Below are 55,142 nucleotides of genomic sequence, written 5' to 3'. Positions count from 1 at the left end.
GTCCCGGATAAAATCTTCATTGCGTCCGGGGCCGGGGGCAAAGTGATTTACACAGGGAGAGGAACGATCGGCGGGCCGAGGATCGTAGATTTCGGCGACAAGGTAGTCTTGACTGGTCGGACGAGGGACGAAGAAATCCGCAAGGCACTCCAGTTACTGTCGATACGCGGGGCCCACGTCGTAAGCGGATCAGGCTTCTCACGGCGGGAGATGGCCCGGGCGCAGAAGATCGGGAATGACCTCGATATTGTGGTTTTTCCGCAAAGGGAGATTTTTCAAATTCCTGCGGTCCATGTTGAAACACAAGAGCCTCCGGCTCGCGGCCCCGCGAAGGACGGCAAAGCAGTCGTCACCCAACACGGGGTCCAGACCGCTCTCGAACAACAGTTCAATCATGATCTTAATCGCTGCTAGGGAGACGAGCATGCACGTCGACCTATACCGTCGCTTCACCGAAGCCCGCCCCGCAACCGAGAGCGTCGGCCGGATCATGCCTTATGACTGGACCGGAATGCCCAAGCGGATCGCCGGCGCCTGGATGGCCTACTCGTCAATGCTCGACGATTTCGCGCGCGAGGTCGCCAACGCCATAAACGCGTTCACTATCAACGTGCGGCGGCTGCACGCCTGGGGCGCAGTGCTGAAAACGCTCGATCAAGACGAGCGCGCCGAGGCCATACATGAGTTCGTCCACTCAATCGCGACGCTCTGCTTGCTGACACCATATGCGGTCCGGTCGCGGCTGATCTTCGCAACCGCCCACCTGTGCCACCAGGTGAACCTTTATCGCGAAACAGGATGGCCGGAATCCTCGCTGCCTCTAGACGACGAGATTTGGATGGACAGCGCCGACCGACAAGGCGCCCCGTGGGGCCGCCGCTACAACAGGATGAAGACACGCATTGAGGCGATCGGCGGGCAACGCTTACGCAACGCCACGGCCGACTTCCGCAACGCGTTTACGCATCGCTTCTCTCCGCGCGTGGAGACCGGCATTACGAACTTCGCGACGCGGCACTTCGACCCGGCGACCGGGCGCGCCAGCTATGGGTTCGGCGGCACCGAGCCGCTCGGCGTCGACGATCTGACAGTGCTGCTCGATGCCGAGCTGGAATACTGCTATGCGGCGTTCACAGCGTTTCAGGCGCTTGTCGCCGAACAAGTGACTTTCGTCACCGCGAAGAACACCGAGATGCTCGACGCGCTGTCCGCCGCCGCACGCCCGGCGGCGGACAAGCGGGCCACCTAGGCGGCGTCGGGTTCACGCTCCCGCGCCATAAGGCGCTCAAGCGCTTCGCGAACTCCGTCGGCGCCCAATTGGTTGTGCTGCCCCAAGTAGGTGGCTCTGATGCCGTTCCAGATCCCGGCCTTGCATGCAATCATGACGTTGCCTCGCAGCAGGCGCTGAACGCGGCGGGCGTGCCTCGGAAGGGGATCGTCGTAGTGGTCGACGTAGCCGCGGTCCCACACCTCGCGCTCGAGATAGTGGCCGCCGCCTATGTCGACCAGTTCCTCGCTATCGCGAAGACGCCGCAGCATCGGATCGGTCACCGTCTCGTATTCGTCGGTGTCGCGGGAATCATACACCCCCGACGGCGCGAGCTCGTCGAGTTCGAGGAAAAGAAACGACTCGGGCAAGTCGTCGGCGAACCGCTCAAGGCGCAGGCGGCGCGGCCTCAAAATGTAGGCGAGCTCGCCGACCATCAACTCGATGCAACCCCGTTCGCTCGACGGCCTGACGTCGGTGAAGTCGTTTCCCCCGCCGGTGGGGAAGAACCCGTGATTGCGGCCTTCGCCAAGGAACGGCGCGATGGCTTCGATGATCGCGTAGTTCTCAGTCCAGACGGTCGAGCGCGGATCGATGGCCACCGCCTCTACGGATGCAGACCATTCACGCTTCGTGCGGCTGCGATACTCCTGGCGGCTCCGGTTGGCGTCGCGACGCTGCCGGGCGGAGGCCAGGATCTCGCGATCACCATCGCCGATAGCTCGTCTGGCATGGGTGAAGTTGTTGAAGCCGCCGCGCCGGGAGGCAGCGTCGAGCGCTTCGTTGCGCGGCAAATCGAAGCGCCGCTGGAGGCGGTCAGCGAGACGCTTGATCCCCTCGATGGATTCGGGATGCAGATTGTCGATATCGGTCATGTCTAACTCCTCGGCCCGCTATTCGAAGAGTCGCCCGCCCACCACTTCACCGGGCCCGAGCAGTTGACTGTCGGGTCGATCATTACTTGGCAGCGCCGATGACGGCTTCGCAACTGGCGGGCGGCGGGTCCCTGCCGGAGGACCAGATGATTAGATAATCGCAAAGGACGAAATAGCAATGACCTGCTGTGGGAGAGCGACACCAAGTTCTCGGCCAAGCCAGTTCAGGCTCGCGGCTCAGGCAGGTCTTACCCAGCCACGGCGTCAACCGTCTCGAATCAAGACGCGATCAGCAAAGTTACCAGATCATGAGCCCTTCCAAATTTCATGAAAGCATGATTTAATGGTTTCATGAAACAGGCGGCGGTCGAGAATACCGGGGACGAGTATCTTCAGGTACAGATACCTGCCGTCACAAAGCGCGAGCTCGGACAGCGTGCGCTGGACGGGAGGGAGCCGATCAGGATGATCGTGCTCCGCGCACTCAAGGCCTACGGCGTCGCCGTCCCCGCCGACGCCATTCAGGACAGGAGGAAGCAGCGCTGATGGACGGTGAGTTCGAACTCCTGACGGTCGCCGCCTACGCCAGAAGAGCTGCAGCCACAGACCAGCGCAACGGCGCGCGAGCGCTTGGCTTCTCGATGCTCGGACTGTTCGGAGAAGTCGGCAGTCTGCTGAGCGAAGCGAAGAAGAAGCAGCGCGACGCCGCTTCCTATTTGGGATATGCGGATGCCGTCGCTGAGGAACTCGGCGATGTGCTGTGGTATCTATCCGCGATCGCTAGGCGCAGCCGGCTGTCGCTAGCCGACATAGCGGCGGCGGCCACCGGTGATGGTGCGTGGTCGCCCGGTTCGAACGAAGGACTGACGTTTCATTCGCTGCAGCCGAAGCACATGCCACTGGCTAAGGCTCCGACTGTGTCGTTCGAAGGCACCCTGCTGGCACTAGCCGGCGAGGTCGGGACGCTTGTGAACGACTTTCGGCCTGGCGCCGGCGGTAAGGCAGCCGACCAGCGCGCCAAGCTCATCGCGGTCATGCGGCGTCTCATCCAAGCGGCCGATGAGGCCGGAGTCACGCTCGAGGGGGCCGCCGTGAAGAATCTGCACAAGATCTACGACCGGTGGCCGCAGCACCGAACCTTCCCGGAGCCGTTCGATGCCGCGATGGACTCCGAGGAGCAACTGCCTCGCCGGATGACGATCGACATCTACGAACGAACAGTGGGCAAGCAGAAATTCGTCTACCAGCGTTCGAACGGCGTCTTCGTCGGTGACCGGTTGACCGACAACGCCGCGGAGCCGGACGACTACCGGTTCCACGACGTGTTCCACTACGCCTACGTCGCCGTGCTCGGTTGGTCCCCCGTGGTTCGGTCACTGCTTCGGCTAAAGCGCAAGAGCATTCCAAAGATCGACGAGGTCGAGGATGGAGCTCGTGCGACGCTGATCGAAGAAGGCGTAACGACCTGGCTGTTCGGGCAGGCTCAGAAGCTCAAGTACTTCGCCGATATAAAGCGGGGCGGCCTGCCCCTCGACATGCTGAAAGACGTCCGCCAATTCGTCGAGGGATATGAGGCCGCGCAATGCCCGCTGTGGCTGTGGGAGGAGGCAATCCTCCAAGGCTACGCGGCCTTTCGCCACCTGCATGAACACCGCCGCGGGCGCGTGAGTATCGACTTCCCCAATCGCCGCCTCCGCATCAAGGAACTGCCCCTGTGACCCCCGCGAAATTCGTGAACGCCGTCGCCGACACCAGCCTGCCGACCACATTCAACCCGTGGCGCGACACCTGTGTACTGCATGACCGGGCCGATGCCGCCATCCGGCGCCGCGAAAACCTGGAACGTATGCTGATCGCCGCGATCGATGCACGGGTCGAGACGATGTGGATCGCCCGCGACCTGGGTTATCGCGGCGGCCGACGAACGGGGGTGCCGCTGACCGACGAAGTGCACCTCAGCAGCGCGAGCTCACTTCTCGGTGGCATCGAGCTCGCGCGCGCGACCGAGGGTCCAATCGTGGCTGAGCGTACCGCCGCTATCATTTGGCGTGTTCTCGGGCGCGTTCGCCAGCCCGTAATGCTGTGGAATGTCTTCCCTTTCCACCCGCACGAGGCGGGCAGCCAGCTGTCCAACAGGTGCCACACGCGCGCCGAACGTCTCGCTACTTGGCCGCTGTTGCAGGCGCTGGTTGAGATGCTCCGCCCGAGACAGATCGTCGCAATCGGTCGCGACGCCCAAAAGGCGCTCGGCGATCTGGGCTTGCCGACGATCGGCGTCCGCCACCCGAGCTACGGCGGGCAGCGCGAGTTCATTGAAGGGATCTACTCGCTATATGGGGTCGACGGCGACGACGAACCTAGCCTGCCGCTTGCTGGCGGCTATACCTGTACCGCGAAATCCGCGCTGGCCTGATCGCATTTCGCGAGCAGGGCCTTCAATTCGGGGCGGGTCCACTTTCCCGTGTCGATTTTGGCGTGGGTGGACACGACCGTCAGCGACCCCACCTGGACGCTGCCCTCACGTGCGATGAACTCGAGAAGGCGGCCGAGGCCGATGAGGTTGCCAAGCAGCTTTTCGATATAGAAGTGGTTACGATACATCGCGGTCATCGACAGGCGGCGGGCCCCTTTCGGACCGACCAGCTTCAGACTGGCGAAGCTAAGGCACTGGCCGCCGAACGAGGAATCGTTCACGTCGCGAATGGGGTCGAACACGCTTAGCTCGAATTTGTTCAGCGACGCGACCTTAGGGTTACGTAGCCGCTCGACGATGCCCCAAATCTGGTTCATCGGCTTGCCATCCGGATTGGGCAACTGCATCATCCGCTCAAAGTAATAGCCCGACCAGGCTTTCTTGAGCCGGACCTTCGGCAACACCGAATCCCGGAACACGTCGAAGAATTCCGGCGCCCCGTAACGGCGTGCCAAAGCAGCTGGAAAGATCGTATTTGCCACTGTCTCGACCGGCTTCTTCTTCTTGTCGGCGAGGAAAGCGCTGACGGCGGCTACGGCCGGGTCCGCCATTGTCGCGCGCGCCGTCGGATTGGCGACATCGATGATCACGTTGTGCGCCTCGTGGTCGTGCGCGGCATCGACGACGCGGACGGCTTCACGCCACGCTGACAAGCAGTCAGGCTGCGATGGCACGGGTAGATACATCTACTTCCTCCAGAAAGGCCGCGGTCGCAAATAGGCGCGGCGAGAGGTATCGGTCGGTCAGCCATGCATGGCCTTCGGTCCCCCAAGTCGCCCCCCAGCTGTTGCGCACCAGCGTAGCGGGTATGCCTAGAATCCTGCCAATCCCGACTGCGACGAGCGCGTGTCGCTGGCTCGGCTCAGGGAGCTCGCCGGGCGCTTCATCGACGATGCCGTCGACTGGCGTGAAGAACGAGGCCGACAGCATGGTGAGAACGACCACCGGCTGACCGGTGGCAAGCCTCGATCGCACGTCGGCCAGATCGGCGCCGCCGGCGTTGCCATTGCGACCGAAGCAATCACCGATGGTAGCTGGCGGCAGCCAATTCGCGACCTGAACGGCATCCGCCTCGAGATAGGGCCAACACGCCTCGACCGGTTGGCCATCGAGCCTGAGGGTGTCGAGCATTGCGCCCAGCAGTGCGCCTTGGTTAGGCGACCGTCCCGCCCGCCGTTGCGCGTTATAGAATGCGAACTCACACGAAAGCGGCTCCCAGCCAGCGCGGATCCCAGCATGCGAATCGCTGGCCGCGAACGCGAGGCAGGTGGGCCGTCGGCCTTGGTCGCGCACCGGGCCAAAGCGATGGCGCAGATCGATCTCGATATCGACCGCGACGCTCATGCCGCCTCGAGGAAGCGACGACGATCCGCGCGGGACAGTCCCGCCGGTTCAGGGCCGGTCATGTCGAACTCGAATGTGAGTGCGGAGGCGGGTGGCGCTGGCTGCCAAGGGCGGCGCTCCTCAAGGGAGACTCTCCCCCTGTCCGCGGCGTCGACCGACGCGGTGATGCGACGAACCACCGGGCCACCCACACCGTCCGGGTCGAGCGCCGCGCGGTGATCGGCGGCGATGACGAACCCGCTGGCGACCAGCTGATCAAAGTCCCAGACGTATCCCCCGCCGCTGTGCTCGGCAAGCTGTACCACGAAGATGTCGTCACGGCTTCCCTCGATCCGCGTCCCGGCGTCTGCGACTGTCAGCAGCCAGACGTCGCCGCGATAATCGGCGGGGACGTAACCAGACAGCAGCGCTACCTTCTGCGCGCGCGGCTTGCTTGCCAGCAGCGTGTCCATCGTGGCGACGTCGATTAACGAGTATCGGACCAGCGTCCGGCAAGTCGCTTCGTAGCTCGCGCCGAGACGCAGCGAGAGCTGGTAGACGATGTCGGGCCGACGGAACTGGGACTTCTGCCATCCCTGGCGCACCGCGTGCCCGAGGATAAGCCACTTCGGCATCATGAAACCGATTGCGAAGGCGTCAGCTTCTGTCTCTTGGAACAGACCAGTCGGCTCAGGCGAATTCGGCATCCTACGCAGGATGCCCTCGTCGTCGAGGCTGGGCTGGTGCTTCATCCAAAAATGGCCAAACTCGTGCGCCGCGGTGAAACGCTGGATGCTCATTCGCCGCTCGGTCGTTATGATGATGCCGGGCACTGGATCGTCGAGATAGGCGCCGAGCAACCCCTTGAGCGGCCGCAACATCAAGGGGAGTTCTAAGCCGCTGATGACGCCGAAAATGTCGACGTTGCCCCCCGAGCTCTCCACAATATTGCGCGTGCCAAGTTCGGAGTGCGCCCGAGCTGCGGCCAACGTCCCCGCGCGGACTGCTCCTTCGTAGTTGGTCGCCATACCTCAGCTCCCCGCGCCCGACCGAGAACGCAGGTATTCCGCGAATCGGCCGAGTTCCTCGCGGTCCTCGGCGGACAGCTCGGCGACGCGGCGCGCGAGGTGGGCGACGTCGATCGGTAGATCGGCCGACGCCTCGTCTTCGCCGGTGAAGTAACCGACCGACTGCCGGTAGAGCTGCGCGAGGCGGGTCAGCTCAATCGCCTCGACGCGACGCTGCCCGCTTTCGATGTCGGTCAGCGCTGTCCGTCCGATCTTTAGGTAGGCCGCGACCTCATCCTGCTTCAAGCCCAGATACTTGCGCGCCTCGCGCAACCGCTCGCCCAGGCGCCGGCGGGCGTTCTCGTCGTCCTCGCGCGTCGGGATGCCGGTCACGGATTCTTCACCTGGTGCATGCCCCAGGCGACTTGGATGCGGGGGATCAAGTGGTCGACCGCCTCCTGGACCGAATCGTAGCCGCCGGTCCGGACGATGCTCTCCTTCAGCTCGAAGCCGAGGTGCTTCTCGACGGCAACGAGCGTGGCGACGACCGACAGCGAGTCAATCGGGACCGCCGCCGCCAACATACCGGGACGGTCGGCTGGCAGGGCGATGCCACTGACCTGCGCCTCATCCTTCGCGATCAGTAGCAGTTCGTCGACGAGCGCCTTAGCCACGTCGTTCACGGGGAAGCCGTGCTGGGCCGGTGTCTGTGGTGCCATCGTCGCCATGAAAGCCTCGCGTGATTAGCCTACATCGATTCTTTATAATGTCGGATTATCCGACATTCAAGATGACTCTTCGGGCCGGTTTGGGTTATGCCCTGGGAGGGCCAATCTGGATGCGGGCGGGGAGCGCGCAATGACTTTCGACGAATATCAAACCGGAGGGATGGCGCTCTACGCCGACTTTGCCGAGGCAGTGGCGGATATCCTCGAGGCCGCGATCGCCGAGCAACGCGACCTTCGCCTGCAGAACATCCAGTGCCGTGCGAAGGAGCCGGCGTCGCTCAAGTCGAAGCTCGCAAGGGCCGGTGCGAAGGCCGACACGCCGATCGGCGACGTCGCGAAGGACGTCGCGGGCTGCCGCGTGATCCTCTACACCAACGGCGACGTCGAGCGGTTCCGGAACAGCGGCATCCTGCGAGACAACTTCGACATCGACTACGATCGCTCCAAGATGCACTACCCCGAGAGCAAGGAGGAGGGCGCCGAGTTCTTCATATCGGAGAACTGGGTGGTGACGCTAAGCGAGGCGCGCTGTGCGCTCTCCGAATATCGCCGGTTCGCCGGACTGCGCTGCGAAATCCAGATCCAGACGATCCTCGATCACGCCTGGGCCGAAATGGCGCACGACACCATCTACAAACCGATGACCGACGTGGGGTTCGGGGCCGCGAAGATCGAAGCGATGCGCAAGCGTCTTCGCAAGGTGATGCAGGAATACCTCCAGCCGGCTGGCTATGCCTTCGACAAGATCGCCAGCGATTATGCCAATCTGCGCGACGGCAAGGAGATGTTCGACGGCGACGCCCTCGCGGCGATTCGCGGCTGCGACGACCGCAACAGCCTCGAGGAGACGGTCGAGCGATACTCGAACTTCGTGCTGCCCCACTTCGACAACTACGCCGTGGCGGCTCCCGACATCATCGACGCGATGGCCGACGCGGCCATGCGCGCGCCCGGGATGCCCGAGGTGCCGCTCAAGTACTTCAATCGCGAGTATCCCGGCACCAGGTCACACGCGGTCATCGTCAAGATCTGCCGGATCCTGGAAAGCGGGTATCTACTCTACGCGGCACCGGAGCGAATGTTTGACGCCGTGATCGCCATGCGCCGCGCCGCCGCCACTGACGATGAGCGCAAGCCGATCGACGATCTCGCTCGGCGGTTAGCCCAGTATGACCTCCATGCCTGGAAAAAGATCGGTCCGGGGATCCAGCGGCTGATCGTCGACAGGATTGCCGGGATGGAAGACGCCTCCCTGGTCGACGCCGCTGCTAGCGCCACAATCATGCTGAAGGAGACCCTCTCGAGCACGGTGACCGGCACCAGCTGGAAGGCCGACGCTATGGTGCTCCACAACGGATCGGTGGTCGTCACCGACGAGCTGAAGCAGATTCGCCGCGATGCGCTAAGACAGCTCGAGCGCCTGCACGGACTCCTCGCCGACGACGGGGCGAAGGGCAACGTGCGGCACGCCATGCTCGCCGTGGGCAGCACGCCGAACAACGCCGGCTACACCGATCAGCTTGGCGAAGTCATCATGGACGACCTCGCACAGGTCATGGGGTTCTTCGCCGGGATGATCCCCGGCCTCGAGCTCGAGGCGAGGCGGCATCTCGAAGTCGCCGTCCACCAGCGATACTACGCGTACCACGCGCTGCCGCCCGCCATGGCTGGTAATCCCGCGCTGGTGGCAGCGCAGGGGCGGCTACTCAAGGCGTTCGCCGAAGTCCGTGCCGCGCTAGACGCCGACCCCGAACTGGCCCGCTACCGGCTGCTCGTCGGCTACGACAGCGTGACCGCGAGCATGTGGGCGAAGCCGGGCTTCGACTACGAGGCGAGGAAGGACGAGCAGTCCGCCGGCATCGAAGCGCTAATCGCGGAAGTCACGGCCGATACGTCGGACGAGTGGCTCGCGCGGCTCGAGCGGTTTGTGGAGACGCGCAGCAGCGATGGGGCGACGTTCCTTGGACTTCAGAATTTTATCAAGCGGCTCGCGACGACCCAGCCCGACATCCTGCTGTCGTGGCTGCCCCGGCTCAATGACCGCCTCGCGGCATGGCTGCCAGGCATGCTCCACGGACTCTGGGAAGCCGGCCGCGGCCCGGACATTGACCGCCTGCTAGATGGCTGGATCGGCGAGGACCGGCACCTGTCCTCGATCGCCTACTACCTGCAGTTCGCCGAGGCGTTCCGGTTCGACCTGCTGGCCACAATCACCGCTAAGGGGCTGGCCGCGGCGGACGACGCGATCCTGCACAACGCCGCCATCGCCGCCGCCCGGCAGTCGGCGAAGCATCCGCAGGGCCTGTTCGACGAGATCTACCTGCCGGCCGCGCGGTCGCTTTCTTCACGTGGGGTGTTCAGCTGGACCGGCGGCATGTTCAACTGGGATCAGGTCGCGCTGCTCAAGGGCCTCTCCGCCGAGCAGGTAGACCCGCTGCTCGCGCTGATGACCGAAATGCCGCGCCTAGGCAGCGACGGCGAGGCGATGCTCGCCGTCATCGCGGCGGAGCACGTCCAGGCCGTCATCGATCTGATCGGCCGGCGCTTCCAGCACGACAGCAAGAACGGGGACATCCGCTACGAAGACCTGCCGCACGGCCTCCACTACCTGCGCGCGCCGCTCGCGGCCGCCCCGACCGAGATCGTGGCGGCGGCGCGGGCGTGGTTCGACGCCAATCCGGCTTTCTCGCAGTTCCACGGCGGTCGGCTGATCTCCGAGCTCTTCCCCAACTTGGAGCATCCGCTCTATCCGCTGCTCTACGGCCAGCTCGAGCAGGGTCGGGAGGGCATCGACTTCGTGCTCTCGGTGTTGAGGGCCTACGAGGGCGAGAAGTTCCTGCATCCGCTACTGCGCGCGATCGTCGGTTTCCTGCCTGCGGACGACAAGCTTCTGAACATCGTCGGCATCGTCATCGAATCGAGTGGCGTGCTTGTCGGCGAATACGGCTCAATCGAGGCGCAGGAGGCGCGCAAGGCCCTCGTTGCCGAGTGGGAAGCCGACAAGAACGAGGCTGTGCGCGACTTCGCCGCGCGTTTCATCCGGTCGGCGGATAACCAACTGGCGATGGAACGGCGCCGCGCCGACCGGTCCGTCGCCCTGCGTAACATTGATTTCGAAGGTTCCTACCGAATTAGTCACTGACCTAATTCATGCGAGCGAACGGAACAGTCGCCGTGCGCCGGACAATTCGAGTATCCAGCGTGTAACCGCTTTTCGTCATGGCGTGTCCCGCGAGAATGACCGAAATTCGGGCGCGTTGCTGGCGGGTCACTTTTGGGCTGTTAGCGACACTCCTGATTTTAAGGTTGTAACTCGGAAATGCGCAAGTTGCCCGACAAGAATTCTACCTCAGAAAAGCTTGGCGGATACTTGCACGACTAGCGGGACAAAAAGCCAACGATGATTATGCGTCAACCCGCCATCTGCGTTCGCAAGCTGCGCCGATTCGATAGCGCGAGAACACGATCGAAATTGGCACAGTCGGCAGCGCATGGCGTCAACTCAAGGCTGGCGGTGTGCTCGGCTGGAGGCGGTACGAAGCCAGTCGAGGAATGGCTCGACCTGATCGACCGGAGCGGCGCTCCCGCCATACTGGTCAAGCCCGAGACTGAATTTGACGAGCAGCAAGCGGGCGAACTGTTCGGCGGCTCGCAAGCTGACGGTCTTGCCGCCCTTGCCTTCGGGAAGGTCAGGTATCAGTGTCTGCCACGTTCCGTGCAAAACCCGGCTTCGCGCCGTCACGATCGCGGCGGCGAAATCGGCGGCCGTCATCTGACCGTTCGGCAGCAGATCGTCCTTCTGGAGCCCGAAGAAGATTTCCAGAGCGTCAGTTAGGCGCTTGTTGCTTCCACTGCTGCTGACCGAGCGAAACAGCACCTCGATCGCCGTCTCGAGCTTGGCTATGGCGACCGTTTCGAGCGGTTCGGCGATGGCCTCATGATACCAATAGGCGGCGTTGCACCAGGTCTCGTCGAGACCAGGGAGCATGCTCGACCCGTCGAGATATCCGGCGAGCCTGCTGCCCATTGACTGGAGCTCGCGGTCTTGTGCCGCCAGGATGGTTCCCAGCCCTTCCGGCGCGACGCCCAAGCCAGGCTGGTTGTTCGACCGTCCGCCCGCACCGCCCCCGTCCGAGGTCAGGACGACGTCCACGCGCCAGGCCGGGGCGCTCCGCGCGGTGCAGCGCGACGCCTGCCGATAGTGATCAAGCGGCGTGAGCAGTTGCACGATCGCCAGCGCGACGTCGACCGCGAGGTCCGCTGTCACCCGCGCCTGCGCCGGCTCGTGACCGGGCACGCCGACGACCGCGATCCAGTCGGCATGCCGTTCGCTCATGAAGGTCTTGAGGCCCGCCAGGTCGTTGAGGTCGCCAGCGTCGGTCAAGGCATGGAACTGCGCCAGCGTCATCCGGAAGTCCTCCACCGGGAAGTCGGTGTGGTGGTGAAATCGAACCTGTCCGACTGTGAAGCTTGAGTCCGCCCAAGGGCTAATTATGCACGGAATATAGTGGGTGCGGACGATCGCATGGCTCGCGAACCAAGCGGCGAGGCCTTCGTCGAATGCCTGAAGCTCGGCCGGCGTGAAAGCGCCGTCGGCCCTGCCGCGCAACATCTGGGTGAGCATCTTGGTGAGCGTACCCGCCAGCACCGGGTTGGTGACGGCGCGCATCTGCGACGGGCTCGCGGCTCGGAGCGACCGGGCGAGCGCGTCGATCTGCGCGCGGCCGTCCTTCGAAAAGCCAGCAATCTGCGATTCATAGGGCAAGACGGTGACGCTCGTCAGGTCGTGGCCCTGAAGGAAGGCCGCGAACGAGCGATCATCGAAAGGCGTGTGGCCTTCCGTCGACACGGTCTTGAAGGACGCCCGCGCTTGCTCGAGCATTTCGAATTGACCCTGATCGAGCATGCCGCCTCCGCTGGTTATGATCTGAAGGTAGGGATTCGGTCCCGTCGGCGCCACTGATTGCTGTCGGGCCGCTGTCGCCATCCTGTCGTATTGGTCGCGGCTGCTTGGCGGTATCCGCTACATGGTGAAGAAGGGAAGGCGATTACCAGCACCACGCAATCGCTTCACCGACTGCCCCCATTGGACGCTTGCAGTTCATAAGCCTCGTTGCGCTCAAGCTCGACAATTGGGTTGTAATGGTCGGGTTTCAACCCACTTCCAATAGCCGGCAGCGCTGATCGGATGCCTTTCGGTTGCGACCGCTTCAAGGAAGTTTGCCAAGGCTGCCGGATGACCGACTACAGGGCGCATATCGGCCCTCCAGTTGCCCTTGCGCGCATCCGCATTGGGAAAATACAGGCTAGCCTGACGGATGTAGAAAACGGGGAAACAACGCTGTCCGCGAGGACAGCGGGGTGAAGGAAAAATGGCTGCTGCTGTCCTCGTCCATCAACGACGAGGAAAAGGGAAATGAAAAGATTAACCGCTCCGGCCGTCCTCCAGGGCGACGACCACACCCGTGTTTTGCGTCGGATCTCGCCGCTGCAGGAATGGCAACCACCCACCTACGCGGGGCCGCCCTTCATGAAGATCGCGGTGATCGATCTCGAGACGGACGGCATCGATCCGCAGTACAACGAGATTATCGAAATCGCCGTCGCGATGATCGTCATCGACCGGCAGGGACGCATCCTCGAGGTCGAAAGCCTGAAGAGCGGGTTGCAGCAGCCCTCACGGCCGATTGACCCGCAGATTGAGAAGATCACTGGGATCACCGACGCCATGGTGGCGGGCAAGCGGATCGCGCCGCAGAAAATTGCCGAGCATCTGCGAGCAGCTGACGCCTGTCTTGCTTTTCACTCGGCATTCGATTGTCGGCACCTTGAAGAACTCGTGCCAGAGGTCGGCGAAATGCCCTGGATCTGCGCCATGGCAGATGTCGATTGGCACGCCCTGGGCTTCGACGGTCGCGCTCAGGGAGATCTCCTCATGCAGGCAGGCTTGTTCAATCCGATCGCGCATCGCGCTGCAGACGACGTCGCCAGTCTCGTTAACTTGCTCGCGCACGAATGCCGCGACGGTCGTACGGTGATGGCCCATGCACTCGCCGGCGCGCGATCGCCAAGCTGGCGCTTCGAGGCGAGTGACCTTCCGCATCGCTTGCAGAAGGACGCGTATCGCCGCGGCTATCGACGCTCATATCACGGCGTCTTCCATAAACTGGTGCGAGAAACAGACCACGACGCCGAGATCGCTTGGTATCGCGAACTGGTAGGCCGTGAGCCCACCATTGTAGCCCTCGACTGGACCGCCAGATATCGCGCCGACTGGACTTGGGAGCCGGTGGAGCGAGAGGTCCCAGTTGTGTCTTGGAGACGCTGACAGCGAGCCTCCCGGTTGAGGGAAAAGCTCCGGCCTACATGGCCGTCGCCCCAAAATAAGGAATAGATGGATGAAAAATATTACGGTCGGTGGGCTCCAGGCCCACCGGGCGAACGCTCTCGCCCTACGCCTTGAACTCGGATTACCGGACACCGGTACAGGGACCTCGGCGATCATCTTCGGAAGCGTGAACGCCGCGACGCTGCCAGTCATGGAAGCCTTGGCCCGCAGGGCCGCCGAGGATCGCCAGGATGCGGTGTTCGCTGTTTACAGCTCGCCAGGCGACACCTCTCCGGCCTGGTATTTCCTCGTCTTCCGGATGTTGCATGGGATCGGTCTGGTGCGGGTCGAACCGGCCTGCGTCGGCGCGGAGAAGCCGCTGGTGCTCGTGACCATGGACAACAGCCGGCAGTTCGAGATCGACGAACGAGGCGTTTTGCGGGAGGTCGCGGTCCAGCAAGCTGTAACCCGGCGGCGAGCGCACGTCCGTGCCGAAGGCCGCATTGCTGCGGCTGCCGAAGCGGTTGGTCCGCTGCTCGATTCCGGTGCGTGGGAGGAGACCACCTTCGCCTTACATGCCGATGGCACCGCGGTCGCGGTCGGCACCGCCGCGGCCTGACAGCCTCAAGGCACACCCATCACGAGGGGGCGGCGCTTCCAGCGGGGGCGCCGCCCTTCTTCGTTCTCTAGCGAGGATCAATTCCATGACCATCATTCCCAGGCGACACCCAGACATCCTGTGTTCGCTTGTCATCATCCGCGATGCGAGCGAGCACGCCGCGCGCTCTGCCATCCGATCGACCGCGCTCTTCACCGTCACCCGGTGCCAACAGGCCGGTGCCCGGTTTGCCATCGATCATGCGACATTCGACCGGATGGCCACTCGAGCCTCCGTTCTCGACGGGATCGCAGCGCGCATTCCCAATGGCGCAACCGTGATCGCGCGAGCCTCGCGCATGTCACAACATTATCTGAGGCACAGCTTTGCCGCAGGCGGGCCGCTTCCCCCGGCTGACCTGCAACTGCTCCAGCGCGAGCGCGGCGATCTCGACATCCTGCCGATCGAGTGCGCGAACAGCGTACTGGAGGAAATCGCCGCCGCATACAGGATCGAGCGCGCCGGACCGGGCTCCAACATCCTGTCCCGGTCTCGCCGTGCGCCGGACGAGGCCCAGACCCTCTGGCTGGCCTTCCTTTGGTCTCAGTTCTCCCCGGCACTGCGGAACTCGCTTTCTACCGCTTGGGAGGCGTGGAGAGCGCTCGAGCGGGCGCGCCCCGTCGGATTCTAAATTTCCGGGAAGAGGAAGGGGTTGGTGTGGCCAACCACAGGAAGGAAAATGGAAATGCTGAAATTGACGTTCATCGATACCGAGTCCGCCTGGGACGAACATCTCCACGAGGACTATCGTGCTATCGATCCGAAGGGCGTTGCCAAGCTCGAACGCCAAGGTCGCAAGCGGCACAACCAAGCGTGCAAGCGCGTATTCGCCGCCGCGGCGCTCGACATTGCGATTGGGGAAGACCGGACGCTTGCAGTTGAAGGCCTGTCGACCTGGACCGAGCGCGAGTACGGCGATGAAGAGGCCGTAATCGCGGGTCTGCTTGACCACATCCGCTTTCACCCGGATCACCGCGTCGTAAGCTATGGCGGCCTCGCTGCGGAGTTGCCCCTACTGACGCTGGGCGCAATGGAATATGGCCTCGTCCTACCAGACCAACTTCGCGGCAACCAGCCCGTGCGCCCTTGGCAAATGCGCCCCCACATGGATCTTGCCCTCGAACTCAAAGGCCAGGGTCGCGACTGGGCGCATCTTTCGGAAATTGGCTTGCGGATGGGACTGCCGCGCGAACTTTTCATCGGAAAAACCGAGGTGAATGCGCCGGCATCCACCGAAGAATGGATTGAGGTTCGCCGCCATGTAGGGTGTGATGTCTTGCTGACCGCTATGGTCACCCTAGCTTGGCTCCGGGCCCAAGGGCGTATTAGCATCGATATGCCCGCCGCAATTTACACCCTCTCCGACTGGTTCCTCCGTCGCACTGGTGCCGAAACGCATATGGCGGCGTCGCTCACCGAACTGCGTCAGAGAATGGCGGATCGGTTGGCGTGGGAAACCGACCTTGCCGCCTAGGGACGAAGCCTGCCGCGCCGGTCTGGTCTCTGACCTGGCCGGCAGGAGACCTGAGCAACAAACGTCAAAAATATTGTTTGATTGCGGGGTCACACCACGGATCTGGAAATTCGCCCCTAGACATTTCGTTCACGGTATGTCCTATCCAAGCAATGACCATTCCCGACCCGGAAGCTCTCTCTTCGGCCTATGAGCCCGAGTTCTCCGCCAAGCGCTCCGGCGCGTTCTTCACGCCCGAAAGCGTTTCGCAAAGCCTGGTACACTGGGCCTGCCGATCGCCGTCAGAGCGGATGCTCGATCCCTCTTGCGGCGATGGGGAGTTTCTTCGCCATCACTGGAACAGCGTCGGAATCGAACAGAATCCGGTTTCCGCGCATCAAGCGATGGATCGCGCGCCAGGGGCGCTTGTCCATGAAGGCGATTTCTTCGCTTGGGCAGCCGATACGTCCGAGCGGTTCGAATGCGCTGCGGGAAACCCGCCTTTCATCCGGTATCAGACCTTCAAGGGTCCGGTTCGCCAGCGTGCGCTCGCCCTCTGCAGCGATCTTGGCGCACATTTTTCTGGCCTGAGCTCGTCTTGGGCACCGTTTCTCGTTGCGACCGCAAGCCTCCTAAAGCCCGGCGGGCGCATGGCCTTCGTGGTACCCGCGGAGATCGGCCACGCACCCTACGCGGCTCCCCTGCTGCATTACCTCACGCAGAACTTCGAGCGGGTGCAGGTCATCGCGGTGCGCGAGAAGCTGTTCCCGCACCTTTCCGAAGACTGTTGGCTGCTATTCGCCGAAGGCTTTTCGGGTCAGACAGACTCCATCCGGTTCACCGTGTGCGACCGTTTCGAGCCTAGCCAGGAGCCACCCTCCGCCGACACGAGTGTGCTCGTGAGCGAATGGGAACAGACTTGGCAGAACCGGCTGCGGTCTCTGATCCTGCCCGACACCATTCGCGAGATCTATCGCATGGCGGCCGATGACAGCGGCTCCCACCGCTTGGGGGATTTCGCCCGGATAGGTATCGGTTATGTGAGCGGCGATAATCGGTTTTTCCATCTCACACCGGCGGAGGCCAAGCGCTGGGGCATTCCCGATCGTCTCCTCTTACCGTCAGTGCGGAAAAGCCGCAGCTTACCGACTGGCTCGATCACGCGATCGGATGTGGAGGCCTGGAAGGCCGATGATGCGCCCTGTCTCCTGCTCAGATTGCCGCGCGAAGGGCGCGTACCAGTTTCGGTCGCGAACTATCTCGAAAGCGCGAGCGGCATGGCCGCACGCAAGGGCTACAAGTGCCGCACGCGCTCGCCATGGTACGCCGTTCCCGACGTGCGAATTCCCGACTATGTGATGACCTATATGTCGGGTCGGTCAGTCAAGCTGGTGCGCAACGATGCCGGCGTGACCTGCACCAACAGCCTCCATGCGGTGAACCTCACCAACAAAACCATGGCGAAGGCATGTCTGGCCCGGTGGTCGTCTCCGTTCACGCAGCTGAGCTGCGAGATCGAAGGCCACGCACTTGGTGGCGGAATGCTCAAGCTCGAGCCGAGAGAGGCGAGAAGGGTTCTTTTCCCGCCGCGTGTATTGCTCGCGCAACTGAAAATCGAAGATATTGAAGCCAGCACGCGTTTGCTGCAAAGCTGGCGACACTATGCCGATCGACCTTGACGCGAAGACTTGCCAATGGGCGACGCAGTCCGATGCCCTTGAGACATTCGCCAATTTCGTCGGCAAGACCCAGAGCGCGAAGCATATCAAGCCGCTGCACTGGTATGTCGCCAATCGCTTAGTGGTTGAGGGTGGGTTCGATCCCGATGACATCACGCCTCGGCCGCCGTTCAGGGTTCAAAAACGGAGCGGCAAGCCGCCGCTGCTCCACTTCGAGCCCGAGCTAGCTCGCGGCGGCGAGCGAAGCGTCCTAGGCGGACTCAAGACCAAGAACGTTGATGTCGTGGTGACGCGCGAGGGCATCGGTCCAGTGCTGGCGGTATCGTGCAAGGGGGTCACCGGGGCCTTCCGGAACCTTACGAACCGGATGGAGGAGACGATTGGCGAATGCACCAACCTCCACATCACCTATCCAGCACTGGTGCTCGGTTATCTCGTGCTCCTGCGCGCCAATCGCCAGACCGAAATCGCGCTCGACGATGCCGCCGCGGCCGACGACGAGGAGGAGGGCGAGGGCGCTAGGACTCTCGCGGCCAACGATATCGCGATGGCCGAGGGCGGCGAGCCTGTCGCCTCGATTATCCGGTTCCACAATGCCTTGCGCGAGCTGGTTGGACGCCGCGGTATCAGGGATGATGTCAGCCGCTATGAGGCGATCGGGTTCGGCCTCGTCGAGATGGCCGATGCAAACCGAGGGGCCCTCCTTGACAGCTATCCGGACCAGGAGAGCCCGCTCCTTCTTCGCCGATTCTTCGACACGCTCTACGCGCGCTATGACGAGCGGTTTGTTGTCGCTGCCCCTGACCTCGCCAACGTAACCCGCCGCCACGAATGGGACCCAGAATCTCCAGGGCTCGAGGCGTTGGATTTCGATTACGAGGCCCGCATCGATTATGCGTCAGCTTCGGATTCGGACTGAACCGTCCTATCGAGCGCCTGCATCGGTCTAGGCCTGCTCCTGTGGGGCAGAAGTACGCGCATCCGATCGTAAGTCGATCGTCATTCCTAATGTAGCGCCACCGCCACAAATGAGGAGAATTTTAGCACGCGGGATGTCGTCAGAATGACGAAACACCACGCGCTAAGGCATCCGGAGGTTAGTTCCCGCGAAGAGAGCCTGCTCAACGGGCTGTACTGAGCTGAATTCGACTACTCCCGCCCTCGCGGTTCCAAACGCTTCGGCCGCGCTTTTCGCGGCTGGCGAAGTCGCTGCGGCAGCAGGCTGATAGGGTAGGGGGCGAGGTGGTCGGTGACCATTGGAATGGTATCCGCAGCCTCGCGCAGCAATTTCATGTGCGCGTCGGAGTAGCGGCCTTCGGTCTCGGAGGTGAGCTTGTGACCTGCAAAGTCGGCGCGGATCTCACTCGGAATGCCTGCGGCTTTCATCGCGTCGATGGCAGTGTGGCGAAACGAGTGGTTGGCCTGTCCCTCTACGAGAAACGGCAGCTGCTTGGCGAGGTGGGTCCACCGCGTCTTGTAGAATGCGCGACCCAAGGTCCCTATGCCGCTTTCGGGCAGCAGTTCGGGGAAGAGAAGGCATTCGCCTTCAGCTCGAAGGGCCTCCACGTAGTTGACGAAGCCCAGTCGAAGCAATTCGTTCGCGACCGGCATAACTCGCTTCGAGCTACCCGTTTTCAGGCCGCGCAGCGAATTGGGCTTCACCTGGATTTGCCAGTGACCGCCTGCGAACTCGATTTCGTCGAGCTCCAGGCTGCTGATCTCGTCAAGACGCATGCCGGTATACCAGGCGATCATCGGCACCCAATACCACGAGTCATGCACAATGCTGTTCCCCGGCTGCATCCGGCGCTTGGGCGATGAGGTGCCAGTCCACGGCGGAAGGCTGAAAATCATCCGCCCCTGCTCTTCCGTGTAGCGCTGCCGATCCTCCCGCGCATTGCCCTGCTTCTTCATGATGAAGGCGCTGTAATCGAGTTCCGCGATCGGATGGTGACGCGAGAACCAGGTCGTCAGCTGGCGCAGGAAGCCGAAATGACGATTGGTCGTCACCAACGACAATCCAAGGTCCTTCCGCGTCAATCGGGTCGGCGTATCGGATCCATCAGTGTCGGCCTTCGGTTGCTGCGCCTGCTTCGCTGCAAGCTTGTCGTTCTCACCGACCAGAGCCTCGTATTCATCGACGATCTCGAGGATGGTCATATCCTGCTGCTTGGGCGACCGCAGGAGTGTCGCACCGTGCACCCGCTCGAAGCAGTAGTTGAGCTTCACTAGATCATCGTGCGTGATCTGGGCGAGCGGTCGGCCTTGCATGACATCATCTAGGAAACGTGCGGCGACCCTCGCCTGCTTGCGCGTCTTCGCGGTCCAGGCCTGTCCGTTCTTCCGCCTGGATTTCCCGTCCTTGCCACCGGTCCGGGGGTTGTGCTCGAAGAATTTTTCGAGGGCTTCTTTCGCGGTCATGGTCGCATAAGGACCTGTCACCGGGGGCTGGGCGGGGGAAGGCGCGGAGGGGATCGGCGCAGGAACGATATCTTGCGAAATCGGCTCGTATTCGTTTCGCGGGACCGGCGCGTATGCTGAACCGGGATTGGCCAGCACCTCCCGGAACTCGCGTATCGCGACGATGCGCGCCTCGTTGACCACCTTGCGCGCCATGGCCTCGCGCAATGCGGACTGCTCCAGGCCAAGCTCGGCGAGCCGCGCCACTGCGGCCTGTTCGGCACCTTCGTGCTCGATCGACGCGGCGAGATCCGACCAAGCGAGGACCACGATGTCCTCATCGTCATTCTCGGGATCGACGCGAGCGACGAGGAAATCCGCGACCTTCCCTTGCATTGCACCATCCTGCGCCGCCATCTCGCTGGCACCCAAGCGCAGGGTGAGGGCCTTGCCGATGTCGTCGTGGTCTTCGGGCGGAAGCACGTGCAGGCTGGCATGCATGGCTTCGAGCCGATCGCGTTCGACCAGCATCTGGCGCCGGAAAATCTCGGCGCGCTGCGCGGCAGCGAGCCCGTCGCGCGCCATATTGCTCATCATGTTCATCGCGACCCTTTCGCAGATCAAGGTCAGCGCGGGCGCGAGCAAGGCTGCACGCCTGCGGCTGGTTGTCTTGAGCGAGAGGCGTAGCCGGAAAGGCTTATCAGCTCCTAAACGTATGAGTTTGCGGTAATAATACGTGCCGTGCTTGCGGGTGACGTTCTGAATGCCGCACATGTGTCGTGGTCCCTTGCCGTGGCACCCTGCCGTGGCGAACCACGGCAGGGCTGGAGTGGGAAACGAGAGCTTTCAGATACTTGGACAATTTCCGGCTGGGGTTCCTGTCACCCCTGCCATTTTCTCTTCGACTTGTATGGCTCCGCCCGGCGCACTATCGCGCGGCTCATGACAGAAGAAGAAAAACGCGAACACTGTATCGCCGAGCGTAAATTCTACGCGGCCGAGCAGGAAGCCAAGTTCGAGCAGAAGGGCCTCGAGGTCCAGACGCCGCAGACCGAGCATCCAAGCTACAAGCTGGCTTTCCAGGATACCGACTTCCTCCTGCGCGAGGAATTGCGACCAGTCCGCTTCCAGCTCGAGCTGCTCAAGCCTGAAATGGTCCTCGACGAGGCCGGTGTCGGTTCGACGCTGGTGATGTATGGCAGCGCGCGCATTCCCCCGCCCGAAGCGGCCGAAACCGCGCTGGAGGGGGCCAAGGACCTGCCCGATGATGAGCGCAAGGTCGTCGAGAGCCTCGTGGCCAAGTCCAAATATTATGACGAAGCGCGCAAGCTGGCCACGCTGGCAACGGAAAAATCGATCATCGAGAACGGCAAGCGCCAGTTCGTCGTCTGCTCGGGCGGCGGTCCATCGATCATGGAAGCGGCCAATCGCGGCGCGAGCGAGGCGGGCGGGGAATCGATCGGGCTCAACATCATCCTGCCCCATGAGCAGGCGCCCAATCAGTATGTGACGCCCTATCTTTCGCTGAACTTCCACTATTTCGCCCTGCGCAAGATGCACTTCCTGCTGCGCGCGCGGGCGGTGGCTGTGTTCCCGGGCGGTTTCGGCACATTCGACGAGTTGTTCGAACTGCTTACGCTGATCCAGACCGGCAAGATGAAGCCGATCCCCATCCTGTTGTTCGGCAAGGAATTCTGGACGCGCGTGGTCAATTTCGAGGCGATCGCCGAGGAAGGCACGATCTCGAAGAAGGATCTCGACCTGTTCCGCTGGTGCGAGACCGCGGAAGAAGCATGGGACTATCTGTGCGAGTTCTACGAGCTGGGCTGCTGATCGTTCAGTCCCGCTTGCGTACCGCCTGGTGCCCGAGCGGGCCGCTGCCTTCGCCGAAGCCGGGGGCATTCTCGATCGCCGAATAGGTAAAGGCGCGGGCGATGCGGATCGCATTGGTCAGCGGTTGCCGGTAGCCCAGGAGGGTCGCCAGCGCGGCCGAGAGTGTGCACCCCGTACCGTGCGTATGGCGCGTGTCGATCCGCGCATGGGCGAAGCTCGCCAGCTTGCCCGTGGGCGAAACGATCCGGTCGACCACCTGCGACGTGTCCCCCGCATGGCCGCCCTTGGCCAGAACCTGCACGCCGTGGCGGTCGGCCAGCGTCTTGGCAGCATCGAACACATCCTCGTCGGCGATGGTCTCGCGCCCGGTCAGAATTTCAAGTTCGGGCAGGTTCGGTGTGACGATGGTGGCGATTTCCATCAGTGCGGCGAAACCGGCGATCGTATCCTCGTCCGCGAGCACGGACCCGCTGGTCGCGACCATGACCGGATCGAACACGATCGGCCCGGCGAAGCTGTCCAGCCCATCGGCGAGCAGCCGCGCGGTTTCCGGCGAACCGAGCATGCCGATCTTGATCGCATCTGCCCCGATATCGGACAGGCAGCTTACCACCTGCTCCAGCACGAAGTGCGGCGGAAGCGTTTCCACGCCGCGAACTCCGCGCGTGTTCTGCGCCGTGACTGCCGTGATCGCGGTCATCGCGTAACCGCCCAGCATGGTGATTGTCTTGATATCGGCCTGGATACCCGCGCCGCCGGAACTGTCGGAGCCGGCGATGGACAGGATACGGGGCGGGACCGGTTGGCTCATCCCTGATATTTCCGCTCGGTGCTTGGCGGGAATTTCTCGTGCAGTTTCTTCGCACGGGTGGGCCGGTCCATCAGCTCTCCCCCGCAATTGGGGCAGACGTCATCGAGATCGTCGGCGCATTCGGCGCAGAAGGTGCACTCGAAACTGCACATGAAGGCGCCGGAATTCTGTGCCGGAAGATCGGTTCCGCAGCGTTCGCAATCGGGCCGCATTTCGAGCATCAGGCCGCGCTCTCGACGGCGGCGCAAATTCGGTCGACCACCGTTTCGACCTGCGCGGCATCGTCGCCTTCGGCCATCACCCGGATGACGGGTTCTGTGCCGGACGGGCGGATCACCAGGCGGCCTTTGCCCGCCAGTTCCTGTTCCGCCTCGGCAATCACCTGCCGTACAGTTGTGTTTTCCAGCGGCTTGCCGCCCGAATAGCGTACATTCTTGAGCAGTTGCGGAACCGGGTCGAAGACGTGCAGCAACTCACTTGCAGGCTTGCCCGAACGCACCAGGCTCGCAAGGATGCGAAGCGCTGCAATGGTGCCGTCACCCGTGGTGCCGTGATCGAGCAGGATCATGTGCCCCGATTGCTCGCCGCCGACATTGAAGCCCCCTTCCTTCATCCGTTCGAGCACGTAGCGATCGCCGACCTTCGTACGCTCGAGGCCGAGGCCGATCCCTTCCAGATAGCGCTCCAGCCCGAGATTGGACATCACGGTGGCCACCACGCCGTCGCCCTTCAGGTCGCCCAACGCCTTCAACCGGCTGGCGATCAGCGCCATGATCTGGTCGCCATCGACCGTCTCGCCTTTCTCGTCGATGACGATCAGCCGGTCGGCATCGCCATCCAGGGCAATGCCGATGTCGGCGCCTTCGTCGATCACGCGGGCCTTGATGGCATCGAGCGCGGTCGAGCCGACGCCGTCATTGATATTGGTTCCGTTGGGTTCGACACCCATTGGGATGATGTCCGCGCCCAGTTCCCAAATCGCGCTGGGAGCGACCTGGTAGGCGGCGCCGTTGGCACAGTCGACCACCACTTTAAGCCCGTCGAAACGAACATCGGAGGCCACCGATTGCTTGACCGCATGGATGTAGCGCCCGCGTGCATCCTCGATCCGCCGCGCCCGCCCGATACGGTGCGGCTCGACTAGTGATGGCTCCTGTTCGAGCAACCGCTCTATCGCCGCTTCGGCCTTGTCCGACAGCTTGTAGCCATCGGGGCCGAACAGCTTGATGCCATTGTCTTCGAAAGGATTGTGACTGGCAGAAATCATCACACCCAGATCGGCGCGCATTTCGCGCGTGAGCAGGGCGATGGCGGGCGTCGGCAGCGGCCCGGTCATGATCACGTCCATCCCGACCGAGGTAAAACCCGCAACCAGCGCGCTTTCCATCATATAGCCCGACAGGCGTGTATCCTTGCCGATCACCACGCGGTGCCGGTGGTCGCCGCGCAGGAAATGCGTGCCGGCCGCCTGCCCGACCCGCATCGCGGTGGCGGCGGTCATCACCCCTTCGTTCGTGCGTCCACGAATACCGTCGGTGCCGAAGAAATTACGAGCCATCTGCCGGGCGTCTCCTTTTGCTAAGGCCCCCCATGGCGCGGTTGGGCTGCGAATAAAAGACCGTCTGCCCCCCTTTTCGCGCACAATATCGCCGCTATGTGCAACCACGCGCGCATCGACGCGTTAGGAACGCGAACACGAATTTCTTTCACTCCAACCCAAGAGGGGACATTTCATGGCTTTTGCGCTGATCGACCTGCCTTACGACGACACCGCGCTGGAACCGGCCGTGTCGGCAAAGACGCTGTCGTTCCACCACGGCAAGCACCACAAGGCCTATATCGATAAGACCAACGCCGCGATCGAAGGCGGCGACCTGGCCGACAAGAGCTTGGAAGAGGTCATTGCGGCGGCACGGGGCAGCAATGCCGGGCTGTTCAACAATTCGGCCCAGAGCTGGAACCACGGCTTCTACTGGCACTCGATGGCGCCCGAGGAAACCAACGCTTCGGGCGAGCTGAAAAGCATGATCGACGAGGCTTTCGGCTCGATCGACGGGCTCAAGGAAAAACTGGCAGAGCGCGGCGCGGGGCATTTCGCCAGCGGCTGGGTCTGGCTGGCGGTCAAGGATGGCAAGCTGACCATCGAGGAAACCCATGACGGCGATACGCTGGCCGATCAGGCCGACGTCAATCCGCTGCTCGTGATCGATCTCTGGGAGCACGCCTATTATCTCGACCACCAGAATGCGCGCCCCGCCTATCTCGAAGCGGTGAGCAGCAAGCTGAACTGGAGCTTTGCGAGCGAAAACCTCGCCCGCGGGACGACGTGGCAGTATCCGAACTAAGAAGCTGTCAAAGCTATTGTGGGAGAGCCCGTCGCCAGCGATGGCGGCGGGCTTTCTATTTCGGCGGTGCTTCGCTCGCAGCGGGCTCGTCGAACAGGCTGGTGGCGAAGAGCGGTTCGCCGAAGATGAAACCGATCAGGTTCGGCCTACCGATATGGTCGAACAATGCCGTCAGCATCAACAGGATCGGTACAGACAGAAGCGCGCCGAAAAAGCCCCATATCCAGGTGAAATAGGACAGGGCGATCAGGATCAGGACGGGATTCATGGTGAAACGCGCGCCCAGAATGGATGGGGTGACCATGTTGGCCTCCACCGTGTGCAGCGCGAGATAGGCCGCCGCCGGTATCAGGCCGAGCACGATCGTGTCGGCGGTTCCGATCCCGAACAGGCCGAGCAGGGCAATCATCACGATCGGCCCGACATAGGGTAGGAAATTGAGCAGCGCCGCCAGCCCGCCCCACATGATCGGCGCATCCACGCCTAGCGCCCAGGCCCCCAGCGCCACCACCACGCCGACCAGTGCATTGATCCACCCGACGGTCAGAATATAGGCGGCGACCCGGTCCTGCACCTCGCGGAGAACGCGGGCGGCCTTGATACTGGTGCCGAAACTCGCGCGGCCGAACAGCAGGCGCTGGCGCAGGCGCACACGCGCCTCGATCATGAAATAGGCCATCAGCAGCGTCAGGATCGTTTCGATGATCAGGCTGGGGGTGGCGAAGGCGACCTGTTCGAGCAGGCTGGGTGCGGCCAGCACAACTTCGCGTGTCCCGTCATCGTTCATCAGCGCCGCTAGCTGGGCATTGATCGTGGCAATCCAGGCAAACCGTTCGCGCAGCTCGCTGAAACGCGACATCACGCGCCTGACCATGTCGGGAACATCGTCGAACAGGGCGATGGCGGGCTGCAGGATCAGGGCGAGGGCCAGCAGCAGGATGGTGAAGAAAATCAGGAGCGCGGTGATCGACGCCAGCGCATTGGGCAGGCCCCAGCCATTGAGCTTATCGGCCAGCGGCGAGAGGATCACGGTCAGCACCAGGGCCGTAACGACAGGCAGGAACACCACCGAACCGATCGAAAGGACGAAGGGCAGGGCGAAGAAGAGACCCAGCCCGATCAGCAGAACGAGCGAGGAAATCAGCCGCAATTCCTGTTCCGCGAAAGCCAGCCGACGCGAACGGCGCGTGTCCACTCGCGGTGCGTTCGGCTCGGGAGGCTGGGTCTCGCTCATCAGCCTCTATCTGCCCTTCACGGCGAATCGTGACAAGCGCCGCGCGAACAAAGATTTTCTAGTTGCGGCTGACACCCTGGCCCGCGGCGACATCGTCGAGTTCCTCGAGGATGGCACGGTGCGCGGCATTGTCGTCGATAGAGCGCTTGGGAATGTTGCCATCGGCCAGCATTGCGTTGAGCGCGGCGCGGGCACGCCCGACCCTGCTCTTGATCGTGCCCACGGCGCATCCGCAGATGGTCGCGGCTTCCTCGTAGGAGAAGCCGCCCGCGCCCACCAGCAGCAGCGCTTCGCGCCGTTCGGGCGGCAATGTCAGCAAGGCGCGGTGCATATCGGACAGGTGAATCGGTTCCTCCTGACCGGCGGGTGCGGTCAATACGCGTTCGGCCACCGTCTCGTCATATTCGCCGCGAAAGCGATTGCGACGCATGTCGGTCAGATAGGCGTTGCGCAGAATCACGAAGGTCCAGGCGCGCATGCTCGTGCCGGGTTGGAAGCGCTCTTGCGCGGCCCAGGCCTTGAGCAGCGTTTCCTGCACGAGATCGTCGGCCATGTCGGCCCTGCCGCACAGCCCGCGCGCAAAGGCGCGCAGATGAGGCACGACTTCGGTGAGCTCGCGTTTGAAATCAGCCTTTTCGGAGGCCGTCCGTTCCTCCTTCGCCATCAGTCTTTCGCATCCAGCTTGTCGAGAAGATCCTGGAACGTGTCGGGCAGCGGTTCCTCCACGACCGAATCGTAAAGCTTCCTCAGGCCGGTCGCCCAGTCCGGGTGCGTGTCCTTGCCGCTTTTGGCGGGAGTGGGAAGCGGTCCGCCAGCGGGGACCCGCTGCGGTGTCTTGGGCGTCTTGGAACTCATGGCGCGAAAGGTACTACCTTTTTAGATTTCTCGCCCGGGCAGCGTGCACGGGCGGAAGTGTCGATCCCGGATGTGCTTCGCACAACGTATGGACAACACACAGGTTCCCGCCAACCCCATCTTGGAACTAAACGCGCTCCCCGGCATAGTGAATCGCAATATACGACAACACCGGATGAATTGTCAGGGGCAGAACGCTGGTCACCGAGAAACTCCAACGCAAAGGACGCCGGAGGCGTTGGTTGATCGATTATCCCCGCGGAATCCCGGTGCTGATTTTCGTTCTCGTCACCGGTATCACCGTGCTCAGTGTCTTTGCGATCGAGCGGGGCGAGCAGGAACGCGATGCCGCCGATGTCGCGCGCAAGGCGCAGGCGATGACTTCGGCCATCGAACGGCGGGCCTATACCAGCTCGGCCTATCTGCGTGCGGGGGCCGCATTGCTGTCGACGCAGGATGAAGTCACGCCCGAACTGTTCCGGCGGTTTGTTTCCGAACTGCGCCTGGATGCCAATTATCGGGGCGCGGAAGGGATCGGCTGGGCACCCGTCGTCGAGGCGGCGGAACTTGCCGCGTTCGAAGCGCGGCTCGGTATGAGCCGGAGGGACGAACAGCATGTCACTCCCACGATCGAGGAACAGCCGCGCGACCTGCTGACGCCGATCCTGTTCCTGCAGCCCGACACCGTGCGCAACCGCCGCGCGCTGGGCTACGACATGTATTCCGAACCGACACGTCGTGCGGCGATGGATTTGGCCGCGGCCAATGATCGCCCCACCGCCAGCGGGCCGGTCGTGCTGGTGCAGGAAGGCGGCGGGGATGCCGTCGGCTTCCTTATTATGATGCCGGTCTTCGAGGGGCTGAGCAGCTCGCGCGAGCTCAAGGGCTTTATTTACAGCCCGTTCAATGCCTCGCAGTTTCTCGCCTCCGCGTCCGATCTGGTCAGCTATGACGATATCGGCGCCCGGCTGCTCGACGGAGAGACCGCCGACCCGGTGCCGATGGCGCGGAGCGATGCCTGGCTCGATGGCCGGTCGGCCGTGGTCAGGGAAGTCAACCTCGCCAATCGCACAATGATGCTCGAAGTGCAGTCCACGCGTGAAGAGGGGCTGTCTTCGATGTCGATGATCACGCTGCTGTTCGGCCTTGCCGTCGCCAGCCTGTTGATGCTGGTGGCGCGCCTGCTGACCCAGCAGACGCTGGAGGATCGCCGTGCGATAAGCTGGTTCGAGGAACAGAACTCGATCCGCAATTCGCTGACGCGTGAACTCAATCACCGGGTCAAGAACACGCTTGCCAATGTGCTGTCGATCGTGTCGCTGACTCGCCGCAGGGCGATGGATCTCGACGAATTCGCCGAGGGGCTCGACGGGCGTATTCGCGCGCTTTCGGCCACCCACGATCTGCTGACCCAGTCGGACTGGGGGACCACGCCGATTCGCGCGGTGGTGGAGGTCGAGCTGGCGCCCTATGCGCGCGACGAGGACCACCAGCTCGATCTGGTCGGTCCGCATACCGAGCTGGCGCCGAACGATGCCTTATCGCTGGGCCTCGCGATTCACGAGTTGGCTACCAATGCGGCCAAATACGGATCGCTCAGCGTGCCGGGCGGCAAGGTTACCGTTCGGTGGAGCCAGATCAACGACACGCTGGCGAAAATTGAATGGATCGAAAGCGATGGGCCACCCGTATCGCAGCCGCAACGTCGCGGGTTCGGCACCGATCTGATCGAGAAGATCGTGGCGCATGAACTGCGCCATCCGGTCGAACTCGATTTCCGGCCGGAGGGTGTTCGCTGCAGCCTTCTGGTGCCGGTTCGCGAGCGGAGCGAATTCGAATTGCGAAGCAAGGGGCCGGGCGCGCGCGAACTGGACGCAGACGAAGAAAAACCCGGACCGTAGAGCGGCCCGGGTTTCCCGTTTTATCGTTGAATGCGGTGAAAGTGTTAGCCCAGCGGGCGGCTCGACCCGAAGAACAGCGCCTGGCTGATCGCCGCGCGGACAGTCTGTTCCTGAAACGGCTTGGTGACCAGATAGGTCGGTTCGGGCCTGTCGCCGGTCAGCAGGCGTTCGGGATAGGCGGTGATGAAGATCACCGGGACGCTGCTGATCGCGAGAATGTCGTCCACGGCATCGAGGCCCGAGGACCCATCGGCGAGCTGGATATCGGCAAGCACGAGGCCCGGCGTCTTCTCGGCGACGACTTCCTGCGCCTGCGTCCGCGTGGCGGCAGTGCCGCAAACATCGTGGCCGAGCGAGGTCACGAGATCTTCGAGCTGCATGGAAATCAGCGGCTCGTCCTCGATGATCAGAACGCTGGTCGCCGATTCGCGATCGATCTCGGAAACCGCTTCCTGGGCCAGCCGTTCGATATCCTCGGCCGAAATGTCCATGATCTCGGCGGCTTGCTCGGGCGAAAAATCCTCCAGCGTGGTCAGCAGCAGCGCCTGGCGGTTCAGCGGAGTCACGGATTTGAGGCGATCCTGCGCGGCGCCTTCGTGTTCATCGCTGCCAACGGTTTCGGGAACGTCCATGTAGGCGCTCGACCAGACCTTGTTGAACGCGCGGTAGAGCGGGACGCGGCCACCCTCGAGCGATTGTTTGAGTTCGCTATCGGCCAGGGCGGCCTCAAGCGTAGCGCGGACGAATGCGTCTCCCGTAGCCTGCGAACCGGTCAGTGCGCGCGCATAGCGGCGCAAATACGGCAGGTTACGAGCAATCTGATCACCAAGCGACATTTAGACCCCTTCCTTAAGGTGCGCGCTTCTAACGTGTTGGGCCGGGTTAGGTTCCTGCGCTTGCAGCCGCAAGGTGTCGTTTGACAAATAGGCCGGTTCGGGCGAATCCGTCCAGGCGACATTACCTCGCCGGGAGCCCAGAGCGTTGCACGAGATTGCCGATCCCATTGCCTGTCCGCAGTGTCCGCTTCAGGCCTGCCCCGGCCTGAGAGAGCTCGGCGAGCAACAGCTCGTCTATATGGAGGAATTCAAGGACGGCGAAGTCGCGCTGGACCGGGGCGATGCGCTGATCGAGGAGGGGGAGTGTCACGAACGCCTTTATACCGTTCTCGACGGCGTTTTGATTCGCTCGCGATCGCTCGACGATGGTCGGCGGCAGATCGTCAACTTCATGTTTCCCGGCGATCTCATCGGTCTCCAGGGGGCGTTCGACGAACCGTCGAGCCATACGATCGAAGCGCTGGTGGAGGCGCGCCTGTGCCGATTCAGGAAAGACGCTTTCTTCGAACTGGTGGCGAAGCATCCGACCCTCGGTTACGATATCACTTGGCTCGCCGCCAAGGAAGAAACGGCTCTCGAAGGGCACATCGTGTCGCTGGGGCAGCGCAATGCCCGCGAACGGGTAACCTATCTGGCGGTGTGGTTGCTCGACCGGGCGCAATCGACCTGCCTGGCCGACGAACAGAACATTGTTTCTCTGCCGATCACCCAGGCGCAAATCGCCGATATGCTGGGCCTGTCGCTGGTCCACACCAACCGAACCCTGCGCCAACTCCAGCGCGAAGGCCTGGTGGAATGGAAATCGCGCGAAATCCACGTACCGGACCTCGCCAAAGCGGCCGAATTCGCCCAGTTCGATCGCAGCAAGGACAATTGCCGACCCTTTATCTGACCGGATTATCTGACCGGATTATCTGACCGGATTATCTGACCGGATTATCTGACCGGAATTTCGCGCAATTCAAAAAAAATGACGATAGGCGGGAACCCAGTTTTTGGCGGCGCGTATCCTTTATGTCACCGCCGAGACCCCCCCTCCCGTCCAAGCGGCCGGTGATACGATCCCGAAAGGCCTCCGTTGCATAAGCAGCGGAGGCCTTTTTTCCATGCGACGGTCTTTTTCCATGCGACGGTCCGCGCTCGGGATTTTGCGGCGAGGACATGCGAAGGCAGGGGCGGGCAAAGCGCCCCGCGAAGGTATCAGCGCAGGGCGCCGCGCAGGCGCGAGATGATGCCCTGTCGCCGGGGTTGGCGCAGCAGATCCACCAGGATGTCCGCGTCATAGGGTTTTTCGAGAATACAGCCGAGCGCGGCAATGTCCGCGGGAATGTCCTGCGGGGCGCCGGTCGAAAAAATGATACGCGGGCTGTCCGGGCCAAGCGTGCGGACCAGTTCGGCAATGGCCCAGCCATCGTCGCGGTCGGCAAGGTGCACGTCGAGCACGATTACCTGGGGCTGATCGTCGCGCAAATGGCGCAGGGCTTCCTCGGTCGAGGCGGACAGCGCCACCTTGGCCACGCCGGCATCGAGCAGCGCCTGTTCGATCGTGAGGCCGAGCACGGCATCATCTTCCACCACGAGCACATGGGCCGGTAGCTTTTCACGAGCGCGGGTCTTGGGGTGCTGCGTCATCGGTTCTCGTAAGGGGTGGCGATATCGGTATCGCGCGTGTGTTCCGCCAACGGTGGGCGCGCCGATGCAGTTCCCGCCGCCTGTCGCTTGACTGCGGACCGTGGCCAAATTGCGACAGCCGGCCCGGTTCAATCGGCGATCGGCCTTTCATAAATCGCATATTCGCGATTGACGCTGCTTTCGATGGCATCGGCAATTGCCATCATCCCCTTATTGTCGTCGAGGATCCAGCCGATCTCGGCGCGCTGCGTGCCATAGAGCCGGGTGGCGGTGTCGCGGATCTGGCTGATCATCATGAAGGCAAGCTGGCTGGCGAGACGCGAATTGTGCAGTTCCTTGAGCACACCCATCAGGGGCACGCGCATATCAGCGCCGATGGGTTTGCGCATCCAGCGCAGCAGGTGGAACCATCCGAAGGGAAACAGCTTGCCATTCACCTTGCGCAGTACGCGGTTGACGTCGGGGAAGGTCAGCATGAAGGCGACTGGCCGCCCGTCCAGTTCCGCCACCAGATTGATCTCCTCGTGAATGATCGGCTTCAGTTTCTTGCCGGCATAGGCGATTTCTTCACTGGTGAAGGGAACGAACCCCCAGTTGTTCGACCAGGCATCGTTGAGGATCGAAAGGATTACCTCGACTTCCTCGTCCCAGCGTTTTGTGTCGACCGGGCGGACGGTGATGCGTTTGTTGCGCTGGCCCGATTGCACGATGCGGCGCACCAGCGGGGGGAAATCCCCCGATACGTCCAGATCGTATGTCAGCAACGTCTTGGCGCGCGCATAGCCCGCGCTCTCGATCCATTGCCGGTATATAGCCGGGTGGTGGCCCATCATGATCAGCGGCGCGTGATCCTGGCCTTTCACGAGCAGGCCGGGCTCTTCCCAGATCGACATCGAGATCGGGCCGATCGCGCGGGTCATGCCCTGGGCGCGCAACCAGCGCTCGGCCGCCGCGAGAAGCGCATGCGCCGCGCCTTCGTCCTCGGCATCGAAATAGCCGAACATGCCCGCGCCTGGACCGAAACCCTGTTCGTGCGGCAATTCGAGGGCAAGATGATCGATATGGGCGGAAATGCGGCCCACCGGCCTGCCTTTCCGGCGGGCGATGAAGAGCTGGTGGGAGGCATGGCCGAAAAAGGGGTTCTTACCCGGATCGACCAATTCCAATTGTTCCGAACGCAGTTGCGGCACGGAATGCGGTTCGCGTGCGGCCAGCGCCCGACCGATATCGACAAACTCGGCGCGGCCCTTCTTGCCTTCCACTGCCTCTATCACCACATTCGCATCCGACATTCGCGCGTTACCTTCGTTCAGCCTGGATTAGCCCTGTGTGCGCTAGCTGATCTTTGTCAAGGAAACGCGCCGCCACGATTACTATGATCGACACCGTGCGCTGTATCGCGTGCGTGTTTTCGGATAGAGACGCCCCGGGAATTTCGACCATGAATGTGCAACAAACACGGATTTCGGCTGCCGATATCGCCTCGCGACGCGAGGCGGGCTCGGGTTGGCATGCCCAGATACCCGACGACAAGGCGATGCTGCGCGCGGCGCGCGATCTGACCAAGGACATCGCCGCACACCGCGCGGGAATATATTGGCCGGACATGATCGGTTCGGCCTTGGTCGGCTATGCCTCACTGGCAGGCGCCATTCTCGTTGAAAGCGTGCCGGTGGCGCTCGCGCTCGGCGTTCTATCGGTCCTCGCGCTCTACCGCGCGCTGCTGTTCATCCACGAAATATCGCATTTCCGGAACGGCGCGCTGCCCGGCTTCAGCGCGGCGTGGAACCTGCTGGTCGGGATTCCCATGCTGACTCCGTCCTTCATGTACGAACAGGTGCACACGCTGCATCACAAGCGCACGCAATACGGCACGATCGAGGATCCGGAATATCTGCCTCTCGCGCTGATGAAGCCGTGGAGCCTGCCCGCCTTCGTGCTGATCGCGCTGCTGGCCCCGGCTGCCCTGCTGTTCCGCTTTGCGGTGCTGGTGCCGCTGGGGGCGATCATCCCGCCCATCCGTCGGCTTACCTGGCAACGCCTCAGCGCGCTGGCGATCAATCCCGATTTCCGGCGCCGCCCGCCCGAAGGCGATCTGCGCCCGCGCGTGGTATTTCAGGAAGTCGGCGGCATGCTGTGGAGCTGGGCGCTGATCGGCAGCGTGTTCGCCTTTGGCTGGAAACCGCTGCTGGTGGCCTTCGCCGTGGCTTCGGTGGTTGCGCTGCTCAACCAGCTACGCACGCTGGTCGCTCACCTGTGGGAGAACGAGGGCGAGGCGATGACCGTTACCGCGCAGTTCCTCGATAGCGTCAATGTCCCGCCGCCCGGCATGATCGCCGAACTGTGGGCGCCGGTGGGGCTGCGATACCACGCGCTGCACCACCTGATGCCCTCGATGCCCTATCACTCGCTGCCGGAAGCGCACCGGCGTCTGGTGGCGGAGCTTGAGGCGGATTCGAGCTATCACGGCGCCAACCATGCCGGGATGGGCGTGCTGGTCGCGCGTATCGCGCGGAACACGATGCGATAGTTCGTTGCGTGCGGTCGGGACATCCGTCCCGACCTTGCGGCGGCACCAGCCTACTCCCCCACCCGGCCACCCATAAAATACGTGCCGTGGGTGGCCGGGTGGGGGAGTGGGTTGGTGCCGCAAGCCTTCGACGGAGGTCGATAGCGCACCCAACGAAAAAGGCCGCTCCCCTCGGTGGGTGGGAGCGGCCTTCGCATTTCACCCGGCAATGGGCCGGGTAAACTTGGCTGTATCAGTCGACCTTGATCTTGGCCTGGACGCCGTCTTCGCTGACGGTCGCATCGACATCGCCGCCATCGATGGTCAGGCTCGAGCCTTCTTCGCCCTCGACGGGTTCGGCGACGACGGTTTCGGTCGCAACCGGCTCGACCACGGTGGTTTCGGTGATCTCGGTGGTCGTGGCCTCGTCGGTCGCGGGGGCATCGGCATCGCCGCAAGCGGCAAGCGCAAAAGCGGCGGCGAGCGCGGGAACTGCAAACTTATTCATGCCAAATCTCCTTTGTGGCAATATTGTGGCATCAATGCGCCGCAATTGAGGCGGTTCCCGTCAGCCCAAGAATTTTATCATCGCGATGCGTCGGTCCTGCGGCAAGCCATGCTCCACTTCCCGTTCGATGTCCGCCGCGAGCCGGGGGTGCGCGTCGAGGTCCGAAATCGTCTCGAAGCCATGCCGGGCGTAGAACGGCCCGTTCCAGGGCACATCGCCGAATGTCGTCAGCGTGATGGCGCGGAACCCGCTATTGTGGGCATCGATCGCCACGGCGCGCAGCAACACGCTTCCGATGCCGCGCCCCTGGTGCTCCGGATGGACCGAAAATTCGCGAATATGCAGTTCGCGGTCGAAAGGTTCGGTGGACAGAAAGCCGACGATCCCGCCTTCGCTCTCTGCAATCAGCGAATGGCCCTTGCGGATCATCCGCCGCTGCTCCTCGGCCGGAATGGTGTGCATCCCGGCCACGCCTGCCAGCCCTTCGACGGTTTGGAACAGCTCGCCTGCCGCGCGTTCGATCGCGGGCAGGGCCTCCGCGTCGGCAAGCCGCGCTAACCGAATGGAGAAATCGCTCACTCCTCGGTCCGCACGAGGACCGTCTCACCGATCAGCAGGAACAGCAGGAACGGCGCCCAGGCCGCGAGAAAAGGCGGATAGCCGCCAAAACTGCCCATGGCGAGAGCGGCATTGTCGACCACGAAATAGGCAAAGCCCAGCGCCATGCCGATGATCGCGCGCACGAAAAGCTGCCCTGAACGCGCCAAACCGAAAGCCGCGACGGCACCCAGCAGAGGCATCAGGAAAGCGGATAGCGGCCCGGAAATCTTGTGCCACCATTTCGCGCGCAATTCGTCGGTCCGCCGCCCGGCGCTTTCGAATTCGGCAATCGACCGGGTGAGCTCCCAGAAAGGCTCGGCATCGGAATCGATCTTGGCGAGGTCGATCTGGTCGGGAGTGAGCCCTTCGCCCACCACCATGGCTTGCGGCGTGTCGGTAAGCGCGCTCTGCACGCGGAACCGGGTGACGCCCTCGAGCCGCCAGCCGGGATTGGCATAGACCGCACGATCGGCGTCGATCTGCTCGACGATCATCCCTTCGGCATTGCGTTCGTACCAGGTGACCTTGCGCATTGCGATCGCCTCGCCCGCCCCGGCGAGATAGGCGGCGGTCAGGATATTGCCGTTATCGTTGAGATAGACATTCGCCCGCACGCCGCTTTCGGTTGGGATCGGGCCGTAATCGACCGCCTCCCACGCTTTCAGCGTTTCGGTCGCGCGGGTGACCACGCGTTCGTTGAAGGCGAAGGTGAACAGCGAGACGAGCCCCGCGGTCAGCAATAGCGGCGCAAGCACCTGATGCGCGGAAAGCCCGGCCGCCTTCATCGCGATCACCTCGCTGTTCTGGTTCAGCGTGACCAGCGTTATCAACGTTGCCAGCAGGACCGAATAGGGCAGGAAGCGCGATATGAGCTGCGGTATCCTGAGACCCGCATAGGTCAGCAATTCGCCCTGGCCATTGCCCGCTACAGCGAGGATCTTGCCGCTGTTCGACAGCAGGTCGAGCATCATCAGCACCAGCACCAGGACGAACAGCATCGCCACGATGCGTGCGGCGAACATCTTCGCCAGGTAGAGCGTCAGCGTGCGCGAGGGAAAGAAGTCGAACTGCATGATGTTGGCTACTCGGCTGCCGAAAGGTCGATCTGCAGGTGTCGGCGGCGCCTGAACAGTTTGCCGAGGCGCTTGGTCAGCTTGCCGAACCAGGTTTCGAGCGCGCCGATGGCCTGGCCGCCCGGCACATGGGCGACGCGCCAATACATCCATACGATCAGGGCGGCGAACAGGAAGAACGGCCCCCATAGCGCCAGGATCGGATCGATCCGGCCGAGCGCGGCGATATCCTCCCCGTATTGGTTCACCTTGTGATAGGCGACCACCATGATGATCGACAGGAACACGCCGAGCGCGCTGGTCGATCGTTTCGGCGGTATGCCCAGGGCTACGGCCAGCAAGGGCATCAGGGCCATCATCACTACCTCGACCAGGCGGAAATTGAAGCTCGCCTGGCTTGCATCGCGCTTGTCTTCCGGTTCTCCCTCGCTCCAGCCGATACGCAGCAGTTCGGGCAGGATATACTCGCGTTCGGCATCGCCGCGCGCGCGGAATTTCTCGATCGCAGGCAAGTCGATCGGCAGGTCGTGGCGCGTGAAGGTGAGGACGCGCGGGGTCTTGCTGCCGGTATCCTGAACGATGGTTCCATCGGTCAGCCGCAGGATGATGGTGTCGGGATTGTCGGTCGTGGCCAGGAAGGCCCCTTCCTTGGCCGAGATCGACAGGACCTGATCCTTATCGTTGGCCACGCGCGCGAAAATGCCCATCAGGCGGCGCCCGTCATCCTCGCTCGCCTCGATCCGCAGCGCCATGCGATCGGCCAGGGTCGTGAATTCGCCGACCTTGATCGAGGCACCGAGCGCGCCCGATCGCAATTCATATTCCATCTGTTCGTAATAATAGCGGCTGACCGGCTGGATGAAGAACACCAGCGCCACGTTCAGCGCCATCAGGATGGCGGTGATCAGATAGGGCACACGCAGCAGCCGCCCATAGCCCAGACCTACCGCCCGAAACACATCGAGTTCGCTCGACGTCGCCAGCTTACGAAAGGCCAGCAGGATGCCCAGCAGCAGGCCGAGCGGAATGGCGAGGCTGGCATATTCCGGGATCAGCGCCATCAGCATCTTGAAGACGACGCCCACCGGCCCGCCTTCGACCGCCACGAAATCGAACAGACGCAGCATCTTGTCGAGAATCAGCAGCGAGGCCGCGACCACGAACACGCCCATCATCGGCACGATGACGAGCCGGAAGATATAGCGATCGATGGCGGGGAGGAATTTGAACAAGGTTTCGCCGGTCAGTTGCCTTTGCACCTCGCCCTAGCGCGGTTTTGCGGTGAGGTCATGCCCCAATAGGCTTTCGCCGATACCTAGCAATTTGTGCTCCACTCGATGGCAAGTGGGGCACAACAGTACGAGGTCGGCAAATGTCGTGAGACGCTTTCCCTCCGCAAGCGGGTTCCGGTGATGAACATCGAGAAGCGTTTTTAGCTTGATGCCCGTGTCGCCGTATTTACGTAAGGGATCGAATCCGCAAACAGCGCATCGAGCCTGGTTCTCCCTGAACTGCGCGAGCCAGAAGTTGTTTGCCAGCCATGCGGCCCGCACTCTGATTTTGACTTTCCTTTCTGCAGAATGACCTTCGAGGGCATTCGCTCGAAGGTCCTGGTCGATCAGCTTTTGCGTACGTTCCGGAAAGCCGCCCCGTTCCGCGATTTCTATCTCGTCCTCGAGTGCGATCCAGGCATTTGGAGCTTCCTTCCATTCTATCTCCAGGTCTGCAATTGCGTCCCGAACTTCATCATTCAGAGGCCGCAGGATAGAAGTCGAATAGGCAAAGTGTTGTCGATAGAGCTCTTCTCCCAAGAGCTCCTTCGCGTCAGGCCTGCCGAGAATTTCGTAAGTTTCGATGATCGGGAATGCGACAGACCATCTGTGCCGATCGGCACCTTGAGCCCACATGTCCTGAAGCAGCTCGTATTCTTGATCGCCCACGATCTCTCTTAACGGGCGACTAGAGTGCCGAAGTCGGTGAACAGCAATGAACTTACCTGCCACCTCCGAATGGCTCGATTTCTCTTGAATGATGCGCGGATCGTCTCGAAATCCTTCATTAGGATCGTCGAACTTTTTCGTGACATACTCAAGGACGTACCCCCCATCCACTTGGGACTGGATAGTTGCCTCCCTCGCGGCCCGGGCCGACAGAGATCCATTTGCTGGAGTGAAACCAAGATATGTCACGCCAGGTAGCCAATCTGATTTGGCTGCCGCTACCTGCCCATTCAAATCGCCGATCTTCAAGTGGCACTCACGCCTTTTCCAGCGTGCATTGCAGCGGGTGCTGGTTCTGGCGGGCGAAATCCATCACCTGGTTCACTTTGGTTTCGGCCACCTCGTAAGGGAAGATGCCGCACACGCCGACGCCCTTCTGGTGAACGTGGAGCATCACCCTTGTCGCTTCCTCCATATCCATCCGGAAGAAGCGCTTGAGCACGATCACGACGAATTCCATCGGCGTGTAATCGTCGTTCAGCAGCAGCACCTTGTACTGACTCGGCTTTTTGGGTTTGGCGCGGGTCTTGGTGGCAATGCCGACCTGGCCGTCGCCTTCATGGGAGTCGTCATCGCCGTCGGCGGCGCGGATCGGGAAGGGGGGCAGGGCGTGGATCATTGCTGGGGCCATTATCGTAACGCGCCTGCAAATCGCAAGGCGTGAGCGACGGTCAAATGCGCGCATCGGTGCGAAAGCGCCCTTTCCATTGAGGAACCGGACAAAAAAGGGGCCGGATGGTTCGAAACCATCCGGCCCGCGGTGTCCAATTCGCCGAACGAGGGAGAGAGGAGAGAGTGTCCGGCGGATTGAAGCTTGTGTGGTTCGCTTACGCGGCCTTGCGGACCTTTTCGGCAGCCAGGCTCATGCGGTTCGAAACCGGAGCGAAAGCTTCGTTGGCGAGCTTCAGCATGGCTTCGGTGTTCTTCGAGGTGGTCGAAACCAGCGCGTCGAAGTTGCGACGGGCGATTTCGCCCTGGAGCTGGAACAGCTCGGTCGGCGACTTGACGGCGGCGAACTTCTTGACGTCTTCCTGAACGGTTTCGGCAGCCGACTTGGCTTCCTCGACATAGGTGCGGCCCATGTCCTGCATACCGCTGGCGAGGATCTTGCCGCTTTCGACGAGGGCTTCGAGATTGCCCTTCTGGAATTCGACGGCGTCCTTGGTCAGTTCGGTGCCCTTGTCATAGGCGGCCTTGGCGCGGGTCTGCACATCGGCAGCCAGTTCCTTTGCCTTGGCGGCGTATTCGGTTTCGGCGGTTTTCTTCGCAGTGGCCATGATGGTGTCCTTCAAATGGGAAATCGGGGTGGTCTTCGCGGCTTTCGCCTTGGCGGTGGCTGCCTTCTTGGGGGCGGCCTGGATCTAGTTGGCTGCGACCGGCGTCTTGGCCGGGGCGGCCACCTTGGCGCGGCCTTCTTCGGCTCGGCCGCCACGGCCTTGGCAACGGCGTCGGCCTTTACCGGCGCCGTGGTGTCCGCTTCCACGGCCTTTTCGACCGCTTTCGCATTCACCGCATCGGCGGTTTTCTTTTCCGCAGCCTCGGCAAAGGCCTTATCGGCAGCGGCATCGATCTTGCTCTGGCTCTCGGCCATGGGAAACCTCGCTTTGTTGCACTGCACAAAATAGACATTGCACCTGCGAAGTCAAGCGGTTTTTGTGCAGCGCACAATAACTCGCGACAGACCGTGTTTTCAGCGCGTTAGCGCGTGGCGACGTAGCGTCCCGGCGCATCTTCGATTACTTTGTCGCCTCTGCCGCCCGGCTTGCGCTTGCCCTTGGCGGGCACGGTTTCGTCGTCTTGCGCGCGCAGCCAATCGACCCAGTCGGGCCACCAGCTTCCCGGATGCTCTTCCGCCCCCTCGCGGAATTCGGCGAGGCTGCGGGGCGCGCCGTCATTGGTCCAGTACTGGTATTTGCCTGCCTCCGGCGGATTGACCACGCCCGCAATATGTCCCGAGCCGGCAAGGACGAATTTGAGCGGCCCCCTGAAGTGCTCGGTGATTTTCCAGACGCTTTCGGCAGGGGCGATGTGGTCTTCCTTGCCCGCCTGGACATAGGTCGGAGTCTCGACAATCCCGAGATCGATCGGCGTGTTGTCCACGCTCAGCGCATCGGCCTCGACCAGCTTGTTGTCGCGGTAGAGATCGCGCAGATATTGCTGGTGCCACTTGGCGGGCAGATTGGTGACATCGCCGTTCCAGTGGAGCAGGTCGAAGGCCGGGTAATCCTCGCCCAGCAGGTAATTGTTGACGACGTAGTTCCAGATCAGGTCGGTGCCGCGCAGCAGGTTGAAGGTCGCCGCCATGTAACGCCCGTCGAGATAGCCGTCGGCGCTCATCGCCTTGACCATGCCGAGCTGGTTGTCGTCGACGAAATTGAGCAGCTCGCCCGCCTTTTCGAAATCGACCTGCGCGGTGAAGAAGGTTGCGCTCTTGACCTTGTCCTGCTCGCCGCGGCGGTAGAGCAGGGCAAGCGTGGCCGCCAGCGTGGTACCGGCGACACAATAGCCGATCGTGTGGACGCTTTTCGCGTCGAGCCGCTCGCGGATATGGTCGATCGCATCGATCTGGCCGCGCACATAATCGTCCCAGATCACGTCCTTCATGCTCGCATCGGCCGATTTCCAGCTCACCATGAAGACGGTCACGCCCTGGTCGACCGCCCAGCGCACGAAGCTCTTCTTGGCGTTCAGATCGAGGATGTAGAAGCGGTTGATCCATGGCGGGAAGATCACCAGCGGCGTTGCCATTGCCTCCTCGGTGGTCGGCGAATACTGGATGAGCTGGTAGAGCGGGGTTTCGTGGACCACCTTGCCCGGCGTTACCGCGATATTCTCGCCCAGGGTGAAGGCGCTGGCATCGGTGTGCGAGAGCTGCCCGCGGCGCAGGTCCGCCAGCAGGTGCTCCATGCCCTTGACCAGATTGTCGCCCCGCGTCTCCAGCGTGCGCTCCATCACCACCGGATTGAGCAGCGGAAAATTCGACGGGCTTGCCGCCTCGGTGATCGCGCGGGTGGAGAAGCGCAATTGCTCGCGCTTGTCGTCGGACAGGCCTTCCATCCGGTCGACCATCTCGGCGACGCGTTCGGCGAGGAAGAGATAGGTCTGGTGAATCAGCGCATAGGCGGGATGGGCGCGCCAGCGCGGGTCGGCGAAACGGCGGTCCTTGCGCGGCAGGTCGGGCTCGCCTTCGGCCACCGGCTGCCCGTCCGCGCCCAAGCCGTATTGCCCCAGCACCTGCTGCCACAGGGCCATGCCTTCCTGCATCAGCGCCTGCTGCTGCGCCGGGTCGGCGATCGGCATCTGACGATACCAGTCTTCCGCCATGCGCATCCAGCGCGACGGATCGAAATAGGGGGCCAGCGCCTGCGGATTGGCCATCTGTTCGGCCTGATATTCCATCCACATGGATTGCAGCTTGGTCCCGACCTCGGCCCAGTGCTGCATATCCTCGGGCGTCAGCGGCGCATTCGCGCTCGCCGCGCTCATCGGCGCGAACAAGGCGCGCGCGAATTTCGCGGGGGCTTCGAACATATTGGTGAAGGGATCGGGGCCGTCTTCGGTCATTCTCGCTCCTGCCTGGTGCCAAGCGTCTGTTGTGCGGGCCATAGGATATTGCACGCCTTCATGCATCTAGGCCGATTGCACCTGCACCGTGAATAGGTAATCAGTGTGGCTCACTCAACGCGCCACGAGGCCTGAATGTCCGACGAATTCTATCGTATCAAACGCATGCCCCCCTACGTCATCGCCGAAGTCAACGCGATGCGGCATGCCGCGCGGCAGGCCGGGCGCGACATTATCGACCTTGGCATGGGCAATCCGGACCAGCCGCCGCCCCAGCATGTCATCGACAAATTGTGCGAAGTTGCCGCCAAGCCGAGCGCGCATGGCTATTCCCAATCCAAGGGAATCCCCGGCCTCAGACGCGCGCAGGCGAATTATTACCAGCGCCGTTTCGGGGTCGAGCTGGATCCCGAAACCGAGGTGGTCGTCACCATGGGCTCGAAAGAGGGCCTGTCGTCCATGGCGACCGCGATCAGCGCGCCGGGCGACGTGATCCTCGCGCCCAGTCCGGCCTATCCGATCCACACCTATGGCTTCATCATAGCCGGCGCCACCATTCGCAGCGTGCCGACGACGCCCGACGAATATTACTGGAAGGCGCTCGACAATGCGATGGCCTATACCGTCCCGCGCCCGACGGTGCTGGTGGTCAACTATCCCAGCAATCCCACGGCGGAGACGGTCGACCTCGCCTTTTACGAGCGACTGGTCGAATGGGCGCGAGAGAACCGGGTCTGGGTGCTTTCCGACCTCGCCTATTCCGAGCTTTATTATGACGGCAAGCCCACGCGCTCGATTCTCGAAGTGCCCGGCGCAAAGGATGTGGCGGTCGAATTCACTTCCATGTCGAAAACCTATTCCATGGCCGGTTGGCGGATGGGTTTCTGCGTCGGCAACACGAAGCTGGTCGCTGCGCTGACGCGGGTTAAGAGCTATCTCGATTACGGCGCTTTCACGCCGATCCAGGCCGCCGCCTGCGCCGCTTTGAATGGGCCGCAGGACGTGGTCGAACAGAACCGCCTGCGTTACCAGCAGCGGCGCGACGTGATGGTCGAAAGCTTCGCGCGCGCGGGCTGGGAAATTCCTTCGCCGCCTGCCAGCATGTTCACCTGGGCGAAGCTTCCGTCCGGTTTCGAAGACATGGGCAGCCTCGAATTTTCCAAACAGCTGCTCCAGCATGCGGAGGTTGCCGTTGCGGCCGGGGTCGGGTTCGGCGAGGAAGGCGAGGGGTACGTCCGTATCGCCATGGTCGAGAACGAGCAGCGCATCCGCCAGGCCGCGCGCAATATAAAGCGTTTCCTCGCCGAACACGCGCGCGGATAGCGCCGAAAAAACATCCGGAACGGTAGTAATTCTACGCTACCCCCGTTCCCAAATACATGCGTTGTCTTCACTCTCGGATTTATCCGAGGGAAGGGACGATACATGACTTTTCCAGAACTCCAGTGGCTTTCTCGCGGTCCTTCGATCCCGGCACGCTGGGACTTGCGGCTCGTGAACTGGTCGATGGACCATGCAACCCACCGCGCGCGGGATTGTATGCGCCGGCTCGGCGTTCTCGATTGGCGGTTGGACAGCAGGCTGCCACATTGGCGCGATCTGGCAGGGCCGGCATGTATCGTCGCGATCGGCGTCGACGATCCGGCGGAACGCGCCGGGCTGCTCGCCAGGGGCTTCGGCGACGCGTTGGGCAGCCGCATCGCCTTCGTCGAACTGGGCACGCGGCTCCTGCGGCTCAAAGGCGCGGAAGGCGCCATGCCGCGGCGGCTGGCGGCAGGTCCGGTCACGCTCGACCTGTTCCACCGCGACGGCACGGTCGAAGGACGTTGGCTGGGGCTGCACCCACGCGAGTTCAAGCTGTTCTGGAGGTTGGCTGAAACGCCCGGCATTCCGGTGTCGAACGGGCGTCTGATGCGCGAAGTCTGGCGGCTGGAGCATCTGCCTGAAACCAATTCGCTCGCGGTCCATGTATCGCGCCTGCGCGCAAAGCTGGCGGTCGCGCGCTGCGACTGGCTGGTACGGACGCATCCTGAAGGCGGCTATTGCCTTGCCACCTCCCCGGCGGCGGAAGCCGCGGCGGAGAAAATCCGCGTGCATTGCGCCTGACCTGCCTCGTCGTCGCTGGACTTTACGCTTACGTAAGGTACCAAGGCGGCAAGCGACAATTCCGACGAGAGGCAGAGCCATGAATTTCAACGACCGCGTTTCCATCGATCTGGCCGACAATGGCGTGGCGCAGGTGCGCTTCACCCGCGGCGACAAGATGAATGCGCTCGACCCCGCCCAGTTCGGCGCGATTATCGATGCGGGCAATGCCTTGCGCGAGATGGCGGGGCTGCGCGTGGTAGTCCTGTCGGGCGAAGGACGCGCCTTTTGCGCCGGGCTCGACCTGTCGAACTTCACCGCCGCGCCCGATCCCGATCGCAAGCCGATCACCGAACGGACCTATGGCAATGCCAATATGTGGCAGGAAGTCGCCATGACCTGGCGCAAGTGCCCCGTGCCGGTGATCGCCGCGGTGCACGGCGTGTGCTTCGGCGGCGGGCTGCAGATTGCCAGCGGCGCGGATATCCGCGTGGTCCATCCCGAAACCCGCATGGCGGTGATGGAAATGAAATGGGGCCTCGTGCCCGACATGGGCGGCTATGCCCTGTGGCGCGGCCTGGTGCGCGACGATGTGCTGCGCGAGCTGACCTATACCAACCGCGAATTTTCCGGTGCGGATGCGCTCGGCCTCGGCTTTGCCACCATGGTCGAGGACGATCCGCTCGCCCGCGCCACCGCCATCGCCGAAACCATCGCGAACAAGAACCCCGACGCCATTCGCGGTGCCAAGCGCCTGTTCAAGGTGATGCAGGAAGAGGGCGAGGATGCGATCCTGATGGCCGAAAGCGTCGAGCAGGGCGACATCATCCGCACACCCAACCAGGTGGAGGCGGTGATGGCGGAAATGCAGAAACGCGCGCCGAAGTTCGGGTGAGTGGGGAGCCGGCTGACGATCCATTGCGGACATTCGAGACCGCAATGGATCGTGCCCTACACTAGATTTCCACCAAGGATATCGACGCACCGTCCGGATCGCGCATGAGCAAAAGACTGCTCTCCCGGTCTCTGGATGGCTCGCCTTCAAGCAGTTGGGATCCTAGCAAATTGGCTTCCCGCGCGGCGGATCGAGCGTCGGCGACACGCACGCCAGGAAGCCAGGCTGACTCTGCATCCTTGATGCCGCCAATCACATAGCGTCCGATCTCGGTTGAGGAGGATCCGACGATGCGGCGATCTCCATCAGCCCCGTTCGGTTCGGTGGAAAGAGTCCAGTCGAACAATTTCGAGTAGAACGCGGTTGGGAATTCGGACTGCCCCGCCAGATAGACTTCTGGCCCAAACTGCTGCGCCGGAGCGGGGTAGTCATGGCGTGAGAGCGCCAAGCCAATGAGCGCGCCAGCAGGATCCCGCAGCAACGCGTTGCGACCCACTCCCGGAACCTCGAAGGGTTCGCGCAGGATGGTTCCGCCGAGTTTCTCGGCCTGAGCGCACGCCGCATCGACGTCCGCGACTTCCACATAGGCGATCCAGCTATTCGGAAACGCTTCAGGTGTTTGTGCAATGTCGGCACCTGCTTCGTCATCCAGTAGCGCGAGGATGAACTCCTTCTCGCCGCCGCCCCACGCGAAGTCCGTGGCATGCTCGGTCATATACTGCCAACCAGCCACGCGCCGATAAAACTCCATCGAGCGCTGGCGGTCACCCGAGAACAGGTCATGCCAGATGATCCGGCCGATCTTGTCCGCGTTCATGATGCACCTCCTTGGTCGAATTTGGCTTTCTTGATCCGCCGGACCATCTTCCCGAACTCTTTGTCTTTTGACCTGCGTTCCGCGAGGCTGGCATTGTTGAAGGCCTCTTCCGCCTTGAGCTTGCGCCAGCGGGTCAGCCGGGCCTCTTCGATGTCGCCGAGCTCAATGGCCTCCAGGACTGCGCATCCCGGCTCGGAAACATGCTGGCAATCCTTGAATCGACAGTGGGATGCAAGCGCGTGGAGATCGGCAAAGACAGTGTCGATGCCGAGGGCTGCGTCGGTCAACTGAAGCTCTCGCATTCCCGGCGTATCGAGAACGACACAGCCGCCGGGGATCAGGTGCAACTGGCGGCGCGTGGTTGTGTGGCGACCCTTTGCATCGTCTTCTCGTATCGGTTGAGTGGCGATTGCATCGCTTCCGGCCAGAGCATTCGTGAGGGTCGATTTGCCGACACCCGACGAGCCGAGAAACGCGACAGTCTGGCCCGGTTTGCACCAAGGGCCGAGCTTCGTTTTCGGCTCGTCGCCGCGTGCATCGAGGGCAACGACCGGGACCAGATCGGAGATCGCCTGAGCCTTGGCCAGATAGTTGTCGGTCTCGTCAACCAGATCGGATTTCGTCAAGACGATGACCGGCGCGATGTCTGCTTCGAAAGCAATGGCGATGTAGCGCTCCAAGCGTGCGATGTTGAAATCCTGGTTGCACGACGAGACGACGAAAATCGTTTCGATATTGGCAGCGATGAGCTGCAGTCGCCGGTCGGTTCCCGGTGCACGCCGCTTGATCAGGCTCTTTCTGGCGAGGATGCGGCTCGCGCCCGGTCGCTCGGGATTCAGCATTATCCAATCGCCGACAGCAGCGCCTTCTATCGGCACGATTGTCCGGTCGACATTATCACCAACCACATGCAGCGCGCTGCGGTGAATTTCGACGATGCGGACGGGCGGAGTTCGAGACAGCTCGTCTGCGCTGACCTGTTGAGAGAAGAAGGGTTGCCAGCCCAGTGTTTCCAGTACTGTCGGTTGTCGCTGGATGGGGGCGCCCGCATTCCTGGGCGGAAGAAAGACAGAGTAATCCTTGGTCATTGTGAATAGCTTTCATGTCGCCGCAAGCACTGCTCGGGCGTAAAGTGTCAGAAAGTTCTGAGGTCGCAAATCAGCGGTCGCCAAGACGGACTTGGCAACGTTCACGCTTCGTTAGATTTGCACCGGGAGGAATGGTTTTCCTCCCCACTTCACCGGGACATCAAAGCTCCACTTTTCCTGTTTCGAACCTAGTCCTCTCTCCGCCGGAATTCAAGGCTCAGGGGTCGGGCGGTATGTAGTGAGCAGCAACATCGGCACGCACCGATTTGCCGTGTTGCCGGACCAAAACCAGACGGTCCGCTTTCCACGCATAGACGCCATCCAAAGTTGTAGCCCGGTGCGCCGCTTCCCTCGTCCACCAAAACCCCCTTTCCTACTCGCGCCGAATTTGCCTTAACCTTGCGGATGACAGACCAACCGCACCCCGTTTCGTTTGCGCAGGGCAGTGACGATGCTGCTTCGGCGCTTCTCCCCGCAACCTCCCGCACCGCCCGCCACGACGGCTGGACGCCCGCGAAACAGGCAGCCTTCCTGCGCGAACTGGGGGCGACCCATAATGTCTCGGCTGCGGCGCGCGTTGTCGGCATGAGTCGGCAGTCGGCCTATCGCCTGCGCGCGCGGTTGCGTGGCACGCCGTTCGACAAGGCGTGGGAGGCGGCCTTCGTCTCGCGCTTCGACGTGCTCGCCGAGGCCGCGCTCGACCGGGCGCTCAACGGGGTCGAGGTCCCCCATTACTACAATGGCGAGCTGGTCGGCACCTCGCGCCGCTATGACGAGCGGCTGACGCTGGCGCTGATCGCCATGCGCGGACATTTCGTCAGGACCCCGATCGACGATGGGAATCCTGCCTCTGCCTTCGAACCCGGCGATCTCGCTGCGCTTGCCGACCGGGTCGAGCGGGGGCCGGAACACTGGCTCGACGACAGTAACGAGGAACTCGACGCGCGCTATGAGGGGGATGGGTAGGGGGCGGGGCGTCATACCATCTGTCACCCTCGCGAAAATGCACGGTAATCTCGAAATTTCAGAAGTTTGCAGGCCGAAAATGACGGGTGACGCACTGTCGCCTTTGTCACCGCGATGTCGTGTCAGCCGCGAAACGCCAGGAATAGGACTGCATGTCGCCCTTCCGGCCATCGGCAATCTAGAGCCCATGCGAAATGACGTGATTGGGAAAATGCATCCCAATAAGTATGACGATAGAATTAACTATAAGAGAAAATATATGAAAAGGGTTTGTGCCGAATCCATCTGGATGATAAAGTATAAATCGCCAGCAATAGTCTGGTTGTTAGGAGAGTGATGATGAAAAAGAGTATTATGGGCGTAGTAGCCGCAGCTCTGGCGGCAGCTTCCGCACCTGCCGCGGCATATCCGAACCACGACTTTCACATCCGCTACACATATCTGGACAATAGCGGTGCAGTGATCGGGACCTTCACGGTCTATTGCAATGGTTGGGAAGTTTCGGAAGGCGTGACGTCGTCGTCCAATTATCGCGTAACCTACGGTAATTGCGACGCGCCGTGAAACCTTGGGGCAGGCCCTGCCTGCCCCTTCCACCCCCTTACCCGAACACCGCCACGCACTGCATGCCATCGAGCATCTGCTTACCATCGGCATTCCACAGCCGCAGTCTTTCGCTGGAATAGCCATGCGCGGCGTGCTGGCTGGCATTCTCGCTCATCCACCAACCATCGCGAGTTTCCGGCTCGGGCTCGAGCAGGTTGAAGCTCCAGTTGATCGAACTGATGGGGCCTTGCCGCTGCATCGCGCGCATCGCTCCCGGCGGAAGGACATCGCCCAGCAGGATCAACTCGCTTATCGGGTCGAGCCCCTCGCGGTCCGTCAACCGCGCCCAGCGGCGCACCACCGGTTCGCCCGGCCCCTGCATTTCCTGCGCGCGCAGGATTTCGAAGTTGTTCTGGATGAAGGCCGGACCCTTGCCGTGCATCGCGGGTTCGGCATCTTCGGGCGCACCGGGCCAGTCGGCAACCGGGGCGGCATCATGCACCGCATTCGCCTCGCGCTCGGTACCGAACAGCCAGAAAGCGGTGAGCGTGCATTGGTCCTCGCACCAGATTTCGCTCTTCACCTGCGCGACATTGCGCCCCTGCCGCACGACCTCGCGCCGCAGCTCGACCTCGGGGCCGGTCGGCGCGACGAAGGCCACCTGCGCTGCGCGCAAGGGAGGCAGGTCGGGAAAGGCGCGGGTCGCCGCAGTATAGGCGATCAGCGCGGAGGCGCCGCCATACAGCGTCCTTCCCTGCATCCAGTGGTCGAGCCCGGAAAAGCGCGTTTTGCCGCCGTTTGCGGTGATCGGATCGAGGAGGTTGGCAATGCTCATGCACATGGTCATTGCCAGTATCGCGCCGCGCGTCCAGACTGACGTTACGTAAGGCGTGAAAGCGCGATTGCCTTTAGGGCAGAGAATCGCTAGTGCGCCGCTTCCCGTGCCGAGAGGCAAGGGCGAGGCCCGATGGCGGAGTGGTTACGCAGAGGACTGCAAATCCTTGCACGCCGGTTCGATTCCGGCTCGGGCCTCCACTTTTCCCGGCGCCGCGGAGCGCGGGGAGGAAGTGCCGCTTTAGCTCAGTTGGTAGAGCACATCATTCGTAATGATGGGGTCACAGGTTCGAGTCCTGTAAGCGGCACCACTGCCTCTTCTCAAAACGTCTCAAATCGGTGATTTTCTGCGGGTTTCCAGCCATATTGGCCGAAGCCGGTATCTCGCTTGTTCCATGAAGTGCCCACAAATCTGGCAGCTTTGGGGGCAATGGTTGGGCGCATAGCGACCAGAAAGAAGGCGATGCCCCGATATCCCCGAAGGCCGCAAAGATACCGGCGTTCAAGCCCTCCGACCGGCACTATGGGTAGTCCGACGACCGAAGCATGCACCGCGGAGTCCGACCGAGCGGTTCGAACCCAGCTCCAGGTATTACAAATATCGGCTCCTCGGCTCCGAGAAGCGCCTTTCACTCGGTTTGTTTCCAGAAGCACGGCTCGCCGACGCACGGGAGCGGCATGATGATGCTCGTCGTGCGGTCAATGCGGGATCGGGGACGGCTTTGCCGTACCGCCGCATATCCCGGGACTCGCCTGCGGAACCTGCACCTTCGCAGTGAAGCCGGATAAGCGATTTCCGAAGAGTATTCTGGCGATCGCGGCGGCTGTCGGCGCGCTTGCCTTGAGTTGTGCACCCTGGACCGACGCGGGTTTGAGGCCTTCGAGATCTGTCGATCCGATGGCTGCTACGAAGGCCCCGGGTGCATGTTGGCTCAGGCCGCGCGCATTTCCGGGATCATTTCGACCAGGCCGAGGACTTCGGCCGTCTCCCACTCGCTGGCCGACATCTCTGCGACGGCGCTGAAAAACGGCATTCCCAGATGGAAGCACGTGCCATCTTCCAACTGGTTGTCCAGGTACTGCCCATTCGGCGATTCGAAGACCAGCAGCATCTCGGTTCCGATATCGCTCCAGGGCAGATGGTTGTTGCCCACCGATTCGAGAACGAGGTCGCCCTCGCTATAGCTGCCATCGTCATAGGCCCAGCGACCGGACAGGGTGTAGGCGAGGGCGGTGCAGTGATGCGAATGGCGTGGCATCTTGGCGTCGGGCTCGAAGCGAACCGACATGACCACCCGTCCGGTATCCTGGTCGACATCGTGCATCCGGATACTGACTCCTTCCGCGCCCGGGACCTTGCCCGTCAGGTCGAGCCAGTCGCCATCGGCTTTTCTGATCACCTTGATTGCATTGCTGCTCATTGCATTCTCCTCTTCTTGAAACGGGACTGGTTCGGCGGTTTTCATCGCCGATTAGCGGTCGCGAGAGCATTGGCCGCCTCGTCTATGTCGCTCTCGGCCATGACCGCGGCGATGGTATTCATTGCTCCTGTGGGGTCCGCGCGTTCGCCGCTTCTGAAAAGCAGAAGCTGCGCCCGGACATAGTCCGCGCCCTGGCCGGCGAGCCTCGGTGCGGGATTGCCGGGATCGGCCGAGCCTTCTAGGCCCGCGCCATGGCATGCCGTGCAGGTGGCCAGCGCTTGGGGGACCGACTGTAGTTTCGTGGCAGGCCCGTCTTGAGCGGCGAACCAGCTCGAAAGGCTGTCGATTTCCGCATCGCTCAAAGAAAGTGACAGGGGCTGCATGATGGGGGAGCTTCTCGAGCCATCTGCGTAGGCGCGCAGTTGTTCGGCGACATAGTTTTTCGGGTGCCCGGCAATCGAGGGGTAGATGTCGGATTTGCTTTTTCCGCCATCGCCGTGGCAGCCGAAGCAGCCTTCGGCGACTTGCAGGATCGGCTGCCGCTCGATCGCTTGAGCCTCGCTTGCCATGCGCTGTTCGATGGCATTGGCCGCGAGATAGGTATCGACCAGAGGATAGGCGAAATAGCCGACACCGAGGGCAAGGGCTGCTCCGATCAGGACCGTGCGGCGCTTCATGCCTCGGCCCTCAATGCCTGGAGCGTTTCCAGAGCGGCTTTCCTGCCGGACCGCACGGCGCCGTCCATATAGCCGTTCCAGATGCCTCCGGTTTCGGTGCCCGACCAGCACAACCGGCCACAAGGCTCGTCGAGTGCCGCCATGAGAGGGCTGGTCAGGAGGCCCAGGGGCATGGGCGACACACAACTCACGCTCCATTCCTCCTGCCCCCAGTCGTGCAGGTGGAACTCCGTCGGCACGAGGAACCTGTCATCGTCCATCGACTCCGCAAAGAGCTTTGTCAGTTGCCGCTTGGCGGTCTCGTGATCCGGACTGACCTCCCCGACGCGAAGGAAGGCGTTGATAACTCCGATCTCCTGCTGCGGAGGCGAATTGTCGTAGGCCCAGATCAGCGGCCCATCGGCGGAAAGGATCTGGCCGTTATACCCCTTGTCGAACCAGAACGGGCGTTTGTACGCCATCGCGGACTTGCACATGGGCGCATGCGCGGGCCAGCGGTCCTGCAAGGCCCGGCGCGCATTGGGCAGCGCAGGGGCGAATGCGATCTTGCGGCAGAGTGGCGGAGACAGCGCCATGATGATGCGGCGGGCGCGCAGCCGCCCCTTCGTCGTTTCCACTTCGACGATGTCCGAATTCCAATTTCTGATTGCTTTGACGGCGGTGCCGAGATGCACCTTGGCCCCGAGCTCGTCCGCCATCTTGTCGGCCAGGACCTGCGAGCCGCCGACGAACCGCGTCTGCTGTGCACCGCCCTTCTGCGCTTCGAGGCGCTGGAAGCCCCCGGCAAAGTTCAGCATCGAGAGATAATAGAGCATCGAGCAGTTCCCGATGCCGCTGCCGACCGTCAGCACGGCGGCAATCTTCATCGTGAGCAGATCGAGACCACCGACGTTCTGGCGCGCGAGCCACTGCGCAATACTCATGCGATCCAGTTCGCGCGCGTTGGGCGCCGTCCACGGCCGGTCATGCGGCACTTGCGCCGCAAGAGCGTCCAGTCGCTTCATCAAGCCCGCTTCGATTTCAATCGAACCGTCGGATTCGAAAGCGACGCGATCGGCGCCCCAGCGAAAGACCATACGCCCGTCGTAAATCGAGTCGAAGGTTTCGACTTCCAGCTCGCGGGCCAGGTCGGCAATGGCCGTTTGGCCAGGGCCGATCCATTGCCCCCCGGCCTCGCTGAAATGTCCACCGGCCAGCCTGTGATTGAGGACGCGGCCGCCAACCCTGTCCCGTGCTTCGAGCACCGCGAAGGAGTTGTTCCCTGCCCGGTCGAGGTCGCGAGCCGCGGTCAGGCCTGCGAGCCCCGCACCCACGATGATCACGTCGAGAATTTCCGGGTCACCTTGGGCGACCGCATCGGTCGCACCGGTGGCGGATACCGCAACCGCAGCTAGTGCGCCGCTCGCCAGGAGGCTGCGGCGATCGATTGCGGGGCCGCGTGCCGATTGGTTATTCATACCTTCCCCAAACACGATAATTATCGAATCAAGGGATAGCTGTGATGATACGTTTGGTCAATCTGTGACAGAATGTACTCGTGTTGCCCGGGCAACGGCCTTGTAAAACAGATATAAATCGATAAAATAAATCGTGACTGTCCGTGCGTGGGTGAAGCGTCGCGAAGAGAAGGAAGGATGTGGTAGTATGACAGATAGAGTAGGACTCATGCCTATCAGGGCGGCAGCGCTCCTGGCCGCCGCCTTGTGCCTGGCCGTTTACCCGCTGTTGTTGACAGGCGTCGATTTCGATGCGGCTCTGCTTGAGCATCCCGCTGCAATGGTCGAGCTCGACGGGGCCGCGATACTCTGGCTCGAGAGGGCCATGCTGGCCGATATGCTGGGCTTCTATCTCTTGCAGATTCCGATAGCGATTTTCCTTCACCTGCGGCTGCGCGCCAATCCGGTGATGAATTACGCGACTGTGTTCGGTGTCGGATATTGCCTCATCGGTGCTATCGGTGCAGCCGCTCTCTCGGTCGCCTGGCCCACGCTCTCGGCGCTTTATCAATCGGCGCCTGACGAAGCCGCCCGCATTGCCCTGCGCGACAGCTTTACAACGATCTCCGCTGTCGTGAATGTGGGTCTCTGGGGGCGCGCCGAATTCCTGCTGGGTGCTCTCTGGTGGATCCTCATCGGTTTCGCGGCCGATGGAACGATGCGCGCATTTCGCGCGGTTTCATGGGTGCTGGGCGGCGCGACGGCGATGGCCTGGCTGGGCAATCTCGTCTCGGCGCCCTTGCTCGCGGAGCCCGCACTGATGGCCTATATGGTTCTCGTGCCGGTTTGGCTCATCACCATGGTTGTCGGTGTTCGCCCGCCCAATGCGTGATCCCCGTTCCAGTTGGCCGGGCTCGCTGCGACTACGAACAGCCCGCGTTCGAGTCTCGAAGCATGAACTACTCGGCTTCGAGGTTCACGAAGCGAGCCGAACGGATCCTGGCCTTGAAGAAGGGAAAGTACGCGTCCGTTCCGAAATGGTTACCGCCCTCGACGCGTGTCGGGATCCGATAACCGCCGAAATCGCGGAAGCCGGACAGGGACCCTCCAAACGGTTGAAATCGGTAGGTTTCCTCGGGATTGGCCGAACTCCAGCGCTGAATCGTTACGGCGGTCGGTCGGCCATCGGCCGCGATGCCGATCTCGACGGCCTGCTCGAAGCTTCCGTTCGACACGATGGCCCGAGCGGTTTTCGGTCCTGCCTCCTCCCAGCGCACGTGATCGCTGGGCAACAGGCTTGCCGGTGCCCAGAACGCGGCTTCGGCCACCAGTCGGCCGAACGCCGAACGCAGATGGTCGCTATCGTCCGAAACCCGCACTACGGGGACGAGGCCCATGAACCAGAAGCGAGTCCAGGAACGGCTGGATTCCAGGCCGTCGGAGCCTCCGATCGCGCCGGCGTCGAGCCTCCACACGAAGCCGCGCGGCGGTGCGAGAATCTGGCTCGCCCGAAAATCGCGATAACCCGGATTGCCCTTGTCGCCGAGCCCGAGTTTGCCTTCCATCTCGAGCATGACAATGGAGGAAAGCGGCGTGCCGGGCGTGATCGTGTAGTCGAAATAGCGCCTCGCCGCCTCTGGCAGGTCTTCCACCATCGCCCTGTCGAACCGTTCGGGCGTGGTTTTATCCGCTGCGGCCAGCTTGTCCCACATCGCCCTTTCGATGCGTGTGTCGTTCCAGCGCCAGAAAGCCAGCGATGCAAAACATACCGCAACAATCACAGCAAGCACGATCAGGATATTCAACATGGCTTAACTCATAGGGGCTTGCTTGGGGCGCCGTACCGATATTGGGGTGCATCACTCCCCGGTACAATGAGATACCGCTTGCAATCGCGTTACGAACAGCCGGTTTGCTCGTCCAGTGATAGCTCCGCGCAGCGGCGCGGTGTTGGCATCTTGCGCACCGGTGGCAACTCACCGACAGCGTACCCGCGCGCGGTGTTCGGCACGGGTCTGGCAAAGGCGGTCCGGAGCCTGCGATGAAAGCTCTTCATCACGCAGCCGATCGTCTCAATGGCTGGCTGGTCGCGCGTCGCCGGCAAGCTCCGATCGTATCCAATCGGGCGGATCTGGACGAGCTTGCCGCGCTGGCGGAGCGAGATCCGCGCGCGCTGCTCCGCCCGGTCGAGCCGGTAGCTGTCGAATTCGATTCTGCGGACGGAGCGAGGGGCAAGGTCGAGACCTTCGCCTTTCCCTCGCCGGTCCCCTCAGGCGAAAGCGCCAATGACCGCGTCCATGGCGAGCGATGGCTGGCAGCGGATCGGCGGTCGAAATCGGCCATCGTCATGTTGCATGGTGGCTTTGCGCCGAGCTGGTTTGCCGAGCGCCTCATGGCCGGTCCGTTTCTGGCCAAGGGAATCGATGTCTTCGTCATCGCGCTACCCTGGCATATGGACCGGGCACCAAGCGCGTCCGGCTATAGC

The 55,142-nt window shown here is 62.5% G+C and carries 57 protein-coding genes and 2 tRNA genes (2 of these 59 cut by a window edge); 27 read left to right on the top strand and 32 right to left on the bottom strand.

All coding sequences use genetic code 11. The features are described 5' to 3' along the window. Positions 1-414 carry the end of a relaxase/mobilization nuclease domain-containing protein gene (locus L5849_RS12040; RefSeq protein ID WP_236925778.1) on the top strand. Its footprint begins 1,293 nt before the window's first position, so the window shows 414 of its 1,707 coding nt (coding positions 1,294-1,707); its start codon lies off the left edge, out of view; its stop codon occupies positions 412-414. 10 nt (positions 415-424) lie between these two features. After that, complete coding sequence (locus L5849_RS12035; protein ID WP_236925777.1) at positions 425-1,249, top strand: hypothetical protein; 825 nt, start codon at positions 425-427, stop codon at positions 1,247-1,249. On the opposite strand, the gene L5849_RS12030 is transcribed toward L5849_RS12035, so the two are convergent. Then, positions 1,246-2,142 (bottom strand): hypothetical protein, encoded by an 897-nt coding sequence (locus tag L5849_RS12030; RefSeq protein WP_236925776.1) that lies wholly within the window; start codon positions 2,140-2,142, stop codon positions 1,246-1,248. The genes L5849_RS12035 and L5849_RS12030 overlap by 4 nt on opposite strands. Positions 2,143-2,493: 351 nt before the next feature. Between L5849_RS12030 and L5849_RS12025 the strand changes: the two genes are divergently transcribed. Genes L5849_RS12025 through L5849_RS12015 form a run of 3 tightly spaced genes read left to right on the top strand, consistent with a single transcriptional unit; the run spans position 2,494 to position 4,555 of the window. After that, positions 2,494-2,688, top strand: coding sequence for a hypothetical protein (locus tag L5849_RS12025; RefSeq protein WP_236925775.1), 195 nt, complete (start codon positions 2,494-2,496; stop codon positions 2,686-2,688). After that, positions 2,688-3,860: a nucleoside triphosphate pyrophosphohydrolase family protein gene (locus L5849_RS12020; protein ID WP_236925774.1), complete on the top strand. Its 1,173-nt coding sequence runs from the start codon at positions 2,688-2,690 to the stop codon at positions 3,858-3,860. The genes L5849_RS12025 and L5849_RS12020 overlap by 1 nt, the downstream gene beginning before the upstream one ends. Beyond that, positions 3,857-4,555: a uracil-DNA glycosylase gene (locus tag L5849_RS12015; protein ID WP_236925773.1), complete on the top strand. Its 699-nt coding sequence runs from the start codon at positions 3,857-3,859 to the stop codon at positions 4,553-4,555. Before L5849_RS12020 ends, L5849_RS12015 begins: the two co-directional genes overlap by 4 nt. Here the strand turns inward: L5849_RS12015 and L5849_RS12010 are convergent. Genes L5849_RS12010 through L5849_RS11990 form a run of 5 tightly spaced genes read right to left on the bottom strand, consistent with a single transcriptional unit; the run spans position 4,522 to position 7,673 of the window. After that, positions 4,522-5,301, bottom strand: a complete 780-nt coding sequence (locus L5849_RS12010) for a hypothetical protein (protein WP_236925772.1) — start codon at positions 5,299-5,301, stop codon at positions 4,522-4,524. The genes L5849_RS12015 and L5849_RS12010 overlap by 34 nt on opposite strands. Continuing rightward, positions 5,273-5,959: a C1 family peptidase gene (locus tag L5849_RS12005; protein ID WP_236925771.1), complete on the bottom strand. Its 687-nt coding sequence runs from the start codon at positions 5,957-5,959 to the stop codon at positions 5,273-5,275. The genes L5849_RS12010 and L5849_RS12005 overlap by 29 nt, the downstream gene beginning before the upstream one ends. Continuing rightward, the gene (locus L5849_RS12000) at positions 5,956-6,966 is read right to left on the bottom strand and encodes an ImmA/IrrE family metallo-endopeptidase (RefSeq protein WP_236925770.1); all 1,011 of its coding nucleotides are present in this window, start codon (positions 6,964-6,966) and stop codon (positions 5,956-5,958) included. Before L5849_RS12000 ends, L5849_RS12005 begins: the two co-directional genes overlap by 4 nt. A gap of 3 nt (positions 6,967-6,969) precedes the next feature. Continuing rightward, positions 6,970-7,338 (bottom strand): helix-turn-helix transcriptional regulator, encoded by a 369-nt coding sequence (locus tag L5849_RS11995; protein WP_236925769.1) that lies wholly within the window; start codon positions 7,336-7,338, stop codon positions 6,970-6,972. Beyond that, entirely contained in the window at positions 7,335-7,673 is a 339-nt protein-coding gene (locus L5849_RS11990; protein WP_236925768.1) for a hypothetical protein, read from the bottom strand. Before L5849_RS11990 ends, L5849_RS11995 begins: the two co-directional genes overlap by 4 nt. Positions 7,674-7,803: 130 nt before the next feature. On the opposite strand from L5849_RS11990, the gene L5849_RS11985 reads away from it, so the two are divergent. Then, positions 7,804-10,815 carry a RelA/SpoT domain-containing protein gene (locus L5849_RS11985; RefSeq protein WP_236925767.1) on the top strand — a complete coding sequence of 1,004 codons (3,012 nt, stop codon included), beginning with the start codon at positions 7,804-7,806 and terminating at the stop codon, positions 10,813-10,815. Between the two features lie 360 nt (positions 10,816-11,175). Here the strand turns inward: L5849_RS11985 and L5849_RS11980 are convergent, their stop codons facing one another. Further along, positions 11,176-12,579, bottom strand: coding sequence for a hypothetical protein (locus L5849_RS11980; RefSeq protein ID WP_236925766.1), 1,404 nt, complete (start codon positions 12,577-12,579; stop codon positions 11,176-11,178). Positions 12,580-13,089: 510 nt separating this feature from the next. On the opposite strand from L5849_RS11980, the gene L5849_RS11975 reads away from it, so the two are divergent. The 6 genes from L5849_RS11975 (at position 13,090) to L5849_RS11950 (ending at position 18,710) form a co-directional block, all read left to right on the top strand. Continuing rightward, the gene (locus L5849_RS11975) at positions 13,090-14,001 is read left to right on the top strand and encodes an exonuclease domain-containing protein (RefSeq protein WP_236925765.1); all 912 of its coding nucleotides are present in this window, start codon (positions 13,090-13,092) and stop codon (positions 13,999-14,001) included. A 70-nt stretch (positions 14,002-14,071) separates the two neighbouring features. Further along, positions 14,072-14,620: a hypothetical protein gene (locus L5849_RS11970; RefSeq protein WP_236925764.1), complete on the top strand. Its 549-nt coding sequence runs from the start codon at positions 14,072-14,074 to the stop codon at positions 14,618-14,620. Positions 14,621-14,705: 85 nt separating this feature from the next. Next, on the top strand, positions 14,706-15,290 hold the full coding sequence (locus L5849_RS11965) for a hypothetical protein (RefSeq protein WP_236925763.1): 585 nt from the start codon (positions 14,706-14,708) through the stop codon (positions 15,288-15,290). A gap of 54 nt (positions 15,291-15,344) precedes the next feature. Further along, positions 15,345-16,133: a 3'-5' exonuclease gene (locus L5849_RS11960; protein ID WP_236925762.1), complete on the top strand. Its 789-nt coding sequence runs from the start codon at positions 15,345-15,347 to the stop codon at positions 16,131-16,133. A gap of 152 nt (positions 16,134-16,285) precedes the next feature. Beyond that, positions 16,286-17,791, top strand: a complete 1,506-nt coding sequence (locus tag L5849_RS11955) for an N-6 DNA methylase (RefSeq protein ID WP_236925761.1) — start codon at positions 16,286-16,288, stop codon at positions 17,789-17,791. Continuing rightward, positions 17,775-18,710 carry a hypothetical protein gene (locus L5849_RS11950; protein WP_236925760.1) on the top strand — a complete coding sequence of 312 codons (936 nt, stop codon included), beginning with the start codon at positions 17,775-17,777 and terminating at the stop codon, positions 18,708-18,710. The genes L5849_RS11955 and L5849_RS11950 overlap by 17 nt, the downstream gene beginning before the upstream one ends. 230 nt (positions 18,711-18,940) lie before the next feature. On the opposite strand, the gene L5849_RS11945 is transcribed toward L5849_RS11950, so the two are convergent. Continuing rightward, positions 18,941-20,722 carry a site-specific integrase gene (locus L5849_RS11945; protein WP_236925759.1) on the bottom strand — a complete coding sequence of 594 codons (1,782 nt, stop codon included), beginning with the start codon at positions 20,720-20,722 and terminating at the stop codon, positions 18,941-18,943. A 411-nt stretch (positions 20,723-21,133) separates the two neighbouring features. Here L5849_RS11945 and L5849_RS11940 point away from each other — a divergent pair, with 411 nt between their 5' ends. After that, positions 21,134-22,024 (top strand): LOG family protein, encoded by an 891-nt coding sequence (locus tag L5849_RS11940; RefSeq protein WP_236925758.1) that lies wholly within the window; start codon positions 21,134-21,136, stop codon positions 22,022-22,024. Between the two features lie 4 nt (positions 22,025-22,028). Here L5849_RS11940 and thiD read toward each other — a convergent pair whose 3' ends face one another. The 3 genes from thiD to glmM are packed head-to-tail and all read right to left on the bottom strand — an operon-like array spanning position 22,029 to position 24,393. Next, positions 22,029-22,835, bottom strand: coding sequence for a bifunctional hydroxymethylpyrimidine kinase/phosphomethylpyrimidine kinase (gene thiD, locus L5849_RS11935; RefSeq protein ID WP_236925757.1), 807 nt, complete (start codon positions 22,833-22,835; stop codon positions 22,029-22,031). Next, complete coding sequence (locus L5849_RS11930) at positions 22,832-23,056, bottom strand: DUF1272 domain-containing protein (protein WP_236925756.1); 225 nt, start codon at positions 23,054-23,056, stop codon at positions 22,832-22,834. The genes thiD and L5849_RS11930 overlap by 4 nt, the downstream gene beginning before the upstream one ends. Beyond that, positions 23,056-24,393, bottom strand: coding sequence for a phosphoglucosamine mutase (gene glmM / locus L5849_RS11925; RefSeq protein WP_236925755.1), 1,338 nt, complete (start codon positions 24,391-24,393; stop codon positions 23,056-23,058). Before glmM ends, L5849_RS11930 begins: the two co-directional genes overlap by 1 nt. A gap of 175 nt (positions 24,394-24,568) precedes the next feature. Here glmM and L5849_RS11920 point away from each other — a divergent pair, with 175 nt between their 5' ends. Then, positions 24,569-25,180, top strand: a complete 612-nt coding sequence (locus L5849_RS11920) for a superoxide dismutase (protein ID WP_236925754.1) — start codon at positions 24,569-24,571, stop codon at positions 25,178-25,180. Positions 25,181-25,235: 55 nt separating this feature from the next. Here L5849_RS11920 and L5849_RS11915 read toward each other — a convergent pair whose 3' ends face one another. From L5849_RS11915 to L5849_RS11905, 3 genes are read right to left on the bottom strand one after another with little or no spacing between them, the layout of a single operon-like run. After that, on the bottom strand, positions 25,236-26,414 hold the full coding sequence (locus L5849_RS11915; RefSeq protein ID WP_236925753.1) for an AI-2E family transporter: 1,179 nt from the start codon (positions 26,412-26,414) through the stop codon (positions 25,236-25,238). A gap of 58 nt (positions 26,415-26,472) precedes the next feature. Beyond that, positions 26,473-27,078, bottom strand: a complete 606-nt coding sequence (locus L5849_RS11910; protein ID WP_236925752.1) for a sigma-70 family RNA polymerase sigma factor — start codon at positions 27,076-27,078, stop codon at positions 26,473-26,475. Then, a complete protein-coding gene (locus L5849_RS11905; protein WP_115417643.1) occupies positions 27,078-27,269 on the bottom strand; it encodes a NepR family anti-sigma factor in 192 nt (63 codons plus the stop codon). The genes L5849_RS11910 and L5849_RS11905 overlap by 1 nt, the downstream gene beginning before the upstream one ends. Positions 27,270-27,511: 242 nt before the next feature. Between L5849_RS11905 and L5849_RS11900 the strand changes: the two genes are divergently transcribed. Further along, complete coding sequence (locus L5849_RS11900) at positions 27,512-29,170, top strand: CHASE domain-containing protein (RefSeq protein ID WP_234041480.1); 1,659 nt, start codon at positions 27,512-27,514, stop codon at positions 29,168-29,170. Positions 29,171-29,214: 44 nt separating this feature from the next. Here L5849_RS11900 and L5849_RS11895 read toward each other — a convergent pair whose 3' ends face one another. Continuing rightward, entirely contained in the window at positions 29,215-30,006 is a 792-nt protein-coding gene (locus tag L5849_RS11895) for a response regulator (protein WP_115417642.1), read from the bottom strand. Positions 30,007-30,151: 145 nt separating this feature from the next. On the opposite strand from L5849_RS11895, the gene L5849_RS11890 reads away from it, so the two are divergent. Further along, positions 30,152-30,898 (top strand): Crp/Fnr family transcriptional regulator, encoded by a 747-nt coding sequence (locus L5849_RS11890; protein ID WP_162814988.1) that lies wholly within the window; start codon positions 30,152-30,154, stop codon positions 30,896-30,898. 308 nt (positions 30,899-31,206) lie between these two features. Here L5849_RS11890 and L5849_RS11885 read toward each other — a convergent pair whose 3' ends face one another. Then, the gene (locus tag L5849_RS11885) at positions 31,207-31,638 is read right to left on the bottom strand and encodes a response regulator (protein ID WP_115417640.1); all 432 of its coding nucleotides are present in this window, start codon (positions 31,636-31,638) and stop codon (positions 31,207-31,209) included. Between the two features lie 128 nt (positions 31,639-31,766). Continuing rightward, positions 31,767-32,930: an N-acetyltransferase gene (locus L5849_RS11880; protein ID WP_236925751.1), complete on the bottom strand. Its 1,164-nt coding sequence runs from the start codon at positions 32,928-32,930 to the stop codon at positions 31,767-31,769. A 149-nt stretch (positions 32,931-33,079) separates the two neighbouring features. Between L5849_RS11880 and L5849_RS11875 the strand changes: the two genes are divergently transcribed. After that, positions 33,080-34,168: a fatty acid desaturase gene (locus L5849_RS11875; protein WP_115417638.1), complete on the top strand. Its 1,089-nt coding sequence runs from the start codon at positions 33,080-33,082 to the stop codon at positions 34,166-34,168. Positions 34,169-34,400: 232 nt separating this feature from the next. Here L5849_RS11875 and L5849_RS11870 read toward each other — a convergent pair whose 3' ends face one another. From L5849_RS11870 to L5849_RS11835, 8 genes are all read right to left on the bottom strand, one after another. Then, on the bottom strand, positions 34,401-34,655 hold the full coding sequence (locus tag L5849_RS11870; protein WP_236925750.1) for a hypothetical protein: 255 nt from the start codon (positions 34,653-34,655) through the stop codon (positions 34,401-34,403). A 60-nt stretch (positions 34,656-34,715) separates the two neighbouring features. Beyond that, entirely contained in the window at positions 34,716-35,234 is a 519-nt protein-coding gene (locus tag L5849_RS11865) for a GNAT family N-acetyltransferase (RefSeq protein ID WP_236925749.1), read from the bottom strand. Beyond that, the gene (gene lptG / locus L5849_RS11860) at positions 35,231-36,328 is read right to left on the bottom strand and encodes an LPS export ABC transporter permease LptG (RefSeq protein WP_236925748.1); all 1,098 of its coding nucleotides are present in this window, start codon (positions 36,326-36,328) and stop codon (positions 35,231-35,233) included. The genes L5849_RS11865 and lptG overlap by 4 nt, the downstream gene beginning before the upstream one ends. Positions 36,329-36,336: 8 nt before the next feature. Further along, positions 36,337-37,560 carry an LptF/LptG family permease gene (locus L5849_RS11855; RefSeq protein WP_115417993.1) on the bottom strand — a complete coding sequence of 408 codons (1,224 nt, stop codon included), beginning with the start codon at positions 37,558-37,560 and terminating at the stop codon, positions 36,337-36,339. A gap of 33 nt (positions 37,561-37,593) precedes the next feature. After that, positions 37,594-38,577: an HNH endonuclease gene (locus tag L5849_RS11850; protein WP_236925747.1), complete on the bottom strand. Its 984-nt coding sequence runs from the start codon at positions 38,575-38,577 to the stop codon at positions 37,594-37,596. A 7-nt stretch (positions 38,578-38,584) separates the two neighbouring features. Then, a complete protein-coding gene (gene clpS, locus L5849_RS11845) occupies positions 38,585-38,947 on the bottom strand; it encodes an ATP-dependent Clp protease adapter ClpS (protein ID WP_174223761.1) in 363 nt (120 codons plus the stop codon). 208 nt (positions 38,948-39,155) lie between these two features. Then, on the bottom strand, positions 39,156-39,605 hold the full coding sequence (locus tag L5849_RS11840; protein ID WP_236925746.1) for a phasin family protein: 450 nt from the start codon (positions 39,603-39,605) through the stop codon (positions 39,156-39,158). Positions 39,606-40,026: 421 nt separating this feature from the next. Next, positions 40,027-41,892, bottom strand: coding sequence for an alpha/beta hydrolase (locus tag L5849_RS11835; protein WP_236925745.1), 1,866 nt, complete (start codon positions 41,890-41,892; stop codon positions 40,027-40,029). A 135-nt stretch (positions 41,893-42,027) separates the two neighbouring features. On the opposite strand from L5849_RS11835, the gene L5849_RS11830 reads away from it, so the two are divergent. The 3 genes from L5849_RS11830 (at position 42,028) to L5849_RS11820 (ending at position 44,872) form a co-directional block, all read left to right on the top strand. Continuing rightward, complete coding sequence (locus tag L5849_RS11830) at positions 42,028-43,215, top strand: LL-diaminopimelate aminotransferase (protein ID WP_115417631.1); 1,188 nt, start codon at positions 42,028-42,030, stop codon at positions 43,213-43,215. Positions 43,216-43,317: 102 nt separating this feature from the next. Further along, positions 43,318-43,998, top strand: a complete 681-nt coding sequence (locus tag L5849_RS11825; protein ID WP_236925744.1) for a winged helix-turn-helix domain-containing protein — start codon at positions 43,318-43,320, stop codon at positions 43,996-43,998. Positions 43,999-44,077: 79 nt separating this feature from the next. Continuing rightward, positions 44,078-44,872: a crotonase/enoyl-CoA hydratase family protein gene (locus L5849_RS11820; protein WP_115417630.1), complete on the top strand. Its 795-nt coding sequence runs from the start codon at positions 44,078-44,080 to the stop codon at positions 44,870-44,872. A gap of 61 nt (positions 44,873-44,933) precedes the next feature. Here L5849_RS11820 and L5849_RS11815 read toward each other — a convergent pair whose 3' ends face one another. Together L5849_RS11815 and rsgA are read right to left on the bottom strand one after the other, a co-directional pair. Continuing rightward, positions 44,934-45,689 (bottom strand): VOC family protein, encoded by a 756-nt coding sequence (locus L5849_RS11815; RefSeq protein ID WP_236925743.1) that lies wholly within the window; start codon positions 45,687-45,689, stop codon positions 44,934-44,936. Continuing rightward, positions 45,686-46,777, bottom strand: a complete 1,092-nt coding sequence (gene rsgA / locus L5849_RS11810) for a ribosome small subunit-dependent GTPase A (protein WP_236925742.1) — start codon at positions 46,775-46,777, stop codon at positions 45,686-45,688. Before rsgA ends, L5849_RS11815 begins: the two co-directional genes overlap by 4 nt. Positions 46,778-47,182: 405 nt before the next feature. Between rsgA and L5849_RS11805 the strand changes: the two genes are divergently transcribed. Beyond that, the gene (locus tag L5849_RS11805) at positions 47,183-47,743 is read left to right on the top strand and encodes a hypothetical protein (RefSeq protein WP_236925741.1); all 561 of its coding nucleotides are present in this window, start codon (positions 47,183-47,185) and stop codon (positions 47,741-47,743) included. A gap of 339 nt (positions 47,744-48,082) precedes the next feature. Beyond that, on the top strand, positions 48,083-48,307 hold the full coding sequence (locus L5849_RS11800) for a hypothetical protein (protein WP_236925740.1): 225 nt from the start codon (positions 48,083-48,085) through the stop codon (positions 48,305-48,307). Between the two features lie 37 nt (positions 48,308-48,344). Here L5849_RS11800 and L5849_RS11795 read toward each other — a convergent pair whose 3' ends face one another. After that, the gene (locus L5849_RS11795; protein ID WP_236925739.1) at positions 48,345-49,124 is read right to left on the bottom strand and encodes an acyl-CoA thioesterase II; all 780 of its coding nucleotides are present in this window, start codon (positions 49,122-49,124) and stop codon (positions 48,345-48,347) included. 126 nt (positions 49,125-49,250) lie between these two features. Here L5849_RS11795 and L5849_RS11790 point away from each other — a divergent pair. The 3 genes from L5849_RS11790 to L5849_RS16160 all read left to right on the top strand — a co-directional run bounded on the left by L5849_RS11790 (position 49,251) and on the right by L5849_RS16160 (position 49,902). Then, positions 49,251-49,324: transfer RNA gene (locus L5849_RS11790), tRNA-Cys, on the top strand. A gap of 34 nt (positions 49,325-49,358) precedes the next feature. Beyond that, positions 49,359-49,434, top strand: a tRNA-Thr gene (locus L5849_RS11785). A 162-nt stretch (positions 49,435-49,596) separates the two neighbouring features. After that, positions 49,597-49,902, top strand: a complete 306-nt coding sequence (locus L5849_RS16160; protein WP_368735740.1) for an Arm DNA-binding domain-containing protein — start codon at positions 49,597-49,599, stop codon at positions 49,900-49,902. A gap of 153 nt (positions 49,903-50,055) precedes the next feature. Here the strand turns inward: L5849_RS16160 and L5849_RS11780 are convergent, their stop codons facing one another. From L5849_RS11780 to L5849_RS11770, 3 genes are read right to left on the bottom strand one after another with little or no spacing between them, the layout of a single operon-like run. Then, positions 50,056-50,544: a cupin domain-containing protein gene (locus L5849_RS11780; protein ID WP_162814983.1), complete on the bottom strand. Its 489-nt coding sequence runs from the start codon at positions 50,542-50,544 to the stop codon at positions 50,056-50,058. A gap of 41 nt (positions 50,545-50,585) precedes the next feature. After that, positions 50,586-51,221 (bottom strand): c-type cytochrome, encoded by a 636-nt coding sequence (locus L5849_RS11775; RefSeq protein WP_236925738.1) that lies wholly within the window; start codon positions 51,219-51,221, stop codon positions 50,586-50,588. Then, positions 51,218-52,678 (bottom strand): FAD-dependent oxidoreductase, encoded by a 1,461-nt coding sequence (locus L5849_RS11770; protein ID WP_236925737.1) that lies wholly within the window; start codon positions 52,676-52,678, stop codon positions 51,218-51,220. Before L5849_RS11770 ends, L5849_RS11775 begins: the two co-directional genes overlap by 4 nt. Positions 52,679-52,886: 208 nt before the next feature. Here L5849_RS11770 and L5849_RS11765 point away from each other — a divergent pair, with 208 nt between their 5' ends. Next, positions 52,887-53,549: a hypothetical protein gene (locus tag L5849_RS11765; RefSeq protein WP_236925736.1), complete on the top strand. Its 663-nt coding sequence runs from the start codon at positions 52,887-52,889 to the stop codon at positions 53,547-53,549. Between the two features lie 67 nt (positions 53,550-53,616). On the opposite strand, the gene L5849_RS11760 is transcribed toward L5849_RS11765, so the two are convergent. After that, positions 53,617-54,465 (bottom strand): DUF6544 family protein, encoded by an 849-nt coding sequence (locus L5849_RS11760; RefSeq protein ID WP_236925735.1) that lies wholly within the window; start codon positions 54,463-54,465, stop codon positions 53,617-53,619. A 233-nt stretch (positions 54,466-54,698) separates the two neighbouring features. On the opposite strand from L5849_RS11760, the gene L5849_RS11755 reads away from it, so the two are divergent. Further along, positions 54,699-55,142, top strand: the start of a protein-coding gene (locus tag L5849_RS11755; protein ID WP_236925734.1) for an alpha/beta fold hydrolase. 528 nt of this gene lie beyond the right edge of the window; the window shows 444 of its 972 coding nt (coding positions 1-444); the start codon lies at positions 54,699-54,701; its stop codon lies off the right edge, out of view.

The sequence above is a fragment of the Erythrobacter sp. SN021 genome (assembly GCF_021864455.1).
Note: the sequence above shows the minus strand (reverse complement) of the source record. Positions and strands in the feature narration are given on the sequence as shown.

What these genes read in the sequence shown, in the direction of transcription:
- L5849_RS11980 (WP_236925766.1), bottom strand. Translation starts at nt 12,579, where the DNA reads ATGCTCGATCAGGGTCAATTCGAAATGCTCGAGCAAGCGCGGGCGTCC.
- L5849_RS12030 (WP_236925776.1), bottom strand. Translation starts at nt 2,142, where the DNA reads ATGACCGATATCGACAATCTGCATCCCGAATCCATCGAGGGGATCAAG.
- L5849_RS11885 (WP_115417640.1), bottom strand. Translation starts at nt 31,638, where the DNA reads ATGACGCAGCACCCCAAGACCCGCGCTCGTGAAAAGCTACCGGCCCAT.
- L5849_RS11985 (WP_236925767.1), top strand. Translation starts at nt 7,804, where the DNA reads ATGACTTTCGACGAATATCAAACCGGAGGGATGGCGCTCTACGCCGAC.
- L5849_RS12025 (WP_236925775.1), top strand. Translation starts at nt 2,494, where the DNA reads ATGAAACAGGCGGCGGTCGAGAATACCGGGGACGAGTATCTTCAGGTA.
- L5849_RS11775 (WP_236925738.1), bottom strand. Translation starts at nt 51,221, where the DNA reads ATGAAGCGCCGCACGGTCCTGATCGGAGCAGCCCTTGCCCTCGGTGTC.
- L5849_RS11910 (WP_236925752.1), bottom strand. Translation starts at nt 27,078, where the DNA reads ATGGCGAAGGAGGAACGGACGGCCTCCGAAAAGGCTGATTTCAAACGC.
- L5849_RS12010 (WP_236925772.1), bottom strand. Translation starts at nt 5,301, where the DNA reads ATGTATCTACCCGTGCCATCGCAGCCTGACTGCTTGTCAGCGTGGCGT.
- L5849_RS11970 (WP_236925764.1), top strand. Translation starts at nt 14,072, where the DNA reads ATGAAAAATATTACGGTCGGTGGGCTCCAGGCCCACCGGGCGAACGCT.
- L5849_RS12000 (WP_236925770.1), bottom strand. Translation starts at nt 6,966, where the DNA reads ATGGCGACCAACTACGAAGGAGCAGTCCGCGCGGGGACGTTGGCCGCA.
- L5849_RS12035 (WP_236925777.1), top strand. Translation starts at nt 425, where the DNA reads ATGCACGTCGACCTATACCGTCGCTTCACCGAAGCCCGCCCCGCAACC.
- thiD (WP_236925757.1), bottom strand. Translation starts at nt 22,835, where the DNA reads ATGAGCCAACCGGTCCCGCCCCGTATCCTGTCCATCGCCGGCTCCGAC.
- L5849_RS11830 (WP_115417631.1), top strand. Translation starts at nt 42,028, where the DNA reads ATGTCCGACGAATTCTATCGTATCAAACGCATGCCCCCCTACGTCATC.
- L5849_RS11770 (WP_236925737.1), bottom strand. Translation starts at nt 52,678, where the DNA reads ATGAATAACCAATCGGCACGCGGCCCCGCAATCGATCGCCGCAGCCTC.
- L5849_RS11825 (WP_236925744.1), top strand. Translation starts at nt 43,318, where the DNA reads ATGACTTTTCCAGAACTCCAGTGGCTTTCTCGCGGTCCTTCGATCCCG.
- lptG (WP_236925748.1), bottom strand. Translation starts at nt 36,328, where the DNA reads ATGCAGTTCGACTTCTTTCCCTCGCGCACGCTGACGCTCTACCTGGCG.
- L5849_RS11905 (WP_115417643.1), bottom strand. Translation starts at nt 27,269, where the DNA reads ATGAGTTCCAAGACGCCCAAGACACCGCAGCGGGTCCCCGCTGGCGGA.
- L5849_RS11805 (WP_236925741.1), top strand. Translation starts at nt 47,183, where the DNA reads ATGACAGACCAACCGCACCCCGTTTCGTTTGCGCAGGGCAGTGACGAT.
- L5849_RS11990 (WP_236925768.1), bottom strand. Translation starts at nt 7,673, where the DNA reads ATGGCGACGATGGCACCACAGACACCGGCCCAGCACGGCTTCCCCGTG.
- L5849_RS11965 (WP_236925763.1), top strand. Translation starts at nt 14,706, where the DNA reads ATGACCATCATTCCCAGGCGACACCCAGACATCCTGTGTTCGCTTGTC.
- L5849_RS11920 (WP_236925754.1), top strand. Translation starts at nt 24,569, where the DNA reads ATGGCTTTTGCGCTGATCGACCTGCCTTACGACGACACCGCGCTGGAA.
- L5849_RS11915 (WP_236925753.1), bottom strand. Translation starts at nt 26,414, where the DNA reads ATGAGCGAGACCCAGCCTCCCGAGCCGAACGCACCGCGAGTGGACACG.
- L5849_RS11930 (WP_236925756.1), bottom strand. Translation starts at nt 23,056, where the DNA reads ATGCTCGAAATGCGGCCCGATTGCGAACGCTGCGGAACCGATCTTCCG.
- L5849_RS11880 (WP_236925751.1), bottom strand. Translation starts at nt 32,930, where the DNA reads ATGTCGGATGCGAATGTGGTGATAGAGGCAGTGGAAGGCAAGAAGGGC.
- L5849_RS11840 (WP_236925746.1), bottom strand. Translation starts at nt 39,605, where the DNA reads ATGGCCACTGCGAAGAAAACCGCCGAAACCGAATACGCCGCCAAGGCA.
- L5849_RS12020 (WP_236925774.1), top strand. Translation starts at nt 2,688, where the DNA reads ATGGACGGTGAGTTCGAACTCCTGACGGTCGCCGCCTACGCCAGAAGA.
- rsgA (WP_236925742.1), bottom strand. Translation starts at nt 46,777, where the DNA reads ATGACCAAGGATTACTCTGTCTTTCTTCCGCCCAGGAATGCGGGCGCC.
- L5849_RS12005 (WP_236925771.1), bottom strand. Translation starts at nt 5,959, where the DNA reads ATGAGCGTCGCGGTCGATATCGAGATCGATCTGCGCCATCGCTTTGGC.
- L5849_RS11815 (WP_236925743.1), bottom strand. Translation starts at nt 45,689, where the DNA reads ATGAACGCGGACAAGATCGGCCGGATCATCTGGCATGACCTGTTCTCG.
- L5849_RS11760 (WP_236925735.1), bottom strand. Translation starts at nt 54,465, where the DNA reads ATGTTGAATATCCTGATCGTGCTTGCTGTGATTGTTGCGGTATGTTTT.
- L5849_RS11945 (WP_236925759.1), bottom strand. Translation starts at nt 20,722, where the DNA reads ATGCTGGTCGAACGCGATCGGCTCGAAGCCATGCATGCCAGCCTGCAC.
- L5849_RS11780 (WP_162814983.1), bottom strand. Translation starts at nt 50,544, where the DNA reads ATGAGCAGCAATGCAATCAAGGTGATCAGAAAAGCCGATGGCGACTGG.
- L5849_RS11820 (WP_115417630.1), top strand. Translation starts at nt 44,078, where the DNA reads ATGAATTTCAACGACCGCGTTTCCATCGATCTGGCCGACAATGGCGTG.
- glmM (WP_236925755.1), bottom strand. Translation starts at nt 24,393, where the DNA reads ATGGCTCGTAATTTCTTCGGCACCGACGGTATTCGTGGACGCACGAAC.
- L5849_RS11835 (WP_236925745.1), bottom strand. Translation starts at nt 41,892, where the DNA reads ATGACCGAAGACGGCCCCGATCCCTTCACCAATATGTTCGAAGCCCCC.
- L5849_RS11940 (WP_236925758.1), top strand. Translation starts at nt 21,134, where the DNA reads ATGACAGAAGAAGAAAAACGCGAACACTGTATCGCCGAGCGTAAATTC.
- L5849_RS11765 (WP_236925736.1), top strand. Translation starts at nt 52,887, where the DNA reads ATGCCTATCAGGGCGGCAGCGCTCCTGGCCGCCGCCTTGTGCCTGGCC.
- L5849_RS11895 (WP_115417642.1), bottom strand. Translation starts at nt 30,006, where the DNA reads ATGTCGCTTGGTGATCAGATTGCTCGTAACCTGCCGTATTTGCGCCGC.
- L5849_RS11870 (WP_236925750.1), bottom strand. Translation starts at nt 34,655, where the DNA reads ATGAATAAGTTTGCAGTTCCCGCGCTCGCCGCCGCTTTTGCGCTTGCC.
- L5849_RS11795 (WP_236925739.1), bottom strand. Translation starts at nt 49,124, where the DNA reads ATGAGCATTGCCAACCTCCTCGATCCGATCACCGCAAACGGCGGCAAA.
- L5849_RS11975 (WP_236925765.1), top strand. Translation starts at nt 13,090, where the DNA reads ATGAAAAGATTAACCGCTCCGGCCGTCCTCCAGGGCGACGACCACACC.
- L5849_RS11875 (WP_115417638.1), top strand. Translation starts at nt 33,080, where the DNA reads ATGAATGTGCAACAAACACGGATTTCGGCTGCCGATATCGCCTCGCGA.
- L5849_RS11955 (WP_236925761.1), top strand. Translation starts at nt 16,286, where the DNA reads ATGACCATTCCCGACCCGGAAGCTCTCTCTTCGGCCTATGAGCCCGAG.
- clpS (WP_174223761.1), bottom strand. Translation starts at nt 38,947, where the DNA reads ATGATCCACGCCCTGCCCCCCTTCCCGATCCGCGCCGCCGACGGCGAT.
- L5849_RS11950 (WP_236925760.1), top strand. Translation starts at nt 17,775, where the DNA reads ATGCCGATCGACCTTGACGCGAAGACTTGCCAATGGGCGACGCAGTCC.
- L5849_RS11800 (WP_236925740.1), top strand. Translation starts at nt 48,083, where the DNA reads ATGAAAAAGAGTATTATGGGCGTAGTAGCCGCAGCTCTGGCGGCAGCT.
- L5849_RS11960 (WP_236925762.1), top strand. Translation starts at nt 15,345, where the DNA reads ATGCTGAAATTGACGTTCATCGATACCGAGTCCGCCTGGGACGAACAT.